The organism is Flavobacterium potami, from assembly GCF_020026915.1.
In the GTDB taxonomy this organism is placed as follows: Bacteria; Bacteroidota; Bacteroidia; order Flavobacteriales; family Flavobacteriaceae; genus Flavobacterium; species Flavobacterium potami.
In genome coordinates, this window is the sequence record NZ_JAINUY010000010.1 from 1 (window position 1) to 57,671 (window position 57,671).

52 protein-coding genes (1 of these 52 running past the window's edge) are annotated in these 57,671 nt (G+C 33.6%); 33 read left to right on the top strand and 19 right to left on the bottom strand.

Annotation, left to right across the window (positions count from 1 at the left end; all coding sequences use genetic code 11):
• Nucleotides 1-511 precede the first annotated feature (511 nt).
• Nucleotides 512-1,195 (bottom strand): DUF4294 domain-containing protein, encoded by a 684-nt coding sequence (locus tag K6T82_RS22600; RefSeq protein WP_223711244.1) that lies wholly within the window; start codon nt 1,193-1,195, stop codon nt 512-514.
• 80 nt (nt 1,196-1,275) lie between these two features.
• Between K6T82_RS22600 and K6T82_RS22605 the strand changes: the two genes are divergently transcribed.
• The 6 genes from K6T82_RS22605 (at nt 1,276) to K6T82_RS22630 (ending at nt 9,965) form a co-directional block, all read left to right on the top strand.
• On the top strand, nt 1,276-2,364 hold the full coding sequence (locus K6T82_RS22605) for a M42 family metallopeptidase (RefSeq protein ID WP_223711012.1): 1,089 nt from the start codon (nt 1,276-1,278) through the stop codon (nt 2,362-2,364).
• Nucleotides 2,365-2,394: 30 nt separating this feature from the next.
• Nucleotides 2,395-3,075 (top strand): response regulator transcription factor, encoded by a 681-nt coding sequence (locus K6T82_RS22610; RefSeq protein WP_223711014.1) that lies wholly within the window; start codon nt 2,395-2,397, stop codon nt 3,073-3,075.
• Nucleotides 3,072-4,433, top strand: a complete 1,362-nt coding sequence (locus K6T82_RS22615; RefSeq protein WP_223711016.1) for a HAMP domain-containing sensor histidine kinase — start codon at nt 3,072-3,074, stop codon at nt 4,431-4,433. The genes K6T82_RS22610 and K6T82_RS22615 overlap by 4 nt, the downstream gene beginning before the upstream one ends.
• Before the next feature lie 84 nt (nt 4,434-4,517).
• On the top strand, nt 4,518-5,765 hold the full coding sequence (locus K6T82_RS22620) for a TolC family protein (RefSeq protein WP_223711018.1): 1,248 nt from the start codon (nt 4,518-4,520) through the stop codon (nt 5,763-5,765).
• A 12-nt stretch (nt 5,766-5,777) separates the two neighbouring features.
• Nucleotides 5,778-6,863: an efflux RND transporter periplasmic adaptor subunit gene (locus tag K6T82_RS22625; protein ID WP_223711020.1), complete on the top strand. Its 1,086-nt coding sequence runs from the start codon at nt 5,778-5,780 to the stop codon at nt 6,861-6,863.
• A gap of 3 nt (nt 6,864-6,866) precedes the next feature.
• Nucleotides 6,867-9,965: an efflux RND transporter permease subunit gene (locus K6T82_RS22630; RefSeq protein ID WP_223711022.1), complete on the top strand. Its 3,099-nt coding sequence runs from the start codon at nt 6,867-6,869 to the stop codon at nt 9,963-9,965.
• 178 nt (nt 9,966-10,143) lie between these two features.
• Here the strand turns inward: K6T82_RS22630 and K6T82_RS22635 are convergent, their stop codons facing one another.
• The gene (locus K6T82_RS22635) at nt 10,144-10,521 is read right to left on the bottom strand and encodes an ankyrin repeat domain-containing protein (RefSeq protein WP_223711024.1); all 378 of its coding nucleotides are present in this window, start codon (nt 10,519-10,521) and stop codon (nt 10,144-10,146) included.
• 386 nt (nt 10,522-10,907) lie between these two features.
• Between K6T82_RS22635 and K6T82_RS22640 the strand changes: the two genes are divergently transcribed.
• Nucleotides 10,908-11,444 carry an SRPBCC family protein gene (locus tag K6T82_RS22640; RefSeq protein WP_223711026.1) on the top strand — a complete coding sequence of 179 codons (537 nt, stop codon included), beginning with the start codon at nt 10,908-10,910 and terminating at the stop codon, nt 11,442-11,444.
• A 56-nt stretch (nt 11,445-11,500) separates the two neighbouring features.
• Here K6T82_RS22640 and K6T82_RS22645 read toward each other — a convergent pair whose 3' ends face one another.
• From K6T82_RS22645 to K6T82_RS22675, 7 genes are all read right to left on the bottom strand, one after another.
• Nucleotides 11,501-11,887: an ankyrin repeat domain-containing protein gene (locus K6T82_RS22645; RefSeq protein ID WP_223711028.1), complete on the bottom strand. Its 387-nt coding sequence runs from the start codon at nt 11,885-11,887 to the stop codon at nt 11,501-11,503.
• Between the two features lie 157 nt (nt 11,888-12,044).
• Nucleotides 12,045-13,178, bottom strand: coding sequence for a glycoside hydrolase family 26 protein (locus tag K6T82_RS22650; RefSeq protein ID WP_223711030.1), 1,134 nt, complete (start codon nt 13,176-13,178; stop codon nt 12,045-12,047).
• A gap of 31 nt (nt 13,179-13,209) precedes the next feature.
• Nucleotides 13,210-14,163 carry a phosphoribosylaminoimidazolesuccinocarboxamide synthase gene (locus K6T82_RS22655; RefSeq protein WP_223711032.1) on the bottom strand — a complete coding sequence of 318 codons (954 nt, stop codon included), beginning with the start codon at nt 14,161-14,163 and terminating at the stop codon, nt 13,210-13,212.
• A 112-nt stretch (nt 14,164-14,275) separates the two neighbouring features.
• Complete coding sequence (locus tag K6T82_RS22660; RefSeq protein WP_223711034.1) at nt 14,276-16,624, bottom strand: S9 family peptidase; 2,349 nt, start codon at nt 16,622-16,624, stop codon at nt 14,276-14,278.
• Nucleotides 16,625-16,779: 155 nt separating this feature from the next.
• Nucleotides 16,780-17,610: a Cof-type HAD-IIB family hydrolase gene (locus K6T82_RS22665; RefSeq protein WP_223711036.1), complete on the bottom strand. Its 831-nt coding sequence runs from the start codon at nt 17,608-17,610 to the stop codon at nt 16,780-16,782.
• A 123-nt stretch (nt 17,611-17,733) separates the two neighbouring features.
• Nucleotides 17,734-18,429: a hypothetical protein gene (locus K6T82_RS22670; protein WP_223711039.1), complete on the bottom strand. Its 696-nt coding sequence runs from the start codon at nt 18,427-18,429 to the stop codon at nt 17,734-17,736.
• 203 nt (nt 18,430-18,632) lie between these two features.
• Nucleotides 18,633-19,583 (bottom strand): PhoH family protein, encoded by a 951-nt coding sequence (locus tag K6T82_RS22675; protein WP_144212431.1) that lies wholly within the window; start codon nt 19,581-19,583, stop codon nt 18,633-18,635.
• Between the two features lie 267 nt (nt 19,584-19,850).
• Here K6T82_RS22675 and K6T82_RS22680 point away from each other — a divergent pair, with 267 nt between their 5' ends.
• The 8 genes from K6T82_RS22680 to ku all read left to right on the top strand — a co-directional run bounded on the left by K6T82_RS22680 (nt 19,851) and on the right by ku (nt 27,458).
• Nucleotides 19,851-20,678: an SAM hydrolase/SAM-dependent halogenase family protein gene (locus tag K6T82_RS22680; protein ID WP_223711042.1), complete on the top strand. Its 828-nt coding sequence runs from the start codon at nt 19,851-19,853 to the stop codon at nt 20,676-20,678.
• A gap of 37 nt (nt 20,679-20,715) precedes the next feature.
• Complete coding sequence (locus K6T82_RS22685; RefSeq protein ID WP_223711044.1) at nt 20,716-21,234, top strand: hypothetical protein; 519 nt, start codon at nt 20,716-20,718, stop codon at nt 21,232-21,234.
• A 114-nt stretch (nt 21,235-21,348) separates the two neighbouring features.
• On the top strand, nt 21,349-21,645 hold the full coding sequence (locus tag K6T82_RS22690; protein ID WP_223711047.1) for a putative quinol monooxygenase: 297 nt from the start codon (nt 21,349-21,351) through the stop codon (nt 21,643-21,645).
• 252 nt (nt 21,646-21,897) lie between these two features.
• Nucleotides 21,898-22,623 (top strand): gliding motility-associated ABC transporter permease subunit GldF, encoded by a 726-nt coding sequence (gldF, locus tag K6T82_RS22695; RefSeq protein WP_223711049.1) that lies wholly within the window; start codon nt 21,898-21,900, stop codon nt 22,621-22,623.
• The gene (gene gldG / locus K6T82_RS22700) at nt 22,623-24,308 is read left to right on the top strand and encodes a gliding motility-associated ABC transporter substrate-binding protein GldG (RefSeq protein ID WP_223711052.1); all 1,686 of its coding nucleotides are present in this window, start codon (nt 22,623-22,625) and stop codon (nt 24,306-24,308) included. The genes gldF and gldG overlap by 1 nt, the downstream gene beginning before the upstream one ends.
• Before the next feature lie 107 nt (nt 24,309-24,415).
• Nucleotides 24,416-25,534, top strand: coding sequence for a DNA polymerase III subunit beta (gene dnaN / locus K6T82_RS22705; RefSeq protein ID WP_111283020.1), 1,119 nt, complete (start codon nt 24,416-24,418; stop codon nt 25,532-25,534).
• Between the two features lie 401 nt (nt 25,535-25,935).
• Complete coding sequence (locus tag K6T82_RS22710; protein ID WP_223711054.1) at nt 25,936-26,565, top strand: DsbA family oxidoreductase; 630 nt, start codon at nt 25,936-25,938, stop codon at nt 26,563-26,565.
• 113 nt (nt 26,566-26,678) lie between these two features.
• Nucleotides 26,679-27,458 carry a non-homologous end joining protein Ku gene (gene ku, locus K6T82_RS22715; protein WP_223711056.1) on the top strand — a complete coding sequence of 260 codons (780 nt, stop codon included), beginning with the start codon at nt 26,679-26,681 and terminating at the stop codon, nt 27,456-27,458.
• Between the two features lies 1 nt (nt 27,459).
• Here the strand turns inward: ku and ligD are convergent, their stop codons facing one another.
• Entirely contained in the window at nt 27,460-30,006 is a 2,547-nt protein-coding gene (ligD, locus tag K6T82_RS22720; protein WP_223711058.1) for a DNA ligase D, read from the bottom strand.
• A 167-nt stretch (nt 30,007-30,173) separates the two neighbouring features.
• Entirely contained in the window at nt 30,174-30,305 is a 132-nt protein-coding gene (locus K6T82_RS24550; protein WP_255596598.1) for a hypothetical protein, read from the bottom strand.
• Nucleotides 30,306-30,508: 203 nt separating this feature from the next.
• Between K6T82_RS24550 and K6T82_RS22725 the strand changes: the two genes are divergently transcribed.
• The 6 genes from K6T82_RS22725 (at nt 30,509) to pdeM (ending at nt 37,087) form a co-directional block, all read left to right on the top strand.
• Entirely contained in the window at nt 30,509-30,832 is a 324-nt protein-coding gene (locus tag K6T82_RS22725; RefSeq protein WP_223711060.1) for a hypothetical protein, read from the top strand.
• Nucleotides 30,833-30,849: 17 nt separating this feature from the next.
• Nucleotides 30,850-31,236, top strand: coding sequence for a YidH family protein (locus tag K6T82_RS22730; RefSeq protein ID WP_223711062.1), 387 nt, complete (start codon nt 30,850-30,852; stop codon nt 31,234-31,236).
• A 21-nt stretch (nt 31,237-31,257) separates the two neighbouring features.
• The gene (locus K6T82_RS22735; RefSeq protein ID WP_223711065.1) at nt 31,258-32,262 is read left to right on the top strand and encodes a ligase-associated DNA damage response exonuclease; all 1,005 of its coding nucleotides are present in this window, start codon (nt 31,258-31,260) and stop codon (nt 32,260-32,262) included.
• A 121-nt stretch (nt 32,263-32,383) separates the two neighbouring features.
• Nucleotides 32,384-33,985, top strand: coding sequence for an ATP-dependent DNA ligase (locus K6T82_RS22740; protein ID WP_223711067.1), 1,602 nt, complete (start codon nt 32,384-32,386; stop codon nt 33,983-33,985).
• Nucleotides 33,986-36,445 carry a ligase-associated DNA damage response DEXH box helicase gene (locus tag K6T82_RS22745; protein ID WP_223711070.1) on the top strand — a complete coding sequence of 820 codons (2,460 nt, stop codon included), beginning with the start codon at nt 33,986-33,988 and terminating at the stop codon, nt 36,443-36,445.
• Nucleotides 36,446-36,451: 6 nt separating this feature from the next.
• A complete protein-coding gene (gene pdeM / locus K6T82_RS22750; RefSeq protein WP_223711072.1) occupies nt 36,452-37,087 on the top strand; it encodes a ligase-associated DNA damage response endonuclease PdeM in 636 nt (211 codons plus the stop codon).
• A 216-nt stretch (nt 37,088-37,303) separates the two neighbouring features.
• On the opposite strand, the gene K6T82_RS22755 is transcribed toward pdeM, so the two are convergent.
• The 7 genes from K6T82_RS22755 to K6T82_RS22785 all read right to left on the bottom strand — a co-directional run bounded on the left by K6T82_RS22755 (nt 37,304) and on the right by K6T82_RS22785 (nt 45,406).
• Entirely contained in the window at nt 37,304-38,434 is a 1,131-nt protein-coding gene (locus K6T82_RS22755) for an efflux RND transporter periplasmic adaptor subunit (RefSeq protein WP_223711074.1), read from the bottom strand.
• A gap of 1 nt (nt 38,435) precedes the next feature.
• A complete protein-coding gene (locus tag K6T82_RS22760) occupies nt 38,436-42,812 on the bottom strand; it encodes a CusA/CzcA family heavy metal efflux RND transporter (RefSeq protein WP_223711076.1) in 4,377 nt (1,458 codons plus the stop codon).
• 76 nt (nt 42,813-42,888) lie between these two features.
• Nucleotides 42,889-43,266 (bottom strand): hypothetical protein, encoded by a 378-nt coding sequence (locus K6T82_RS22765; protein WP_223711078.1) that lies wholly within the window; start codon nt 43,264-43,266, stop codon nt 42,889-42,891.
• A gap of 144 nt (nt 43,267-43,410) precedes the next feature.
• Nucleotides 43,411-43,953, bottom strand: a complete 543-nt coding sequence (locus K6T82_RS22770) for a hypothetical protein (RefSeq protein ID WP_223711080.1) — start codon at nt 43,951-43,953, stop codon at nt 43,411-43,413.
• Nucleotides 43,954-43,970: 17 nt separating this feature from the next.
• On the bottom strand, nt 43,971-44,348 hold the full coding sequence (locus tag K6T82_RS22775) for a hypothetical protein (RefSeq protein WP_223711082.1): 378 nt from the start codon (nt 44,346-44,348) through the stop codon (nt 43,971-43,973).
• Between the two features lie 121 nt (nt 44,349-44,469).
• Nucleotides 44,470-44,937, bottom strand: a complete 468-nt coding sequence (locus K6T82_RS22780; protein WP_223711085.1) for a hypothetical protein — start codon at nt 44,935-44,937, stop codon at nt 44,470-44,472.
• 4 nt (nt 44,938-44,941) lie between these two features.
• Entirely contained in the window at nt 44,942-45,406 is a 465-nt protein-coding gene (locus K6T82_RS22785) for a hypothetical protein (protein WP_223711087.1), read from the bottom strand.
• A gap of 246 nt (nt 45,407-45,652) precedes the next feature.
• On the opposite strand from K6T82_RS22785, the gene K6T82_RS22790 reads away from it, so the two are divergent.
• From K6T82_RS22790 to K6T82_RS22825, 8 genes are all read left to right on the top strand, one after another.
• Nucleotides 45,653-47,671 carry a sensor histidine kinase gene (locus tag K6T82_RS22790; protein WP_223711089.1) on the top strand — a complete coding sequence of 673 codons (2,019 nt, stop codon included), beginning with the start codon at nt 45,653-45,655 and terminating at the stop codon, nt 47,669-47,671.
• Between the two features lie 3 nt (nt 47,672-47,674).
• On the top strand, nt 47,675-48,415 hold the full coding sequence (locus K6T82_RS22795) for a LytR/AlgR family response regulator transcription factor (RefSeq protein ID WP_223711091.1): 741 nt from the start codon (nt 47,675-47,677) through the stop codon (nt 48,413-48,415).
• Between the two features lie 220 nt (nt 48,416-48,635).
• Entirely contained in the window at nt 48,636-49,478 is an 843-nt protein-coding gene (locus tag K6T82_RS22800) for an STAS domain-containing protein (protein WP_223711094.1), read from the top strand.
• A gap of 15 nt (nt 49,479-49,493) precedes the next feature.
• Nucleotides 49,494-49,892 carry an STAS domain-containing protein gene (locus K6T82_RS22805; RefSeq protein ID WP_223711096.1) on the top strand — a complete coding sequence of 133 codons (399 nt, stop codon included), beginning with the start codon at nt 49,494-49,496 and terminating at the stop codon, nt 49,890-49,892.
• Nucleotides 49,873-50,289, top strand: coding sequence for an anti-sigma regulatory factor (locus K6T82_RS22810; protein WP_223711099.1), 417 nt, complete (start codon nt 49,873-49,875; stop codon nt 50,287-50,289). Before K6T82_RS22805 ends, K6T82_RS22810 begins: the two co-directional genes overlap by 20 nt.
• A complete protein-coding gene (locus K6T82_RS22815; protein ID WP_223711102.1) occupies nt 50,282-51,295 on the top strand; it encodes a SpoIIE family protein phosphatase in 1,014 nt (337 codons plus the stop codon). Before K6T82_RS22810 ends, K6T82_RS22815 begins: the two co-directional genes overlap by 8 nt.
• 2 nt (nt 51,296-51,297) lie before the next feature.
• Nucleotides 51,298-52,920 carry a sensor histidine kinase gene (locus K6T82_RS22820; protein ID WP_223711104.1) on the top strand — a complete coding sequence of 541 codons (1,623 nt, stop codon included), beginning with the start codon at nt 51,298-51,300 and terminating at the stop codon, nt 52,918-52,920.
• Nucleotides 52,921-53,110: 190 nt separating this feature from the next.
• Nucleotides 53,111-53,440 (top strand): DUF4870 domain-containing protein, encoded by a 330-nt coding sequence (locus K6T82_RS22825; RefSeq protein ID WP_223711107.1) that lies wholly within the window; start codon nt 53,111-53,113, stop codon nt 53,438-53,440.
• A 112-nt stretch (nt 53,441-53,552) separates the two neighbouring features.
• On the opposite strand, the gene K6T82_RS22830 is transcribed toward K6T82_RS22825, so the two are convergent.
• Nucleotides 53,553-53,846, bottom strand: coding sequence for a winged helix-turn-helix transcriptional regulator (locus K6T82_RS22830; protein WP_223711247.1), 294 nt, complete (start codon nt 53,844-53,846; stop codon nt 53,553-53,555).
• A 92-nt stretch (nt 53,847-53,938) separates the two neighbouring features.
• Here K6T82_RS22830 and K6T82_RS24555 point away from each other — a divergent pair, with 92 nt between their 5' ends.
• The 4 genes from K6T82_RS24555 to K6T82_RS22845 all read left to right on the top strand — a co-directional run.
• Nucleotides 53,939-54,070: a hypothetical protein gene (locus tag K6T82_RS24555; RefSeq protein WP_255596599.1), complete on the top strand. Its 132-nt coding sequence runs from the start codon at nt 53,939-53,941 to the stop codon at nt 54,068-54,070.
• Between the two features lie 133 nt (nt 54,071-54,203).
• The gene (locus K6T82_RS22835; protein ID WP_223711109.1) at nt 54,204-56,558 is read left to right on the top strand and encodes a mechanosensitive ion channel family protein; all 2,355 of its coding nucleotides are present in this window, start codon (nt 54,204-54,206) and stop codon (nt 56,556-56,558) included.
• A 442-nt stretch (nt 56,559-57,000) separates the two neighbouring features.
• Nucleotides 57,001-57,618: a phage tail protein gene (locus K6T82_RS22840; protein WP_223711112.1), complete on the top strand. Its 618-nt coding sequence runs from the start codon at nt 57,001-57,003 to the stop codon at nt 57,616-57,618.
• 10 nt (nt 57,619-57,628) lie between these two features.
• Nucleotides 57,629-57,671, top strand: the beginning of a protein-coding gene (locus K6T82_RS22845) for a phage tail protein (protein WP_223711115.1). The gene runs 581 nt beyond the window's last position; the window shows 43 of its 624 coding nt (coding positions 1-43); it begins with the start codon at nt 57,629-57,631; the stop codon falls past the right edge of the window.

Genomic DNA, 57,671 nt, shown 5'->3' on the forward strand with positions numbered 1-57,671 from the left:
CAAACACTTTTTTCAATCTTTTTTCGATGTTTTTCTTAACTCACTGGTAACGCCATCTTTACAATTCAAATATTTTTCATTACTTGTGCGGTTTTTCCTCGTTTGTTTCGCTTTTCCTTGTTTTTCGCATGTTTGGGATTGTCTCTTTTGAGGGGGGGTCAGGTTTTGGGGATGTTTTTTGACGAAAATTTAAGGTAACTAAATGCACTTTGCGCCGTTTTTAATCCCGCAAAGACGCTAAGACGCCGAGTTTTTTACTTCCGCTTCTTCTGGAAACGGATCCCCTAGCCCCGATAGGAGCGGAAATCCTTTTTATGGCGGGGTTCGCCATAAAAAGATTGGAGCGCATAGCGGGAAACAGCTCCTTATTATTATTCAAATTAAAATTCTCAATGGGCTTCGACTCCGCTCAGCCTGACAAACTATACCTATATACTATATATGTATGAAAAACAAAACCCGACAGGTTTTTAAAAACTGTCGGGTTTTATACTATTATATATAGGTAGCGTTATTTCTTATTTAATTCTTTTGCCCTTTCTTGCCATTTGGCTGACAAATCATCATAATTAATGGGAGTTGCCGGTTTTTGATTTATTAATCGGCCAGATTCAAATGCACGGAGTAATATTGTTTCTATTAAATAATCCTCATTTACATCATAAGGCTTATACTCTGTTTTCAAACTAATGTCAAACAAATTTGCGGTTGTATTGGAAACAAAGGCTTTGAATCCGCTTTTTAGGGTCTTAATTAGTTCGTACGTTGTAATTCCGGTTTGACGATGAATAAGCTTAACCAAAATCTGGCCTTGTTTTCGGGACAGTTTTTTCAGCCTTTCTTCAAATTCATTATTAAGATAGTCTTCAACAATTTTAAAATATTTCTTTTTTTCGCTTCTCGTTTTTAAACGAGCCATTCCGTTGTTTAATGCTGTTAATCGTTCTGAAGCTAATTTAGCATAAGGATAAACTTTGTAAACTCTATTTTGAAGAATCTGAAATTGTTTCATTTCTTCTGCGCTTAATTTTTTCTCTTTAGAAATAATTATTTCAGGCAATTGAATAGTGTCATTTAATATAGAATCCTTTTCCGTTAATATATATCCCATTTGCTCACTCTCTTTCGGAGTAACCTGGGCACGACATGAAAGGGAAACAAATAGTATAAATAGAATAAAGCTGGTTAATCTCATCGAATCATAATTTAAATGTAAAATTATATATTTATACACAACTCTAATACCAAATTTATATTTTAGCAAAAAAATATTTTATGAGCACAAAATCTATCTTAAAAGATACTTCAATCGCTTTCTTGGAAAGCTACCTAAATAACGCCTCTCCGACTGGTTATGAAAGCGAAGGGCAAAAACTTTGGATGAACTATTTGAAACCTTATGTTGATACATTTATTACTGATACTTACGGAACGGCAGTTGGGGTGATTAATCCTGATGCTCCTTATAAAGTTGTAATTGAAGGGCATGCAGACGAAATTTCGTGGTATGTAAATTACATTACAGAAGATGGTTTAATATATGTCATTCGAAATGGCGGATCTGATCATCAAATTGCACCTTCTAAAAGAGTTAATATCCATACTAAAAACGGAATTGTTAAAGGAGTTTTTGGATGGCCAGCTATTCATACTCGTTTACGTGACAAGGAAGAGGTTCCTAAATTGAGCAATATCTTTATAGATTTAGGGTGCGAGAATAAAGAGCAAGTTGAAGCATTAGGTGTTCATGTTGGCTGTGTGATTACATATCCTGATGAATTTATGATTTTGAACGAAAATAAATTTGTATGTCGTGCAATTGATAACAGAATGGGCGGTTTTATGATTGCTGAAGTTGCACGATTATTAAAAGAAAACAACAAAACGCTTCCTTTTGGTTTATATATTGTAAATTCTGTTCAAGAAGAAATTGGTCTTCGCGGTGCCGAAATGATTGCACACAGAATTAAACCAAATGTTGCCATTGTTACCGATGTTTGCCACGACACTACAACTCCAATGATTGACAAGAAGGTTGAAGGTGACTTAAAAATGGGTAAAGGTCCAGTTATTGGTTATTCGCCAGCCATTCAGAATAAATTACGCGATTTGATTGTTAATACTGCTCAGGAAAACAAAATTCCTTTTCAGAGACATGCAACTTCTCGTGCAACAGGTACAGATACCGATGCTTTTGCCTACAGTAATGGTGGTGTGCCATCTGCTTTGATCTCTCTTCCTTTACGATATATGCATACAACTGTAGAAATGGTGCACAAGGAAGATGTTGAAAATGTTATTCAGTTGATTTATGATTCGTTATTAAAAATCGAGAATAACGAAACATTCTCTTATTTCAATTAAAAACATACCACATACTAAATTCCCCCAAGAATGAAAATACTATTACTCGAAGATGATTTTACTTTGTCTAAAGAAATCTCGACATTCTTTTCTTCAAAGGAATTCGAGTGTACGCCATTTTATGATGGTACTTTTTTGCTGAAAAAGTATTTTCCATATGATTACGACTTAGTTATTCTTGATATCAATGTTCCTGGAATAAACGGAATCGAGGTTTGTAAAGCCATTCGGGAAATTGACAAAAAAACACCTATTATTATGTTGACCGCTTTTAGCGAAATTGAAGACAAACTATCTTCTTTTGATAGCGGCGCCGATGATTATTTGGTAAAACCTTTTCATTTTGACGAATTGTATGCTCGCGTACAATCACTTTTAAGAAGAAAGGAAGTGCCTCAACAAATCGAAAATAAAATAATCGTTCAAGATTTGGAGATATTTGAAGATGAAATGAAAGTTTTTAGGTCTGGTGAAGAAATAAAACTTACTCCAAAAGAATTTAAATTGATTCTTATACTTGCCCATGCCAAAGGAAAAGTATTGTCGAAACAATTTATTGCCGAAAAGCTCTGGGATTATCATATTGAAACCAATCAGAATACTATTGAGGTTTATATCAATTTTCTAAGAAAAAAAATAGATAAAGACCATGAAACCAAACTTATTCGAACCAAAGTGGGTTACGGATATTATTTAAGCGATCAGGAATGACATTAAAAAATAGAATATCACTTTTAGTCAGTTTACTGTTTACCATTCTTTTTGGACTGGCATCAACAGTGATATTCATTTTATATTCTAATTATAGAAAAGAAGAATTTCGTGATCGTTTAGAAATCAAAGCTTTATCTAACATCAAATTATTGGTCAATGTAAAACAGGTTGACAATCAGCTTTTGAAGATTATTGATCAAAATTCGATCAATAAATTATACGATGAAAAGACTTTGGTTTTTGATTCGAATTACAAACTTATTTACAGCAGTATAGACGATGCTAAAATCAATTGGTCTGTTGATGATTTAAAATATCTAAAAAAAAACAAAACCTTTTTTAAGCAACAGGGAGATCACGAAGTCTATGGCGTTTTCTACGATACAAATTCGAAAGATTTTTATGCCTTGATTTCGGCTACTGACGATTACGGTAAAAAGAAATTATTATTCTTAAGGTACACTTTAGTTATATCGTACATCTTTTTTACTTGTTTATGCTGGGTAATTACTTCTCTTACGGTTCGAAAATTGATGAATCCGCTGAATGCTTTTCATCAAAAAATAAAAAATATAAACGAAAACAATCTCGATACCCGAATCGAATCGAAAAGCAGTAAAAATGAGATTGATCTGATTGCAGATGAGTTTAATTTTATGATGGATAGGATTGAGATTTCCTATCAGAAACAAAAAGAGTTTACCGCCCACGCTTCTCATGAATTAAGAACACCGCTTTCGCGAATGACATCTCAGATCGAAAATGCTGTCGCTGATCCAGATATTAAACAAAAAAACAAATCTTTCTTAAACGGAATTTTAGATGATGTCAATCATTTGAGTGAACTAATTCATTCTCTTTTAATTCTCTCCAAAATTGACACTAAGAGAACTGAGAATCACGAAATCCAGCGAATTGATGAAATCTTATTTTCTTCTATCGAAAAAATAAATAAAGCTTTTCCTGATTTCATAATTCTTTTTGAAATTGAAGAAAGTGATGATCTTGACACAGCCTTAGAAATACAAGGAAATAAAAATCTTTTAGAAATTGCATTTACCAATGTTCTAAAAAATGCTTGTGTCTATTCAGACAACAAACAGTCCAAAGTAAAAATAAGCACCGATCATTATCATCTGATTGTATCGGTTTCTAATACCGGAAACACATTAAGTGAAGAAGAACAAAAGAACCTTTTTGAGCCATTTATGCGTGGAGAAAACTCTAAAGGAACTTCTGGTTTTGGACTTGGATTAAGGATTGTCCAGAGAATCTTAACACTTCACAAAGCACACATAACTTACTCAAAACCAAATATTAACACGAATTTATTTCAGTTATTTTTTAATTTGTAAACTTTTTTAAGCTATTTTTAAGGTAGATTTTAAGGTCTCTTAAAGCCTGGTGATAGCATATTTGTATAATCCAAAAGCAATACAATGAAAAAGTTATTCGCACTGCTGTTATTTGCACTTCTTAATCAAGCTGCAATAGCTCAAAAAACAGTTACTCTCCAAGACTGTGAAAGCCAATTTTTAAAAAAGAACCTATTTTTACTAGCATCTCAATATAATATAGATGCATCAAAAGCTTTAACCATTCAGGCTCGTATTTGGGACAACCCAACAATTTCTGCAGAATTGAATGCGTATAATCCGGAACGAGATAAATTTTTTGATATTGGTAAAGAAGGACAAAAAGCCTTTTCTATCGAGCAGTTAATCTATCTTGGAGGTAAAAAACGAAACGAAGTGAAACTAGCTCAAGCTAATGAAAAATTAGCAGAGCTTCAATTCAACGATTTGTTGCGTACCTTAAAATTGCAGTTACGTAAAAGTTTTTACACCGTTTATTATAATTCCAAAAATCTGGAAAACACTGATAAACAATTGGGCCATATCGAGAATCTGATCAATTCCTATTCTGTACAGGCTCAAAAAGGAAATATTCCACTTAAAGATGTTGTGCGTCTACAATCATTGTATCTGAACTTCAAAAATGAAAGATTAGAAGTTATAAATGATAACATCGAAGAACAGGCCAATTTAAAACTATTAATGAATGAAACTGAAAATGTAATTCCAACAGTTAGTAGTGATGATTCTAATAAATATTTGAAAGTAATTGATTTCGACCTTAAAGGCTTTGAGGAGCAAGCAATTGCAAATCGTCCGGATTATTTGGCCAAGCAAAAAGAAATTGATGCCAACGAATTGAACGTAAAATGGCAAAAATCGCTTTCTGTACCCGACGTTACTTTTGGAGCAAATTACGATCAGCGTAGTGGTGCTTTTAATCGTGAAGCCAATGTTAGTGTTGGAATTCCGTTGCCTCTTTGGAACAAAAACAAGGGAAATATCAAATATGCTCAAACTATTTTAGAACAATCTAAAATTGAGAAACAAAATTTTGAATTGCAGCTTCAAACCGAAATTACTTCTGCATGGACAAAATGGGATGAATCTAGACAAAACTATGCGGTTATAAAACCAACTGTAAATTCGGATTTTGAAGCAGTTTATAATGGTATGCTAACCAACTTTCAAAAACGAAATGTAAGTCTTTTAGAATTTACCGATTTTATGGAAAGCTACAATCAGGCGATTATTCAGTTAAATGAATTGAAGAAAAAAGTAGTAATCGCAGGCGAAGAATTAAACAGTACCATCAACAAAGATTTATTTTAAAAAAATATAGCAATGAAACATATATTATTCTTAGGGATCGCAATTGTAAGTTTATCTCTGACAAGCTGCAAAAAAGAAGTTGAAAATCCTGAAACAAATACGTCTTTTGTTTTAAGTAACGATATGCTCAAAACAACTACAACGGCAAATGCAGAAATGTTGCCGTTAAAAAACGAGCTTAGTTTTTACGGAAAAATTACTGCTGACAATAATAAAATGATCGATGTTTATCCCTTAGTTGGTGGAAATGTAATGAAAGTTAATGTCGAACTTGGTGATTATGTAAAAAAAGGTCAAGTTTTAGCTACGATAAAAAGTACCGATGTTGCCGATTTCGAAAAACAATCCATAGATGCAAAGAGTGATTTGCTTGTTGCGAAAAATAATCTGAAGGTCGCTCAGGAATTATTTGACGGAAAATTAAACTCCGAAAGTGATGTACTTCAGGCAAAATCTGAAGTAAATAAAGCCCAGTCTCAATTGAGCAAAATTCAGGAAACGTACAAAATCTATAATATTAAAGCGGGATCTATTTACGAAGTTACTGCGCCAATAAGCGGTTTTATCATCCAAAAAAGCATCAATCAGGATATGCTTTTACGTAATGACCGTTCTGAAAATATTTTTGACATTGCAGAAATCAGCGAAGTTTGGGCAATGGCCAATATTAACGAAATTGACATTAATAAAGTAAAATTAGGAACAAGCGCTGCTGTTACCACTTTAAGTTATCCGGACAAAACGTTTAACGGAAAAGTGGACAAAATCTACAATGTTATTGATCCTGAAACAAAAGCAATGCAGGCAAGAATTAAATTGAACAATCCTGATTATATGCTTAAGCCTGATATGAATGCCAATATTAAATTGTCTTTTAATGAAAATCAATCTATGATAGCCGTACCTAGTAAAGCGATTGTGTTTGATAAAAGTAAAAACTTCGTGGTTGTTTTTAAAGATCGTAACAATATTGAAACCAGACAAGTTGAAGTTTACAGAGTTGTGGGCGATACTACTTACATCTCAAGTGGTCTGAAAGAAAACGAAAAAGTGATCACAAACAATCAGCTGTTTATTTATGGTGCTTTAAACAATTAAGACATGAACAAATTCATAAAAAATATCATTGCTTTTTCTTTAAAAAATAAAGCATTTACCTTCTTTTGGGTCGGATTATTGGCTGTTGCTGGATTTATTTCTTTCAAGAATATGCCTATTGACGCCTTTCCAGACGTGACTAATACGCAAATCATTATCATCACACAATGGAACGGAAAAAGTGCTGAAGAGGTAGAACGTTTCGTAACATCTCCGATTGAGATCTCGATGAACTCTGTTCAGAAAAAAACGAGTGTTCGAAGTATCACCATGTTTGGATTATCGGTAATCAAAATTATTTTTGACGATGGTGTCGATGATACTTTTGCTCGTTTTCAGGTAAACAATTTACTTAAAAACGTTTCGCTTCCTGATGATGTAGAGCCAGACGTTCAGCCACCTTACGGACCTACCGGTGAGATTTTTAGATATATTGTAAAAAGTAACAGTCGCGATAGTAGAGAATTATTGACATATCAAAACTGGGTAATTGACAAACAATTGCGTTCTCTTCCTGGTGTTGCAGATTTAAATGTTTTTGGAGGTCAAACCAAAACGTACGAAGTTGGGGTTGATCCTATCAAATTAGCCAAATATAACATTACGCCTTTGCAGGTTTACAATGCAGTAAATGCAGGAAACATAAATGTCGGTGGTGACGTTATTGAAAAAAACGGGCAAGCTTTTGTTGTTCGTGGAGTAGGTTTATTGCAATCCAAAGAAGATATTGGAAACATTATTGTTGACGATGCTGGCGGAAATCCAATTTTGGTTAAAAATCTGGCAGAAGTTTATGAAAGTTCGATGCCGAGAGTTGGACAAACTGGTCTTGGAAATAATGATGATGCCGTTGAAGGAATCGTTGTAATGCGAAAAGGCGAAAATCCACAGGAAACTTTGGCTTTAATTAAAGCAAAAATTAAAGACCTAAATGATAATGTTCTTCCGAAAGATATCAAAATAGAAACTTTTTACGATCGTGACAATTTAATGAATTTCACGACCGAAACGGTAATGCACAATTTATTCGAAGGTATAATTCTAGTAACTTGTGTTGTGTTTCTATTCATGGCCGATTGGCGAACTACATTTACAGTTTCTATTGTAATTCCGCTTTCTCTGCTATTTGCTTTTTTATGTTTGAAAATGATGGGAATGAGCGCCAACTTACTGAGTTTAGGTGCAGTCGATTTCGGAATTATCATTGATGGTGCCGTGGTAATGGTAGAAGGACTCTTTGTAGTTCTGGATCATAGGGCGCATCAGTTGGGAATGGAGAAATTCAATAAAATTGCCAAAGGAAGTCTAATCAAGAAAACAGGAACAGAAATGGGTAAAGCCATCTTTTTCTCTAAATTGATTATTATTACGGCGTTGCTTCCAATTTTCTCTTTCCAGAAAGTAGAAGGAAAAATGTTCTCTCCCCTAGCCTTTACTTTAGGTTTCGCCTTACTTGGAGCATTAATTTTTACTTTGACATTAGTTCCGGTTCTTTCTCATATTTTATTAAACAAAAATGTAAAAGAAAAAAACAATCCGTTTGTGAATTTTTGGGATCGAATTGTATCAAAAGGATTTGCTTGGACGTTTAGACATAAAATTCAAACCCTAATTGCTTCTACTGGATTATTGGCAGCGGTTTTCTTTTCTGCCGGTTTCCTCGGAACAGAATTTTTACCACAATTGAATGAAGGTGCTTTATGGGTTACGGCAGAATTACCAATGAGTACTTCTCTTCCTGAAAGTGTAAAAACGGCAGCAATGATCAGAAAAGATCTAGAAACTTTTCCTGAAGTAAAGAAAGTTTTATCACAAACAGGTCGAAGTAATGACGGAACCGATCCGAATGGTTTTGGATTTATTCAGCTTCAGGTTGATTTATTACCGAAAGCAGAATGGAAACGTAAAATCTCAATGGATGAATTGATCAATGAAATGGATAACAAATTGAAAGTTCATCAGGGAATTACCTATAATTACTCACAACCCGTTATTGACAACGTTGCTGAATCTGTTGCCGGATTTAAAGCTTCAAATGCCGTGAAAATTTATGGAGACGATTTAAACAAACTAGATGATCTCGCTAATAAAGTTTTAGCAGAAATTAAAAATATTCCAGGTATAAAAGATGCCGGAATTCTTAGAAATGTGGGCCAACCTGAAATTAGTGTAGTTTTAGATCGAGAGAAAATGGCAGCTTATGGCGTTACTTTAAGCGATGCACAAGCGGTTTTAGAATTAGCTTTTGGAGGAAAAACAGCAACTGAAAAATATGAAGACGAAAAGAAATTTGATGTTCGTGTACGTTTTTCTAAAGAATACAGAAAAGATGAAAAAGATTTAGAAGAAATTAAAGTGCCTACAATAAGTGGTGTAAAAATTCCTTTGAAAGAAATCTGCGATATTAAAACCATTACAGGACCAGCGTTCATTTATAGAGACAATACCAAGCGTTTTATTGGAGTAAAATTTTCTGTTCGTGACCGAGATTTAGGAAGTACAATCGCCGAGGCGCAAGCAAAAGTGAACAAATTGAAACTTCCTGCAGGTTATACAACAGGCTGGACAGGAGAATTTGAAAATCAGGTTCGTGCAAGTGCACGTCTTGCTCAGGTTGTACCAATCAGTTTAATTGGAATATTTGTACTATTATTTATTTTGTTTGGAAACTTTAAAGATTCTTTACTTGTTTTAGCCAATGTTCCTTTTGCCATAATTGGTGGAATTATCGCACTGCATATTACGGGAATGAACTTCGGAATTTCGGCAGGTGTAGGTTTTATAGCCCTTTTAGGAATTTGTATTCAAAATGGAGTTATTCTAATATCAGAATTCCATCATAACCTAAAGGCCAAGTTTACACTTGAGGAATCTATTTTTATGGGAGTAAAAGCAAGAACAAGAGCCGTGGTAATGACTGCTTTGATGGCTTCTATCGGATTAATGCCTGCGGCAATTTCAACAGGAATCGGTTCCGAATCACAAAAGCCTCTTGCAATTGTAATTATTGGAGGTTTAATAACCGCGACCGTTTTAACTTTATTGGTATTCCCAATCTTGTTTTGGGTCTTCAATCGTAAAAAACATGTACCAATCGAATAATAATTTATTTTTTTAGATTTTTTAAATCAATTGTTGGGTTTAAAAGCAGAAAGCATCATTCTTGTAATGATGCTTTTTTGTTTTTGGAAATTAATACGAAAACGAAACTTTAGCGCAAAAAAAATGACCTTTTGCTCAGAAAGGTCATTTGTTCACTAACTCAAATTTTTAAAACTGTTTATTTCAAATCTTTCAGAATTGCAATAGCTTCTGCAGCATTTGATAATTCTGCATATTTTAATGCAGTAAATCCTTTATCATTTTTTTCATTAGGACGTGCACCGCTCGCTAATAAAACTTTAATAATTTCAACTTTGTTATAACGTGCAGCCGTCATTAATGGTGAAAGATCTTCAGACATTTGGTTTACATCTGCTCCGTATTCAATAAATTTTTTCACAGTTTCAAGGTCTCCCTTGCTAATTGCAACTGTTAAAGGGGTTGCTAGATTTCTGTTACGTTCTACTTTATTTAAAGATAAAGTTCCGTTTGAAGCCATTGCTACATTTCCTAATGACAATAAGGCTACTCCTAAAATAATTACTGATTTTTTCATAATGATTGATTGTTATTAAATGATTGATATATGATGATTAATTTTAATTTCTATGTAAAGGTAATTATTAAATCGTATTATGCAATACACAGTACCATGTTTTAACTAATACTTAACATTTACTTAATAAAACCATAATAATAAGACCTGAACGTTACCAAATTGATTGGATTTACTCTAATAGACGCAACTAAACCGAAAATGTTACACTTATGGCGGAAAAAAATTACATAAAATGTCTTTTTTTTTAATTAGCAGTACAAAAGCAGTTCCGATTTTTTTAACTTTACTAATAGAATTAAAACCTAAAAGACTCAAAAACAAGCACAAAGCATCTTTTTTCATATAATATATCACAGAAATAGTAACCCCTAAACCAAAATACTATGATCATTATCAAAAGAATTCTTGTTTTTTTTATTTTAATTATTTCAATTGTTTTAATAGCTGCTTATTTTATGCCGAAAGAATATGCAGTAGAAAAAGAAATCACAATTAACAAACCGGTAGACAGTGTTTTCACTTATATAAAATCCTTAAAAAATCAGAACGAATTTAGCGTTTGGGCCAATACTGATCCGAAAATGAAAGTTACCTATAAAGGTGTAGACGGTACGGTCGGCTCAATCTCTTCGTGGGAAAGCGATGTAAAAGAAGTTGGTGTTGGAGAACAGGAAATTACCAAAATTACTGAAAACAGAAGATTAGACTTTGCACTTCGTTTTAAGAAACCAATGGAAGATACTGCGGTTGGGTTTATGTCAACTGAACCTCTTTCGGGAAACGTAACAAAAGTAAAATGGGGTGTCAATGGCATAATTCCATATCCAACAAACATTATGCTTCCTATGCTAAAAATGGACCAAATGATTGGAAATGATTTGCAAAAAGGTCTTGAAAATCTTAAAGACAAATTAGAATAATGTTTAAAAAGTGCAATTCGGCTGTATCCGCGTTGCACTTTTTATTAATCTCTATTTTATTTTTGTAATGTTATGCTTTTCAAAATAAAAATAGATTCAGTCGCTTTTGCATATTCGGCATACTTCAAAGCGGTAAAACCATGCGAATTTTCGATTGATAAATCGGCTCCATGAGCAAGCAAAATTTTAATAATCTCACATTGATTAAAACGCGCAGCCACCATTAATGGTGTCATATTGTTTACCATTTTATTGGTATTGGTACCGTAAGTTACAAATTTCCTAACGGCTTCAACATCGCCTTTACTGATTGCAAGATGCAGTGGCGATTTTCCCAAAAACGAAAACTCTACCTGATTTTTAATTCTTACTGTAGAATTTGATGCGTTTAACGTGTTTGCAAAAACTAAAATTGCTCCTAAAATAATTACTGTTTTTTTCATGATGATTGATTGTTTGTTAAATGATTGATGATGATGATTTCTATTTAGACGACTTACAAGTCGTTTTAGTTGCATGATTTTTCATTTTTTTTCAAAAAAAAAGCACAACCCAGGTTTTATGCCGAATTGTACTTCTTAAATTGTCGTAAAAACTAAACTAAATTTTAAACTTACTGCTGTAAATATTCTTAATATCTTTTTCAAACAAGGTAAAAGGATCATCATAAAATTTCACAAAATCTTTTTCGCTTACCTGTCCCGGAAAAGGCGCGTAATAATGTGTTGGACTGGCAATGTCATTTCGCCATACTAAAACGTAACTCAATTGTAAATTATCCGATTTTAAAGTTTTAAGAAGTACTTCTGTCCACCACTTTTCGTTTGGAATTGATTCTAAACCTGTTTCTGTAAAAGCTGCGAGTTTTTCCTTTTGAATGGCTAAATCTGAAAATATTTTAAGTTTTTTTAATCCGGTTTCTACATCATATTTACCGTCACGCCCAAAATCTCCGTAATCATCCATTCCCAACATATCGACATATTCATCACCGGGATAACGTTCTAAATATTCTTCAGCAGAATTAAAACGATTATCAGGAGAAAAAGCATAAATAAAATTGTGGACTCCTAAAATATCTTTCAAATAAGAAACTGTAAATTGCCAGACGGCAATAAAATCTTCACGAGAAGTTTGAGCTTTTCCCCACCAAAACCAATCGCCATCAAATTCATGAAAAGGTCTGAAAATCATTGGAGAAAGTTTACCGTCTTTCGCTTTTACAGAATGAGCAAAGTCGGCAATCGTTTTTAAAATTTCTTTGTATTGTTCGTGATGAGAACCTCCAGGTTTGATCAAAGTCATTGAAGCAGTTGAAATTCCATCTTTCCAATAAAATCCTCCTTCAGAAGCAGGATTATTAAAATGCCAAGAAACAGTTGTAATTCCGCCACGCTCATAAGTAGCAATTACATTTTTTCTTAAAGTTTCTTTTGTATTCTCAATTTGTTCTTTCGAACGACCAGAAAAATCGCTAAAATCGATTCCAATCACCGCAGGATGCGAGCCTGTAACCGATTTAACATCAGAACGATTGGGTTCATTACTCCAGCCATGTCCGTACTCAAGTGCATGCTGATGCCCAAAAAGAATATGTTTCTTAGAAATGGTTTTTAAATTCTTGTAGAGATTCTTGGTTTCTTTTGTTGCATTTTTGTCAATCTGCGCCAAAAGAAAATGCCCTGCTATAAGACATACAAATAACAGGGCATTTTTTTTAGTTATAAAAGTCATGGTTTAAATAATTAGTTTAAACCCGAAATTACTATTTTGAAGAAAGGTAATCTAATACGTTTTTTTCAATACGTTGATCAATATTGTCAATATCCGCTTTTACAAATTTCTCTCCTAGAATATTCTCGTACAATTCGATGTATCTTTCAGAAACAGACTCGATATACTCGTCTGACATATCTGGAATCTGCTGTCCTTCCTGACCTTGGAAACCATTTTCGATCAACCAACGACGAACAAATTCTTTAGATAATTGTTTTTGCTCCTCTCCTTTTTCTTGTCTTTCTGCATATCCGTCAGCGTAGAAATAACGAGAAGAATCTGGAGTATGAATTTCATCAATTAAAACGATAACACCGTCTTTTGTTTTTCCGAATTCGTATTTTGTATCTACTAAAATTAATCCACGAGAAGCTGCAATTTCTGTTCCTCTTTGAAATAAAGCGCGAGTATATTTTTCTAAAACTAAATAATCTTCTTCAGAAACAATCCCTTTAGCTAAAATATCTTCACGAGAAATATCTTCGTCATGAGAACCATTATCTGCTTTTGTAGTCGGTGTAATAATTGGCTCAGGAAATTTATCGTTTTCTTTTAAACCTTCAGCCATCGTAACGCCGCAAATTTGTTTTCTTCCAGCTGCATATTCACGAGATGCGTGTCCAGACAAATAACCACGAATTACCATTTCTACTTTAAAAGGCTCACATAAATGTCCAACAGCAACACTTGGATCTGGAGTTGCAATCAACCAGTTTGGAACGATATCTTGTGTTAGTTCCATAAATTTAGTTGCAATCTGATTTAGGATTTGTCCTTTGTACGGAATTCCTTTTGGCAAAACCACATCAAATGCCGAAAGTCTATCGGTTGCTACCATTACCAAAAGTTCGTCGTTGATATTGTAAACTTCTCTAACTTTTCCGCGGTAAACTGATTTCTGGTTCGGGAAATTAAAATTTGTAGTTGTGATTGTATTGCTCATTTTGTTGTGTTGTTTTTTATGAATGCAAATTTAAAATTATTTCAGAGAGCAGCAAGAAAGTATTCCGTTTAAGTCTCACTTTTCCGTTTTGATTCGATAACTTAAAGCAAAATTACTCTTTTAAAAGTGTTTCATTAAACAAATTTAAGATTCTGCTGTATTCATCAATCCATGAATATGTTTCTTTAAAACCATGAGATTCAACTGGAAAGGATGCTAGAGTCCAATTCTTTTTCTGCAGCTCAATAAAACGTTGTGACAAACGCACGATATCTTTATATTCCACATTATCGTCTACCATTCCGTGCAACATAACAAGGTTTCCTCTTAAATTATCCGCGAAATAAATTGATGAACTTTTTTTGTAAGCTTCTGGATCTGTTTCCGGAAAATTCAAAATATTACCTGTATATCCGTGATTGTAATGTGCCCAATCTGTTACAGAACGCAAAGCAGCACCCGATTTAAATTGGCCTGGAGTAGTTAACATTCCCATTAAAGTAATAAAACCGCCATACGAACCACCATAAATTCCTACCCTATTAGCATCAATACCTAAATTTTCGACCAAGAATTTTTTACCATCCAAATGATCTGATAAATCTTTTCCTCCCATAAAGCGATAAATTCCGGTTCTAAAATCTCTTCCATAACCATCACTTCCTCTATAGTCAATATCTAAAACCGTGTATCCTAAATCTGTTAACAGATTATGAAACATATATTCACGATAGTAATTGCTCCAGAAATTATGTGCATTTTGAAGATAACCTGCACCATGTACAAAAATTACAGCTGCTTTATTTGCATTTTCTGTTTTCGGAGTGTATAATCTCGCATTAACCGAAATTCCGTCCTGAGCTTTAAAAGTAATCACTTCTGGTTCTCTCCATTTGTATTTTTTGAAATCTTCCGAAACCGAGGAAGAAATTTGCTGCAAGACCGCGTTCTTCTTATTATCTGTAATGTAAAAGTCCCAAGGAATATTTTTGTATGAATAGCGGACCAGAAGAGATTTTTCATCTGGAGATAAAACTACTTCATGCGCACCATTTTTAGTTAAAATTGGTTGTAAAGTTCCATCTGTAACAGCTAGTTTATAAAACTCTCTATTACCTGGATGTGTCGTATTTGTTGTTAAATAAAATGCTTTTTTATCTTTGGATAAAGTTACATCACGTACTTCCCAATTTCCTTTTGTAAGCTGTGTTTTCTTTTTATTTTTTAAGTTAATAGTATATAAATGAGAATAACCCGTAGCTTCAGATTGAAAATAAACCGTTTCATTATCAGCCAAAAAACCTAAGTTTCCTGAAGAAAATGAATAAGCAGGAATTCCAGGTCCGGCAATCCATGCTTCGTCATGCTGGTGTTCAATTTCTTCAAACGTACCTTTATCTAAATCTAGACTAACAATCCATCTGTCTTTATTGTCTTGACTTCTTATATCTATTATTGCCAATGATCCGCTTTCGTTATAAATTGGCGCATTCGGAACTATTAATTTATCTTCTTTGGCTTTATTTTTTAAATTATCATATAAATCATAATATTTCGGTGTATCTTGAATACCACTTAAAGTCGAAAAATTCACGTAATAAACAGAATCTCTTGCCACAGAATAAATTCCGAATCTTGTTTTTACAAGATTTTTTGTCGAAACTTTTTCTTTCGTATCCGGACTTTGATTATAACCATCTGCCGTTATAAAAACCTCCATTCTTTCTCTTTTAACTTCAGGCTGTTCAATCAAAACAAACGTAGCGTAATTTCCATTTGGATTTACCTGAAGTGCTCTAAATTCATCATTTCCATAAAAATATTGTTTCGCAAAATCAGATTTAACCAGTTTACTTTTGTCAAGATTCCATTGTTTTTTTGCTTCTTTGTCTCTTATAAATTGAAACAATTCTTTTTGCTGTACATTTAAAAAAGATCCGCTATCTGTTTTTATGTCTTTTTTTATTCCTTTATTGAAATTGGTAATTTGTAAAATTGTCCCAGCTTTGGTATCGCATTTAAAAATATTATCATTTTGCTCATAAAACAATATGCCTGACTGAGTTCCTAATTGCAAATTAGATAATCCTGCTGACTGCTGAATTAATTTCTTTACTGTTTTAGACTGAATCGAATAAGAAAACAAACTTCCATTATCTAAATAATAAACTACATCTGATCCTGGTTTGGTTTTGAAATCCATTTTAGAAAAAGCAGCTTCTTTTGCTGGCACTACTTCTGGTTTTGACATTCCTTTCTGCCAATAAAATGTACTCGGTCCTAATTCATCTTTTGGATTCCATTCAAAATAAACCTTTTTACCATCTAAAGACCAGCGACCGTTTGTGGGTTGATTTCCGATAAAAGATTCGCCTTTCATTATTTCTTCTAATTTTAATTCTTGGGAATTTCCTAAAACGGAAAGAAATAATAAGGCAACAGCAAAAATATTTTTTGTCATAATGGATGTTTTTTGAGAAAACAAAAATACATCGTGAAAACTTCTAAAAAAATCTTTTGACTATTTCCTTGCGAAATTCTTTCTCTTAATAAAAAAATCCCTGAAGAAAAGCCTTCAGGGATTTAGATTTTTAAAGTCGAATATTTTTGTTTGATTTAGCTTGTTGCTAATTCTTTATCTAAAATTCTAGTGGCAATATATTTTGCAACTCCATCTTCTGCATTCGTTTTAATTACTTCTAAATCAGAAAGCTCTTCTTTTAACGAAGCTGGAGCATTGCCCATAATCAAGCCTTTTCCAGAAGCAGAAAGCATTTGAACATCATTGTAACCATCTCCAAAAGAAACCGCTTCTTGCAGAGTAAAACCTTCTCTTTCTAAAACTCTTTCAATAGAAACGGCCTTATCGATAGATTTATCCATAAATTCCAAACAAGTCGGCAAACTGAACGCATGATGCAGATGTTCTGAAGAATTGGCTAAAATTGCATCTTTTAGTTTCACTAATTTTTCATGATCCGGACAAGAGAAGAAAATCTTAATCGCAGCAAAATCATCTAATGTTTTATAATCTACCAATTCTGGACGGTATTTTAATTCTTCCTGAAATGAATTTAATTTTTCATTCCATTTATTAGTTTGCCACGTCTGTTCTTTAAATAAAACAACCGTAATTTCTGGATCTATTTCTACATTTAATGCTGCTTTAACTACATCACTGTCTAAGTTGAAAGAAAAAAGTTCTTCTTTATTTGGCGAATGAACCCTGGCTCCGTTTGAACTTACCAAATAAATAGGAATTTCCAGTTTGTCAATAATTGCCATGGCGTCTAAATGATGACGACCTGTAGCTACAACAATAAGATAACCCTGATTGTGAAGTTCTTGAAAAATGGATTTGGTATAATCTGAAATTCTGTGTTGCGGGTTGAGTAAAGTTCCATCAAGGTCACTTACTACAACTTTTATATTTTTAAGTTTTGTCATATTAATAATCAAATAATTATGATTGCAAATTTACGATTTTAAGCCCGGAAGACCAAAGTTTGACAGTTTTGAGAGCTCGAAATAAGGCAAGTTTATTATTTATTTAACTATTTCGTTAAATATTTAGTTTTTAAAATCAAAACCATCTTTCCAACTATTTATCTCTTTAGGATGCTCTGCATCATCTGGATAATTCTGCTTTACAAACTCAAATTGTTCTTTTGTTAATAGCACAATTTTTCCATCGTTACCAGATGTAATCGGATAAAATTGTTCTGCACTTCCTTGTATTTGTAACTGATCATTTAGCATTGCAATAAAATTTAAATATGCTATCGTCCAATCATAATTCCCAAAATCATCATCAAAAGCGATATACTCCTTTCCGTTTAGTTTTATTGTGTGTAACCAATGTTTATCAGTCATATCATGAAATTCATCAGATATTAAAAGTTTTAACTTTAACTTATCAAATGAAATTTTCACAGTTTCCAAGTATTGAATTAATCCTCCTCCTTCAAATAAAGCTTCACTATCAATAAAGTAAAACCTATTATCGGTAAAACTCAAATCTTCTCTCATATAACCTTCGAAAAAGTTTAATTCATCATAAGATTTTTCAAAATCCTCTTTTGTAATTCTTAAATCTTTTTTATCTGTTAAATTGAAAAAGTTTAATTCATTCAGTCGTAAAACTATTTCTTTACCTGTTAATTTATTTTTGTTTATTCTATTATTATTTTTATCATTCTTTTGCGCATAAAACCTGAAAGAAACAAAAAACAGTAAACCTAAAACCAAAATAATTTTACTTTCCATTTATTAATTCATAATAATATTTATCCACATTTATTTCAAAAAAATATTCGTTTTGCACCTTTCCTTAAAAACGCACAAAACGAATATTCTTCAATTTATTAGCCACAGATTAAAAGATTAAAATGATTTCTAAATCAATGTAAATCCTTTAATCTATGACAAATTCATTTCACGATTTACATTTAACATTTCACTAAAAATTATTAATCGTGATTCTCAATTTGCTTGTAAGCATCGATTACCTTTTTAACCAATCTGTGACGTACGATATCTTTATCATCAAGATAAATAATTCCGATACCTTCGATGTCTTTCAGAACCAAAATGGCTTCTTTAAGACCAGAAATAGTTCTTCTTGGTAAATCGACCTGTCCAGGATCACCCGTAATCATAAATTTGGCGTTTTTTCCCATACGGGTCAAAAACATTTTCATTTGTGAGTGAGTGGTGTTTTGTGCCTCATCAAGGATTACGAAAGCATTATCCAATGTACGTCCACGCATAAAAGCAAGCGGCGCAATCTGAATAATTCCTTTCAAAATATAATCCTCTAGTTTTTCGTTCGGAAGCATGTCACGCAACGCATCGTAAAGCGGCTGCATATAAGGATCTAGTTTTTCTTTCATATCTCCAGGAAGAAATCCGAGATTTTCTCCCGCTTCTACCGCAGGACGCGTCAGAATGATCCTTTTTACTTCTTTATCTTTTAGCATTTTAACCGCCATAGCGACACCGGTATAGGTTTTTCCGGTTCCAGCAGGACCAATAGCAAAGACCATATCGTTTTTCTTGATCGTATCAACCAGTAATTGCTGATTTGGCGTCATTGCCTTGATAATCTTACCGCCAACACCATGAACTAAGATTTTGTCATGATCGTAAGCTCTTTTTTCTTCCTGACCATCGCTCATAATCACACGTTCAATTACATTATCATCAATATTATTGTAACGTGTAAAATGAAGCATTAATCTTTGAAATCTTTTTTCGAATTCATCTAAAACTTCTTTTTCGCCAAATGCCTTTAAAGTTGTCCCTCGTGCTACGATTTTAAGCTTCGGGTAGTACTTTTTAATGATTTCCAGATGGCTGTCCTGAGCGCCCCAAAATTCTTTTGGTGCAATATCTACTAGCTCGATTATTCTTTCGTTCAAATGAAGTAGTTTTAAATTAAATAATTCCTTTTTTACTATTTAGAGGTTGTCGGGTCTTTTTTGGGTCACAGTTTATAGGTCGCAGTTTTCAGTTTTTTCCTCAACTAAACTTAATCTTCTGGATATAAATACTGTAACTTGCAAAAACTTTAAAAAACACAAATTGTCTTTTCTTTCTTTCAATTTGTATTTACTATTACTAGCTTTGCATTTCTCAAATTTAATGAAATTTAGATTTAAATACTATCAATAGTTATAAACAAAATTATGTCAATAATTACCCTTACAACAGACTACGGCTTGAAAGATCACTTTGTGGGCTCGCTGAAGGGTAAAATACTTTCCGAAAATCCAGAGGTTCAGATTATTGACATTTCTCATGACATTGATCCCTTTAATACTGCCGAAGCAAGCTACATTATTGGCGCTTCTTATTTGAGTTTTCCAAAAGGTACAGTTCATCTAATTGGCGTTGATATTGAACGCAATAAAGAGAACCAGCATATCGCTATGCAATGGAACGATCACTACTTTATTTGCGCCGATAACGGAATCTTGAGCATGCTTACACAGAAGATTGTTCCGCAGAAAATTGTGGCGATTAACATTCACGATCGTTTTCCTATTGAAGCTACTGATTTAGATATTTTTATTCAGGTTGCTTCTCATTTATCTAAAGGAGGTTTACTGAATGTTATCGGAAAAGAAATTACAGCGATTAAAGAGGCGACCGAATTACAGGCTATTGTGGCCAATGACGGAAATTCTCTAAAAGGATACGTGATTTACATTGATCATTTTGGAAATATTGTTACTAATATTTCTAAAAAACAATTCTTAGAAGTAGCTCGAGGACGCCCATATGAAATCGTAATGAAGCCTAAAAACATCAAAACAATTTTACCTAATTATTCGGCAATTGCAACTTCTGACAAGTATCCTATCAAAACTTATGAAGGAGAAAAACTGGCTATTTTTAATGAAGCCGGCTTTTTAGAAATCGCTATTTTCAGAAGCAATCCTTCTAAAGTCGGTTCTGCAAATAGTCTACTTGGATTGAATTATCGTGATGTGATTACGATTAAGTTTTCTTAGTTTTTAAATAAATCATTTCACTTCAATAAGAAATCTAATGACGAAAATCAAAGACGTAAATCAAGGTGATCTTTTAACATTCATTAACGAAGAAAACAAATACAAAATTCTTCTTTGCACCAATGTATATAAAGATCGAAGTCCACAAAACTTTACTTTTTGTCTTTTAGATTATAATAAAACAGAAAAGCCAACACTGGATGATATCGAACATTTGAGCTTTTTTGGTGTTGGTAATATGACTAAGAAAAACTTGCACAATTATTCAGAACAGGAATTAGAAAAAATGTGGTTTTTACATCCTGAAATAAAACCATGTCTTTTAGGTTCTTGCTCATTGGTAATCTGGCGAAAAGATTTTATGAAATTTCGTGACAATTTAGAATTTATCGGTAATCTGGAAATTCTTCACAACATTAATAAAAACGGAAATTGTGGTATAAATGCAAGCGATTGGGGATTTCTAAAAAGTTTTTATGGTGAAAAATTGATGAAATTTATTGATGAAAGAGGACAAAAACTTTTCAGTTTAAATGCCATCATTAAGTCAACTTAGTCACTCAAAATGATTTTTTGCAATAAATGATCCTTTAAAAGAAAAACAAGAATCAAATTTGGTACTTTTGCGCACCTGTAAAGCTTTATGCTTTCAAAATCTAAAATAATTAAGATGTTCGTTAGAATAGTAAAAATGAGTTTTCATGAAGAAAAAATTCCAGATTTTCTAGAGAATTTTGATTCTGTGAAAGAGAAAATACGAAATGCAGAAGGAAATCGTTTTTTAGAATTGTATCAGGATAAAAATAATAAATGCGTCTTTTTCACTTACAGTTATTGGGAAACCGAAGCCGATTTGGAAAATTATAGAAATTCTGAGCTTTTTAATACTGTTTGGAATTTTACAAAAAAATTATTCAATGCAAAACCAGAAGCGTGGAGCGTTGATAAATTGGTAAGTTTAAAATAGTTTCAGGTTTCAAGTTTCAAGTTAATATTGGAACGGAGAATTGGAACGATTTTAACCGCAAAGCACGCAAGGATTTTTTCCTAAGATCCTTTTAAAAACGCAAAGTTCGCAAAGCTTTGTGTAAAAAAACTTTGCGAACTTTGCGTAAACCTTGCGCCTTTGCGGTTAAAAACACAAAGTAAAGCAACGTGAAACATGAAACAAAAATCGATTAAACGGTTAAACAAAATAAAACGATTAAACAAAAAATAAATGAAATCAATCATTTTAAGAGAAATAAAATCCTTTTTTGGCTCGCCGATTGGCTATTTGGTCATTGCTATTTTCTTAATTAGCAACGGACTATTTTTATGGGTTTTCGAAGGAGATTACAATATATTAAACACCGGTTATGCCGATTTGACTCCGTTTTTCACGTTAGCTCCTTGGATTTTGATTTTCTTAATTCCAGCCGTTACGATGAGAAGTTTCTCTGACGAAAAAAAACAAGGAACTTTGGAGTTATTATTGACAAAACCTTTATCCATTTGGCAGATCGTAAATGGTAAATTTTTCGGCTCATTTTTATTAATCATCTTGGCCATTATTCCAACTTTAATTTATGTAAAAGTCATTTCAGATTTAGGTTCGCCAGAGGGCAACATCGATATGGGAAGTACCATTGGTTCTTATTTTGGATTATTGTTTTTAATTGGCTCTTATTCCGCAATTGGAATCTTTACTTCTACGCTATCAGAAAATCAGATTGTCGCTTTTATTATCGCAGTTTTCTTGTGCTTTTTCTTTTATTTTGGCTTTGAAGGTTTGAGTTCATTAATTCCTGGATCAAATACTTTTATTTCAGCTTTAGGAATGCAGAATCACTTCAAGAGTATGAGCCGAGGTGTAATTGATACACGCGATATTATTTATTTCTTAAGTATATCTGTCGCTTTTCTTTCTTTTACTGTTTATCAATTAAAATCTTTTAAAGCCTAATGAAATCTTCTACAAAGCAAAATATCAAGACGTTAGGTATTACAATTTTTATTTTAATTGTTTTAAATGTACTTGGAACGCTGTTTTTCCATCGTTTTGATCTAACGAAAGACAAACGTTATACTTTATCGCCAACTTCATTACAAATTGTAAAACAAGTTGAAAATCCGCTTTCTATAAAAATTTATATGGAAGGTGATCTTCCAGCAGATTTTAGACGTTTGCAACAGGAAACCAAGCAATTATTGGAAGAATTTCAAGCTTACAACAAAAATATTGTTTTCGAATTTGTTGATCCGTTAGCGAATGAAGAAGAAAGTGATGAATTGACCAAATCACTTTTCCAAAAGGGATTAACACCAATAAACATCACAGTCGACGACAAAGGAAAACAATCTCAAGCAATGGTTTTTCCTTGGGCAATTGCCGTTTACAACAACAAAGAAGTGAATATTCCATTATTAAAAAATATAATGGGAGCTTCGACAACACAAAAAGTTATCGGATCTATTCAGCATTTAGAATATTCTATTGCAGATGCGATTAATAAAGTAACCAAAAACAAGCAGAAAAAAGTTGCCATTATTAAAGGAAATGGTGAATTGAAAGAAAGGCATATTGCTGGAATGCTAAAGCAGATTCACGAAAGTTACCTAATAGGGCCATTTACATTAGATTCAGTTGCTAAAAATCCGAATGGAACTTTGAGGGAACTTAAAAAATACGATTTAGCAATTGTTGCAAAACCAACAGAAAAATTCTCTGACGAAGAAAAAGAAGTTCTGGATCAGTTTATTATGAATGGAGGAAAGACCCTTTGGTTAATCGAACAGACTGCTGCGGACATGGATAGTCTTTATAATGATATGGGCGCAACTTTGGCTTATCCGAGAAATTTAAATCTAAACGATATGTTCTTCAAATACGGATTCAGAATTAATCCTGATTTGATTAAAGATGAGCAGGGAACTCCAATAAAACTGGCAACGGGCGAACAAGGAAGCGCGACACAATATCAGGATTTTATCTGGAAATTTGCGCCACAAGTTTATCCGATAAGTCAGCATCCAATCGTTAAAAATCTGGGTGGAATCAAATTCGATTTCGCGAATCCGATTGATACTTTGAAAAACGGAATTAAGAAAACGGTTTTATTGCAATCTTCTCAATATTCTAAAACTATCGGAACGCCAACCGAAGTTAATCTGAATATGGTAACGGAAAAAACGACTCCGCAGGATTATCTGAATAAAGGAAACAAACCGCTTGCTGTCTTATTGGAAGGTTCTTTCCATTCGGCTTTTGAAAACAGGGTTTTACCTTTCAAAGACAATTCTTTCACAGCACAAGGGAAACCAAACAAAATGATTGTAATTGCTGACGGAGATATAGCAAGAAACCAGTTAGACAAAAATATGATGCCAGTTGAGTTGGGTTATGACCAAAGAACGGGTCAATTATATGACAACAAAGACTTCATCATGAATAGTATCAATTATTTACTTGACGATACGGGACTTATTAACATCAGAAGCAAAGATGTTGAACTGCCTTTATTAGACAAGGAAAAAGTTTATCAAAGTTATACTTTGACACAATTCATAACTATCGGAGTTCCAATTCTAATTTTATTGCTATTCGGACTTGCCTTTACTTTCATCAGAAAAAGAAAGTACAGCAAATAGATGTTAATAAAAAAATGTAATAGTTTGGATAGTTTAAGATATATTTGTAATCCGTATATTTAGCCCTTTATTTGCTAAAAGATCCATCAAAAAATAAAATAAAACAGATGAAATTTATAGTATCGAGTTCGTACTTATTAAAACAATTACAAGTTTTAGGTAGTGTAATCAATAGCAACAATACGTTGCCAATTTTAGACAACTTTTTATTTGAACTAAACAATAATGAGTTGACAGTTTCGGCTTCAGATCTTGAAACGACTATGTCGGCTACATTATCGATCGATTCTACAAGTAAAGGAAGCGTAGCAGTACCTGCAAAACTTTTGCTTGAAATTTTAAAAACATTTCCAGAACAGCCTTTAACTTTCACTGTAGAAGATAATAATACAGTAGAAATTAGCTCAAATTCTGGTAAATATGCTTTAGCTTACGCTGCAGGAGAAGAATTCCCTAAAGCAGTAAGTCTTGAAGATCCGTCTGTAACGCTTGTTCCTGCAGAAGTTTTAGCAACTGCAGTAAGTAAAACTATTTTTGCAGCTGGAAACGACGATTTACGTCCGGTAATGTCTGGGGTTTTCTTCCAGTTTTCACCAGAAGGATTAATCTTCGTAGCGACTGATGCTCATAAATTGGTAAAATATGCTCGTACAGATGTAAAAGCATCTCAAGTGGCAGATTTTATCATGCCTAAAAAACCTTTAAACATTTTAAAAAGCATTTTAGGAAGTTCTGATGCAGAAGTTAAAATTGAATACAACGATTCAAATGCAACTTTCTCATTTGACAATTATATCTTAATGTGTCGTTTAATCGATGGAAAATACCCAAACTACGAAGCGGTAATTCCAAAAGAAAATCCAAACAAATTAATGATTGACCGTTCTTTATTTTTAAGTTCTGTTCGTCGTGTTGCGATTTTCTCTAACAAAACAACGCACCAAATTCGTTTGAAAATTGCTGGAGCTGAATTAAACGTTTCGGCAGAAGACATCGATTACTCAAACAAAGCAGAAGAAAGATTGACTTGTGATTACCAAGGAGATGATCTTCAAATTGGTTTCAACTCTCGTTTCTTAACAGAGATGTTGACTAATTTACAATCTGATATGATTATGCTTGAAATGTCATTACCTAACAGAGCTGGAATCTTAACTCCAGTCGATGGTTTAGAAGAGGGCGAAACCGTTACTATGTTGGTAATGCCTGTCATGTTAAATAGTTAACATCAAAGTTTCTTTTTGTTACAGGGATATTTTTTAGTTTAACATTAAAGATATATCATTGTAAAAAAAAAATATCGCTATTAACCAACCATTTTTTATACCTAGAAACCGCAATTCCTATAAAGAGTTGCGGTTTTTTATTTTCGTTTTATTTTGTTTCAGGTTTTTGTTTGTTTCAGGTTTCAAGTTGATATACTTTGTGTTGATTTAACCGCAAAGAACGCTAAGTTTTTTTGTTTTTGAGTACGTAGTAAAAACGCAAAGTTCGCAAAGCTTTGAAAATAAAACTTTGCGAACTTTGCGTAAACCTTAGCGTTCTTTGCGGTTAAATCAGCATAATCCAAAAACTTGAAACCTGAAACAAACAAAAACCTGAAACAAATTTTCCGTATCTTTACGATATGAAAATAGAAATTTGGTCGGACATCATGTGTCCGTTTTGTTATATCGGAAAAAGACAATTGGAAACTGCACTTTCAGTATTTCCTAATAATGATTTTGAAATTGAATGGAAAAGCTTCCAACTTGACCCCACAATTACTGCACAACCTGATACCGACGTTTATACGTTTTTAGCAGAAAGAAAAGGCATGTCTATTGAACAATCTAAAGAAATGCACAAAGGCGTTGCAGAACGTGCTAAAAGTGTTGGTTTAGATTATAACTTTGACAAAGCTGTTATTTCCAATTCTTTAAACGCGCATAGAATCATTCAATTGGCCAAAACCAAAAATATGGGCGATCGAATGGAAGAAATTTTCTTTAAAGCCTATTTTACTGATGGCCAGGATTTAAACAACGGCCTTACTTTAATAAAATTAGGCATTCAGGCAGGACTGACTGAAAATGAGGTTAGAGAAGTTTTAGAAAGCGATGATTTATTTCTAAAAGAAGTTCAGGCTGACATTAAAGAAGCGGAAGCAATTGGTGTGCAAGGTGTTCCTTTTTTTGTATTTGACAGAAAATATGCCGTTTCTGGAGCACAGCCAATCGAAACTTTTGTAAACACAATTCAAGAAGTTCTGAAATAAGATCGTTCTCTTTCAATTTTTTAAGATTGAGATTTTGTAACTTTTACAAAATGCTTTGTAATTGAATCTGTTTTGTTATCTATAACTTTATTTTCATTTAAAAAAATAGTGTTATGAGATCAATATGGACAGGTTCAATCAGTTTCGGATTGATTAATATTCCGATAAAAATTTTTTCTGCAGTTCAGGAAAGTTCCTTAGATATGGATATGCTGGATAAAGACGATCACAGCAATATTAAATTTAAAAGAGTAAACGAAACTACAGGTAAGGAAGTTGCTTTTGCAAACATTGTAAAAGGATATAAAGTTGAAGACAAATATGTGATTTTGGAAGATGAAGATTTCGAAGCTGCCGATGCTGAGAAAACCAAAACGATCGACATATTAAACTTTACTCTAGAAAAAGAAATAGACAGTTTATACTACGAACAACCTTATTATTTGGAACCGGATAAAGGCGCTGCAAATGCTTACGCTTTACTTAGAGACGCAATGGCATCAACCGGGAAAGTAGGTGTGACTAGTTTTGTACTTCGAAATAGAGAAGCGCTTGCCATCTTAAAACCTTATAAAAATGTTATCGTTTTAAATCGAATTCGATTTGAACAGGAAATTAGGGATACGAGTGAACTTAAACTTCCTGCTGTTTCTAAAACGAAACTGAAAGAAGTCGACATGGCAAATAAATTGGTAGAACAATTAACCGAACCCTTTGATATTTCGAAATATAAAGACGAATACACCGCCAAACTTTTAAAAATTATAAAAGACAAAGCCAAAGGCAAAAAACAGGCTGCTCCAAAACTTAAAGTTGTTCACAAACAATCTGACGATTTAATGAGCATGCTAAAAGCGAGTTTGGAAAATAAAAAGAAGAAGAAATCTTCTTAACCTAAATTGTTTGCGTTTTTTTCAAAATCGCTTTCATATCAATTCCTTTTCCGATCACAGGCGCCCATAAATCGCCTTTTTTCTCAAAACGTTTCAAAACATTTTTGATGGTAAACTGTTGTGGTGTCAACTTATCATCGACTTCGCTCCACTCTAACGGAGTCGAAACGGTTGCACCTGGTTTTGGACGCACGGAATACGGCGCTGCCAACGTCTGTCCTTTTCTATTTTGTAAATAATCAATATAGATTTTACCATTTCGCTTTTTAATAGAACGTTCTAAACTTGTTGAATCTGGTAATTTCTGATGTACTTCATGTGCGAGAATTTCGGCAAATATCTTAACTGTATCGTAGTCATATTTCCCGTCAAGCGGAATATAAACGTGCAATCCAGAAGCTCCAGACGTTTTACAATAACATGGTGCATCAAAACCATTCATTACTTCTTTTACAGCCAAAGCTACTTTTACCACTTCTTTAAAATCATCTTCTGAAGGATCAATATCGATTACAACCCAATCCGGATTGTCAATTCTTTTTATAGTTGAATTCCACGGATTAATATCGATGCAACCCAAATTTGCCATATACAACAAGGTAGCTTTGTCATTGCAAATCAGATAATCAATATCGGCATTGTTGGATTCTGAAAAGATTTTTTTCGTCTTAAGCCAATCGGGAATTTTATCTTCATCAACGTCTTTTTGGTAAAAGCTCGGCCCATTAATTCCGTTTGGAAAACGATTCATAGATTGTGGACGGTCTTTTAAATACGGAAGAATCAAATCTGAAACTTCATTGTAATAATTTACAATTTCCCCTTTTGTAATTTGATCATCAGGAAAATAGATTTTATTCTGATTCGTAAGATGAAGTGTTACTTTACCAAGTTTCAAATCATAATCCTTCTCGCTTTTGTCTGTATTTTGTATTTCTTTTTTCATTGGAGTTTTCTTTTTGGTTGCAATTTCCTTCTCCGGTTTTACGATATCTCTTGAAAAAACGACATCTTTCGCATTTTTATCTGAACGAAGTCCCAAATAAACAGGCTGTCTCAAATGATTGTCTTGCGTCCATTCGGCAAATTTCACCTGACAGACAAATTTGGGTTTGATCCATTGAATTTTATCTCTCAAAGCAGGTTTTTCGTCAAGCGGACTTTCATCAACAAAATATGGACTAAATTTTTCGTACAATTCTTTTAAAGTCGTCTGCGTAAATCCAGTTCCGCATTTCCCTATAAATTTTAATGTACTGTTTTCATATTGACCTAACAATAAAGCACCAAAATGTTCTCTAGAATTTCGAGGTTCAGTAATTCCGATAATTATCGCTTCTTCAGCCTGAGAGATTTTTATTTTCAGCCAATCTTTTGATCTTCTATCTGCTGCGTAAGAGCCCGAAGCTCTTTTTGCAATAATGCCCTCGCTTTTTTTCTTTAACGCCTGATCAAAAAAATTAATTCCTTTTTCCTGAATATGTTCCGAATAAAACACATTCGTAAACTTATATTTTTCTAAAAGCATTTTGAGCAATTCTTTTCTTTCTAGTAACGAAAGTTTCGTAATATCATTCCCATCGAGATTCAAAATATCGAAAACATAATATTTTAATTTTCCTTTTCCGGTTTTCAAATAATTTTGCAACAATTGAAAATCTGAACGACCTGACTTTTCTTCTACAACCACTTCCCCATCCAAAACGACATTATGATCAATCTTTTCTAAATCTTCTGCAATTATTTTGAAATTAGATGTAAATGAAATTTTATTTCTACTAAATAACTCAACATCATGATCATTGCAAACCGCAATAGTTCTATAACCATCAAATTTGTTTTCAAAAACCCAGTCTTCATCATCAAAAGGTTTATCGCTTAAACTTGCCAACATTGGTTTTATAAAAGCTATGGGCTTATTTTTTTTAACAGCATTCTTTGTTGGACTTACTTTTTTATTAACAGCATCCAGGTTATTTTCTTTCTCCAAAGATTCTAAGGTTCGTCTCGAAATAACCGATTTATTTTTTAGCGTAACATCCTTTTTATCAGAATGTTGATCTTCTTTTTTAATCAAAAGCCAGGCATTGTCCTCTTTTCCTTTCAGTTTGACTAACGAAAAATTACCTTTCAGTTTTTTTCCTTTTAAGATAATTCTCAAATGCCCTTTTTTCAAATCAGCTAACAATTGTTTTTCGGGAGTAAGATTGCTTTCTTCTGCAGGTTCATAAGTTCCATTATCCCAGACAATCACATTTCCTGCTCCATAATTTCCCTTAGGAATATTTCCTTCAAAGTCTTTGTAACTATACGGGTGATCTTCTACCATCATCGCCAAACGTTTATCATCAGGATTTAAAGAAGGTCCTTTCGGCACCGCCCAGCTTTTCAAGACACCATCCATTTCTAAACGAAAATCATAATGAAGATGAGAAGCCGCGTGTTTCTGTACAACAAATATTAATTTGCTCTCAGATCGGGAAACTTTCCCGTGTGGTTCTTTCGTTTCTTTGAAATTCCTTTTCTGATTATATTTAGTAAGCGACATATTTTCAGATATTTATTAAAACATAAAGCTAGAAATAATCGTAAAAAATGAGTTACACAATTTCTGTCTGATCTTATAGGATTAGGGATTTAAAAACCTAAAAGCGTGCTGTTTACAGTTAAACAGCACGCTTTTATTATTTAGTTTTTATAATTAACTAAAAAAAATTAATGACCAGCTCTACCTTTTGAATCTGTTGATTTTGTAGTAGTGCTTTTTCCTCTAGAACCAGAAGTTGATTTTTGAGTTTTTCCAGAATCTTTCATTCCAGATTTCGAATCTTTTCTTGAAGTTTCCATAATGTTTAATTTTTAAATAATTAATGCATTACAAAGTTGCAAAATACGTAATGGGTTATTTTACAGAATTAAATTTGATTTTTATAGAATGAGAACTACATGAATCATGTAAGATTAAAATCAAATCCTATAATCTTTTTAAAGCACTAATTATCAAATTTGTATATATAAGTTGAAAAATTATTAATTTTAAAACAGCAGCTATGAAAACGAATTTCGAAAACCGATACACTGCAGAATTAAATGATTTTAAATGCAGCCGACCAGATCATATTGACACCGCTCACGAAAATGAAGATATTGATCAGGAATTTACAAGTGGACAAAATGATGACACCAATCATAAAAATCAATACCATTATTTTTCTGAAGATGATTGTTACGAAATCATAGAAAGCGGATTAAATACTGCTGAAGATAATACTCCTTTTTCAACTTATGATGAAGCAAATCCGTACGACAGTTACAATTTGGATCATGAAGATGACAAATATAATTGTCCGCCATACAGAAATTTTGATTATTAAAAAAACTTAGAAAATTTATGTCGCCAAAGAATGATCAGGAAATTATGAACGAATACTTGTCTAATGAAAGAACTTTATTAGCATGGCTTCGCACGGGAATTGGAATAATGGTTTTTGGATTTGTCGCAGTAAAATTTTCATTGTTTCTGCAACAACTTCCTGTAGAGTACTTAGCTGAAACCGTTGCTCCTCAAACTAATTTCACTATTTATCTTGGAATTGGATTATTAATTACGGGCGCATTAACAATTCTACTCTCCTATTTGAGATATAGACATACTATTAAATTGCTGAAAGACGGGAAATATCAATACTCAACAGCAACATTGACTTTCATAACAATGTTACTTTTTGTATTGAGCATTTCATTAATTGCTTATTTAATAATTGCGTCAAACAAATAATTCTCTATTTAATTAAAAAAAATGAATGTACCCTTATTGCAATTTAATGATAAAGGCATTTACTGTCAGCAGGCAGATGTTTACCTTGATCCGTGGCGTCCTGTAAAGAATGCTATTATTACGCATGGGCATTCTGATCATTCCAGATGGGGACATCAAAACTATATCACACATCATACAAATGTTCCAATTATACGATATCGTTTAGGCGAAATCAATGTTACAGGTAAAGATTGGAATGAAACTTTTACCATAAATGGAGTGAAATTCTCTCTTCATCCTGCGGGACATATTATTGGTTCAGCACAAATTCGAGTAGAATACAAAGGCGAAATTTGGGTTTTTACTGGCGATTATAAAACCGAAGATGACGGAATTTCTGTTCCTTACGAAGTCGTAAAATGTCATTCTTTTATAACCGAATGCACCTTCGGACTTCCTGCTTTTAATTGGGAATCGCAAAAAGATGTCATGACCGAAATAAATAATTGGTGGGTGGAAAATAAAGCTGAAGGCAAAACCTCTATTCTCTTTGGGTATTCGTTAGGAAAAGCACAACGCTTATTAAAATATTTGGATCCAAGTATCGGAACAATTTATACTCACGGCGCAATAGAAAATATGACGAATGTCGTTCGTCCATTAATTGATTTGCCACCAACAATTAGAGTTACTACAGAAACAAAAAAAGAAGATTTATTAGGAAACATTGTTCTCGCACCGCCAAGCGCACACGGAAGCACTTGGATTAGAAGAATGACACCTTTCGTAACTGCAACCGCAAGCGGCTGGATGGCTTTTAGAGGCGCGCGAAGAAGACGTGCCGTTGACCGCGGATTTGTAATCAGCGATCATTGTGATTGGACGGGACTGTTAGAAAGCATCAAAGCAACAGGAGCAGAAAAAGTAATCTGTACACACGGATATTCCAATATCTTTTCAAAATATCTCCGCGAATTAGGCTACGACGCCAGAACTGCACACACACAATATGAAGGAGAAACGAATGATAATGATGAGGGGTAAAAAGTTTCATGTTTCATGTTTCATGTTTCATGTTTCATGTTTCATGTTTCATGTTTCAAGTTCTAAAACCATTCAACCATCAACTATCAACTATCAACTATCAACCATCAACCAAAATCAAATGAAAAACTTTGCCGAGCTTATAAAAACCTTAGATAGTTCTAATAAAACATCGGTAAAAGTGGATGCGTTGACTCAATATTTCCAAAAAGCAAGTGATGAAGATAAAGTTTGGACGATTGCCATACTTTCGCACCGACGACCACCTCGACCAGTAAATACTACTTTATTGCGTTTATGGGCAAATGAATTGGCTAATATTCCGCTTTGGTTGTTTGAAGAAAGTTATCATATTGTGGGAGATTTGGCCGAAACAATTGCACTTGTTATTCCGACCACAAAAGAACATTCTGATAAGAGTTTAACCGAATTTCTTCAAGAAATTATCGCTTTAAAAAAGAAAGATGATTTTGAAAAAAAGGAATATCTGCAAACCAATTGGCTGAATCTAAATTATTATGAACGATTTGTTTTTACTAAATTAATTACAGGAAGTTTCAGGATTGGTTTGAGTCAAAAGTTAATGACAAGAGCGCTTTCTAAAGCAGAAAATATTGACGAAGATACTTTGGCTTATAAATTAATGGGCGATTGGAATCCGAATACGATTACGTTTCAGGAATTGGTTTTGGATGAAAGAAGCAGTGATTATTTGTCCAAACCTTATCCGTTTTATTTGGCTTATCCAATTGAAGGCGAATTGGAAAATTTAGGAAATCCAGAAGATTGGAGCGCCGAACATAAATGGGACGGCATTCGTTCTCAAACCATTATTCGGGATAATGAAATTTACGTTTGGAGTCGTGGCGAAGAATTGGTAACCGATAAATATCCGGAATTTAATTCGTTCATCGGAATTATTCCAAACGGAACCGTTATTGACGGTGAAATTCTTCCCTTCATAGAAAATGAAATCGGAACTTTTAATGATTTACAAACGAGAATTGGTCGAAAAAATGTTTCTGCTTCTGTTTTAAAGAAAACGCCAGTCATTATAAAAGCTTATGATTTATTAGAGTGGCAGGGAAATGATATTCGAAATCTTCCTTATGAGGAACGTCGTACTTTATTAGAAGAATTATTTACCAGTTTGTTAGGAAAAGAAATTCCGTTGCAACTTTCGGAAAGAATTACTTTTTCAAGCTGGGAAGAAATCACACAAGAAAGATTGAAATCCCGCGAAATGAAAAGCGAAGGTTTGATGTTTAAACGAAAAAACTCTCCTTATCTCGTTGGAAGAAAAAAAGGCGATTGGTGGAAATGGAAAATTGAACCTTTAACCATAGATGCAGTCCTCACCTACGCCATGCGCGGTCACGGAAGAAGGTCTAATCTGTTTACCGATTACACTTTTGCCCTTTGGCAGGAAAACGAAAACAATGAACGTGAACTCGTCACTTTCGCGAAAGCGTATTCTGGCTTAACCGATGCCGAATTCAGAATGGTGGATGATTTCATTAAAAAAAATACTTTAGAGAGATTTGGCCCAGTTAGAAGCGTGACACCAAAATTGGTATTCGAAATTGGTTTTGAAGGCATTTCACTTTCTAAAAGACATAAAAGTGGCGTTGCAACCCGTTTTCCACGAATTTTAAGATGGCGTCACGATAAAAAAATTGAAGATGCCAATTCGATTGAAGATTTAAAAAATATGATTATATAAATGAACAGAGAGCAGTTATTTACAATCGCCAGCAATTGGTTTGAAAGTCAGGGATGGAAACCTTTTCCGTTTCAGACGCAGACTTGGACTGCTTTTCTGCAAGGAAAAAATGGTTTATTGAATGCTCCGACTGGAAGCGGAAAGACGTACGCGCTTTGGCTTCCGATTATTTTGAATTACATCAAAGAAAATCCGAATTATAAAACTAAACATAATGCAGGTTTAAAAGCCATTTGGATTACGCCACTTCGTTCTTTATCTGTCGAAATCAAACAAGCGGCAGAAAGAGTTCTAAATGATTTAGAAATTCCGATGACCGTTGGAATTCGTACAGGAGACACTTCTGCGGCAGAAAGAGCCAAACAAAAAGGCAAAATGCCCGATTTGCTGATTACAACTCCAGAAAGTCTGCAATTGCTTTTGGCTTCAAAAGGTTACGCAAATACTTTTAAAAACTGTACTGCAATTGTTATTGACGAATGGCACGAATTACTTGGAACCAAACGTGGCGTTCAAATAGAATTGGGTTTATCCAGATTAAAAACTATTGCTAAAAATCTACGCATTTGGGGAATCTCAGCAACAATTGGAAATCTACAACAAGCGCAAGAAGTTTTGCTCGGAATTGATTCTGAAGCTTATAATAATTCGTTTTTAATAAAAGCGGTAATCCACAAAAAAATAAAGGTCGTTTCTGTTCTTCCAGAAAAAATGGATACTTATCCGTGGCGCGGACATATGGGCTTGCATTTGATCGATGAAGCGGCCAAAATTGTAAAAGCCAGTAAAACGACTTTAATTTTCCTGAATGTTCGTTCGGCCTGCGAAATCTGGTACCAAAGATTATTAGAAAAATATCCTGAATTTGCAGGTGAAATGGCCATGCATCATGGAAGTATAGACCGTGAAACCAGACTTTGGGTTGAAAACGCCATTAGAAATGAAGAATTAAAAGTCGTAGTTTGTACTTCGAGTTTAGATTTAGGTGTCGACTTTGCTCCTGTCGAATCGATAATTCAGGTGGGCGGTCCAAAAGGTGTTGCTCGTTTTATGCAGCGTGCTGGACGAAGCGGACATCAACCGGGAAAAGAAAGTGTGATTTATTTCCTCGCCACGCATGCGATTGAATTGATAGAAGCTTCAGCTCTCAAAAAAGCGGTCGAACATAGTGTCATCGAAGATCGTGTTCCGTATTTGAATAGTTGGGATGTTTTGGTACAATACCTCAACACTTTAGCGGTTTCCGATGGATTTTATCCTGACGAAATTTTCAAGGAAATTAAAGGAACTTTTAGTTATCAAACTATAACTAAAGAAAACTGGAACTGGATTCTGAATTTTATTACCAATGGAAGTCAGAGTTTACAAGCCTACGATGAATTCAAAAAAGTAGAAGTTGACGAAAATGGCTGTTATAAAATCAATAGTAGAATGATCGCGATGCATCACAGAATGCAAATCGGAACCATTGTTGGCGATGCCGTTATGAATGTAAAATTTCTGAGTGGCGGTTATATCGGTACAATTGAAGAATGGTTTATTTCGAAACTAAAACCAGGTGATACTTTTATTTTTGCTGGAAAAAAACTGGAGTTATTCAAAATCAGGAATATGCAGGTTTTGGTAAAAAAAGCGAGTCCGAAGAAAGAATCGAAAATTGCAAGTTGGATGGGCGGACGCTTGGCTTTGTCTTCGCAAATGAGCGAATTGCTACGTCAGGAATTGTATCGCGCCAATACCGATAATCTTTCCCCGGAACTAAAAGCATTACAACCTTTATTTCAAAGACAAAGAAAAGAATCGATTGTTCCAAGTTCGGATGAATTTTTAATTGAAACTTTTAAAACGAGAGAAGGTTATCATGCCATTTTTTATCCTTTTGAAGGTCGTTTTGTACATGAAGCTTTGGCAAGTTTATTGGCTTTTAGAATTAGCTTATTGCAATCCATTACTTTTTCATTAGCTTATAATGATTATGGATTTGAATTACTTTCAGATCAGGAAATTGATATTGAAGCAGTTTTAGATAATAATTTATTTTCAACCGAATATGTACATCATGATTTGCAGAAAAGTCTGAATTCGACCGAAATGGCACGCAGAAAGTTTAGAGATATCGCCGTAATTGCTGGATTGGTTTTTACTGGATTTCCTGGAAAAATGGTTAAAACAAAACATCTCCAAAGCGGTTCTCAATTATTATTTGAAGTTTTTAGGGATTTTGAACCCGACAACTTATTATTGCAACAAGCGTATCGAGAAACATTTGAACATCAATTGGAAGAAGGTCGTTTGATCATGGCTTTGGAACGAATTGCCAGTCAAAATATTGTTTGGAAACAATGCTTAAAACCAACACCTTTTAGTTTTCCGATTATTACCGATCGATTACGAGAAAAATTGTCAAGCGAAACTTTGGCAGAAAGAATTCAGAAAATGACGGCTTCTTACATGAAATAATACTTTATGAACATTCAAATACAAAACCAAAACTTCGTACTTCATTCAAGCGGCGCTTTATTTTGGGAAGAAAAAAAAATCGTCATTATTTCTGATGTACATCTAGGAAAAGTAACTCATTTTAGAAAACACGGAATTGCGATTCCGCAAAATGCTATTTCAGAAAATTTCAAAAAAATTACCGACGTTTTAGAATATTTTGAACCTGAAAAAATTATCTTTTTAGGAGATTTATTTCACAGCGCAAAAAATTCAGAATGGGATTTGTTTGAAGAATGGATTTCGAATCATAATCAGGAAACTTATTTAATTGCAGGAAATCACGATATAATTGATCAGAAACATTATTATGAAATCGGAATTCTTGTTGTCGATATTCTTGAAATAGACGGATTTTTTTTCACACATCATCCAACCGAAATGGATGGTTTATTCAATTTTTCCGGACATATTCATCCGGGAATAATCTTGCGTGGTTTGGGAATGCAGAGTTTAAAACTTCGTTGTTTTTTTCATAAACCCAATCAAATGATTTTGCCTGCATTTGGCGAATTTACAGGAAAATTTATTTTAAAACCTGAAGAAAATCATCAAGTTTATGCGATTGCAGGGAATGAAGTAATTTTAATTAATAAAAAATAATTTGAATTGCCTACAGCTTTAGCTGTAGGAGTTAAATGATTCGCAATACAAAGGGCTTTAGCCAAATCGTATTTTGGCTAAAGCCCTTTAAAGTGTTAAATTTTTAATCCCCCAGCTAAAGCTGGAGGCAATTCAATTAAAAAATATTTTTATAAAGCAAAAACCCAGTAAAATTCATTTTACTGGGTTTTTCTTAATCCTTTTTAATGAAAAAACTTATTGTTCATCATTATTCATTGCGGACATTAAAAGTGTGTAAGCATTCTTAATCACAACTTTTGAAGAACTGGAAATAGCATCAGAAGTAATTTGTGTAAAACCTTCATTTTTAACTCCCGATTTTACTTCTGTCATTTGGAATTGATTGTTTCCAATATCTGTAAACACATAAAATTTACCTTGCCAACGTACAACAGCATCTTCTGGAACCGTCAATGCTTTCTGGTTTTCTACTTCAACTTCTGCATTCACAAAAAGTCCTGGTAAAAGTGCCGAATTGTAAGCGTTTACATGACAGATAATTTCTGCCGCTCGGTCTCCGTTAAGACTTTGATTGATAAACGAAATTTTTGCCGCATACTTTTTATTGTCTGATGCATTTGTGTACGCCATAACCGTTTGTCCAATCGAAAGTGACGTAACATCTTTTTCAAATGCATTTAAAGTCAGAACAATATCTTTTTTATCAATCAATTCAAAAAGCATATCCGTCGGATTTACATATTTTCCGATGTTGACATTGACTTTAGAAACCAAACCATTAATTGGCGAAATCACTCGAATGGTTTTACTGATATTTCCAACATTTAAGGTTTTAGCATTAATTCCTAAAAGATTTAATTTTTGTTCTAAAGAAGACATTGTAATACGCTGTGTTCTCATTTCGGTTGTAATTTGTTCCAAAACTTTATCACTTGCCGCTTTATTCGCATTCAGTTCTTTTTGTCTTCTATGTTCATTTTGAGCGAGTTCGAACTTTTCTTTCGCCATTAGATAGTTTTGCTGTAATTCTATAAACTGCATATCTTCTAAAACAGCCAAAACTTGTCCTTTCTGTACATTCATTCCCGCAATCAAATTGGTACTTTTTACATAACCTCCCAAAGGAACACTGATACTGATAACACTTTTCGGCGGAACCGTAACCGTTCCTTGAAGCTGTAAAATCTCTTTCACATTTTTCGCAGTTGGATTTCCGCTTTCTAAACCGGCATTTTTAATTTGTTCGTTGCTGAGTTTTATAATATTAATATTCTTAACCTCAGACGTTTTATTCTCTTCGTTTTTCTTATTTCCGCAAGAAATCAGGAAAATAGCGCTTATAAACGCTGCAATATATTTTTTCATTTTAAATATTATTAAGATTTTGAAGTGTTACAACTGCTCTGTTGTAAGCATTTAGTGCATCCAGATATTCGCTTTTAATTGTAATGGCTTGATTGACAACCAAAACCCATTGCAGATAATCGATATCTCCATTTTGTAGTTGACTACTTGAAGCTTCGATGATCGTTTGAGCATTTTTTAATCCGTCTTTTTCGTAATACTCCAAACTTTCCTGATATTTTTTCAGTTCTCTGTCGGCATTTTCAATATTGGTTTTCACTTCAATTTTTGCTGCTTCAGAAAGTTCGACATAACTTTCGTATTCTGCTTTTGCTGCTCTTTTCTTTTCAGACTGACTGGTAAAGAAAACCGGAATTGTCAAACCTGCATTTACATAATTAAAACGTTGACCACTTCCGTAATAAACATCTTGGCCTGAAGCATCAGTTTGATTTCCTATGATACTCAGATTGTTATAACCTAAAGTAATTTCAGGAAGCATTTTAGCGCTTTCGGTTTTCCATCTCCATTTTGCCGCTTCCGACTCGAATTGCGAACGCTGTACCGCAGGAAGGTTCTCTGCTTTTACATTTTCGATAGACGAACGATTTAAAACCGCTTTTAAATTCATCTTTTTTGGAGTGTACTCGACTTTATCTTGAAGAATTGAGTTGAAAGAATTCAAAGCTATTTCGATATCACGATTCACCATTACCAGTTGATTGCTGTAGAATTGTCTTGCAGATTGCGAAGCACTTTTTTCTAAAACATTGGCTTCTCCGGCTTTAAACCTTAAATCTGATTTTTTCTCCATAATTCTGTAGATTGAATCCGCATAAACTAGAAGTTCTTTTTTGCTATTCAGCCATAAATAATCGTAGTAAATATTGCTAACGCGGGTTTTGATTTCTTGTGAAGTCAATTGCACTTCTGTTTTAGCTTTATTGAAGTCGGCTTTTAAAGCTTTTTTCTGATTGCTGTAAACAGTTGGAAAAGCAAATGTCTGGCTAATTCCAAATCGTGTATCGTTCTTTGCGCTGTTAAACTGACCGTAATCGGCATCTATTTGCGTTTGCGGAATAGTATAAGCCGATTTCTGTAAATAACTTTTAGATTGTTCATTCAACTTAGCCGACTTAACAGTTCGGTTATTCTGAATCGCAATTGAAATGGATTCGTCAAGCGAAATTGGTAATTCTTGCGCTGTTGCCATATTACCAATAAAAAGGAAACTCAATAAAATGGTTAAATTATTCATGTGCTTTTTTTTCTTTTTTCTAAAACCTTTAGCATGATACGTCATCAAATAAATCGCAGGAAGCACAAAAAGCGTTAAAAGAGTTGCAGTTACCAATCCGCCGATAACGACAGTTGCTAACGGGCGTTGCACCTCTGCTCCTGCTCCATTACTCAAGGCCATCGGAAGAAATCCTAATGAAGCTACAGCAGCCGTCATCAAGACAGGACGTAATCTGTTTTTTGTTCCTAGAAGAATAATATCAAAAGGATCGGTTATTTCTCCTTGTTTCTGAATTCGATTGAACTCGGATATCAAAACAATTCCGTTTAAAACAGCTACTCCGAAAAGCGCTATAAAGCCGACTCCTGCTGAAATACTAAATGGCATATCTCTTAATCCTAAAGCAAATACGCCTCCAATTGCTGATAACGGAATTGCCGTAAAAATGATAATTCCTTCCTTAAATGATCGGAAAGCAAAGTACAACAAAGCAAAAATCATTAATAAAGCCGCTGGAACAGCAACTCCCAATCTTGCTTTTGCTTGTTGCAGATTTTCAAAAGCACCTCCGTACGTAATGTAATAACCTGGATCAAATTTGATTTGTTGATTAACCTTTTGCTGTAATTCTTCTACAATCGACTGAACATCTCTGCCTCTAACGTTGAATCCTACAATGATTCTTCTTTTGGCATTTTCACGCTGAATCTGGTTTGGACCTTCTACTTCGTCTACTTTTGCCACCTGATAAAGCGGAATCTGCATTCCGGAAGGCGTTGCAATCAGAAGATTTCGAACATCTTCAATACCTTTTCTACCGTTATCTTCTACACGAATTACCATGTCGAAACGTTTTTCACCTTCGTAAATACTTCCGGCAACTGCTCCAGCAAACGCAGCATTAATGGTTCTGTTGATATCTGCTACACGCAAACTGTATTTCGCCATTTCTGCCCAATTGTAATCAATTACGATCTGTGGCATTCCGGTTACTTTTTCTACGTATAAATCGGCTGCACCTTCTACTGTTTTAGAGATTGCACCTAACTTTTCAGCATATTCAGAAAGCTTTTGAAGATCTTCTCCGTAAATTTTACAAACCAAATCTTGTTTCGCTCCTGTCATCAATTCGTTAAAACGCATTTGAACTGGAAACTGAAATCCAGTTGTAACTCCTGGGGCAATTCGTTTCACGGTTTTCGTCATTTTATCTGCCAATTCAGGAAACGAAGAAGCGCTGGTCCATTCTGATTTGTCCTTTAAAACAATAATCATATCTCCACCTTCGATTGGCATTGGATCGGTTGGAATTTCAGCACTCCCAATTCTGGAAACCACTTGCTGTACTTCTGGGTAATCTTTCTTTAATTCTCTTGAAATTTTCTCGATTGTTGCAGTTGTGGTAGAAAGGTTTGTTCCTAACAACAATCGTGTTTCTACAGCAAAATCTCCTTCTTCTAATTGCGGAATAAACTCTCCTCCCATTCTTCCAAACAAAACCACAGCGATTCCAAAAAGTACAAATGCAGAAATTACAATTGACTTTCTGAACCCTAAAGCTTTAGTCAACCAACCTTCATAAGCATTTTCCAATCTTGCCATTACGCGATCAGAAAAGTTCTTTTTATGACTGATTTTTTTACTTAGAAATAAAGCGCTGACCATTGGAACATAAGTCAATGATAAAATGAAAGCTCCTAAAATGGCAAATGCAACAGTTTGCGCCATTGGTTTGAACATTTTTCCTTCAATTCCTTGAAGAGAAAGAATTGGCAAGTACACAATTAAAATGATAATTTGTCCGAAAACGGCAGCATTCATCATACGTGCGGCCGAACCTGTAACTTCTTTATCCATTTCATCTTGCGAAATGTCACTTACCGTTTGGTATTTTTTAGCGCTGTGAAGATGATGCAGAATAGCTTCTACAATAATTACGGCTCCGTCTACAATTAATCCGAAATCTAAAGCTCCGAGACTCATTAAGTTTCCGCTTACGCCGAAAGTATTCATCATAATAATGGCAAAAAGCATGGCTAGCGGAATAACAGAAGCAACGATAAAACCAGCTCTAAGATTTCCTAAAAATAAAACCAGAATCAGAACAACGATTAAAGCACCTTCAATTAAGTTCTTTTCAACCGTTCCAATGGCATTGTCCACCATTTTTGTTCTATCAAGAAATGGTTCAATTTTTAAACCTTCAGGAAGAATCTTTTCAATTTCAGCGATTTTGTCTTTTACATTTACGATGACATTATTCGCATTTTCGCCTTTCAGCATCATCACAATTCCGCCTACAGATTCTCCATATTCGTCTGTGGTCAATGCGCCGTAACGAATGGCAGAAGAAATTTTGACGTTTGCAACGTCTTTAACTAAAATCGGAAGTCCGCCTTGTGTGCTTTTAACAACAATATTTTCAATATCCTGAATACTTTTTGCCAAACCTGTACTTCTTATATAAGAAACCGTTGGTCCTTTTTCGATGTAAGCTCCACCTGTATTTTCGTTGCTATTATTTAAAGCCGTAAAAACTTCACTTATCGTCAAGTTTTGCGCTTTTAATCTAGCTGGATTTACAGCGATTTCATACTGTTTTAGTTTTCCACCAAAAGTCGAAACATCTGCGATTCCCTGAGTTCCCAAAAGCTGTCTTCTGATCGTCCAATCCTGAATGGTTCTCAAATCTTCTAGAGAATATTTTTCTTCGTAGCCTTTTACAGGTTTTAAAACATATTGGTAGATTTCTCCCAAACCGGTTGTTACTGGAGCCATTTCTGGCGCATTGGCATTTCGGTCTATTTCGACTTGCTGGAGCCTCTCTGTAATTTGCTGACGTGCCCAATACACATCGGCATCATCTTCAAAAACAACACTTACCAGCGAAAGTCCGAAACGCGAAATACTTCTACTTTCTTTCAAATGCGGAATATTACTAATCGCTTGCTCGATCGGAAAAGTAATTAATCTCTCTACATCTTCTGCACCAAGAGAAGGCGCTGTAGTAATAATTTGTACCTGATTATTGGTGATGTCCGGCACGGCATCAATTGGTAATTGCGTAACCTCGTACACACCGTAGACGATCCACAGCAGTGTAAAGATTCCAATTGCCAGTTTGTTCTTAACTGAGAACTGAATTACTTTATTAAGCATATTGTATTAATTAAAAAATAATAAATGAGCGACCAAAACGAAACGTCTTAGCCACAGCAAAAAATTTAAAAATTAATTATGCTATTGGAGGTCTAAAAAGAGAAAGCAGATTCGGATCTGAAAAAAGATCGGATCTGTAAGTTGGAATTTTTGATTGTGGTAAATCCGGATTAAAAGGTACCGGAAGCAAATCTTTGTCGTCTAAAATAAAGACAAAGTGTGCAGAACTATTATTGATGGTTTTAAATGGAAGCTGCATATCGCGGTCTCCATCATTGTCATTTAGATCTTCTCCCCAATAATGCATCGATAAAAAATCTACAAAACTAACACCTTGAAGTTTTTGATGTTCCTTAAAATGTTCAATCAGTATCGGCAGTTTATAGAACTGCTGTACAAAACTACTGTTTGAAGCTATTAGAAAGATGAATATGTAGACAATTAGTTTTCGCACGGCGCAAATTTAACTTAAATTCTATAAAACTGCATCATTTTTATTGTTGTAAAGATTCTCTTTTAACAATTTAAAAATATAAGAAGAGGTAACATTGCACAAAAAAACGAGTTAAAATCAACTCGAATTCAACTCGTTTTTTGTTTAGAATCTTTTGTATTCTACTCCGTTCGCATCTGCGTATGGAAGTAGTAAATTCATAACTTTTGATTGCTTTTGATCTAATATCACGCCTTTTGTCTCGTCAAGTTTTTTGGCAGCATAATCGATTTCTTCGTCGCTTTTGCCATCATCGATCATCTTGGCAATAATCATGAAATCTTTGCTTTGAATTTCATCCACATATTCAAACAATTCGATTCCGGCTTCTACGACTGGTTTTGCATCTTCGGTCGGATTTAAACTTTTTATTCTTCGAATATCTTCTTTAAAAGTATCAGAATAAGCATATTGAACAACCTCAACACAACTTGCTTTTTTCATTGTTTTTCCGTCATCGGATGGTAATCGTAGCGTTCCATCTGCTTTATGCTGGCGAAATTCCTTAAAAACTCTCCTAAAACTAATCGGAATTTTATTGGTATTTAATCCTATAATATTAAAAACATAATCGGGAGTATCATGTATGAAATTACAAGAAACGATTGAAAATATCAAAACAAAAAGTAAACCGACTTTAATTTTCATAAATATATTTTGAATATTTAATTACTTCGCTTTAGGTAAACGGCCTCAATTAATTTATCAATTTTAGCCAAAACCTCTTTTTCGTATTCATCTTGTCTTCTATTGCTTTTTTTTCCAGAGCCAAAAAATTCGCTAATCCTATGATTTTTAACAAACTGACTCTTCTTAGCACCGAGAGCATAGTGCCAGCTTCCCATTTCTGATTGAACAAAAATGACAGCTTCACTTATTTTCATAATTTGTTTCTCTGAGTATAACGGACTTTTTACAGAAATCGTATCATTCACTGTATCAAATACATACCTAATTTTTGTACTAACCTGAATATCAAACCCATTATGTAATAAAAAATATACTAAAAGGATACAAATTCCCCATTTTAAGGCTTCTTCCAAATAATTTTGAAAAAAGAAAAGCGCTATAAATCCAATCAGTGTGAAAACAAAATAATATCGGGATTGCTTTAATGAGGATCTTTTAGGATAAAACGAAAAAGAAGTTGCACTTTCTTCTATGTTATATCTTTCTCGAATGTTCATTCAATTCTATAATATCATTAATTTCATTCATTAATATCTGCATCGATTTTGTGGTAAATCCTTGTGCAATTCCTGTGCATTTTTCTTTATTGTCTTTTCTATAATAAAGATTTAAAGAAACGTTTGTAGTAATCAGATTCTGTTTTACTTTGACCAATTCAAAATTTATAAAATCTGTTATTGGAATTTGAACAGGTTTATTGATTAAACCGTTTTTGATTACAAATTCTCTTCGATCCATATCAATACTGAAACTCTGCTGAAAAATAGAAATCAGACACAAAACTGTCAATACCCCGAAAATCCATATCATTGCAGTGTTTTTGATATAAATTCCGCCAATCGTAAAAGCGGCCATTCCTGCCACTACAACCAAACCAAAACCATATTGTGTTTTCATAACATATTGGTTTTCATTTTTCGTGAATTTTCTAAATTCATTCATATCTCTAGTCAATTTTAACGCCATCGATAATAAGAGTATCACAAAGAAGTGAAATGTAGGCACTGGTATAATCAGCGGTAAGCTGGTCACTCAAAGAATCAATTCTTCCTTTAGTAAAATCAAGTTTCCTGGTCGGCTGTTTACCGTAAGTATCGGTCATCGTAATCTGACCATCGATTCCGGCTTTGTTTTTCATAAAAGCCGACAGCAAAGCGATATCTTGTTTTTCAAAATCAAGAGAGAAATAATAATTGTTTTTAACTTCTGGTTTCTCTACCCCATCTTTTCCTGTTACATTATTTACAGATTTTGTAAAAGAAAAAGTTGCCGATCTTAAAGTGCTTTTTATCTCTTTGTTTGCATCTTTTACAGAGATTTCAATTTTGATACGTTTTTCTTCTTGTCCATATGTCAAAGTAGACACAAAAAGAAAGACCATCAATAGTAATGTAAAAAAATTCTTATTCATGATTTAAGGTTTTTAAAAATAATTTATAACAACAAGATTACTACTAAGATCATCTTACAACAATTCGAAATTGGTAAATGGATGTTTTAGATTTTTATTTGGTATTTCTTTCGTTATATTAGGAAATCGTGCTTTTTTATAGCTTTAAAAACCTTGTATTCAAAGGGTTTTATCTGTAAAATTCAATCCTTATTTTTTTGGTCAGTCTATTTTCAATTTGTAATTTGGCTATTATAACAACTTTACATGCACGAAAAAACTACTTTTAATCTTATTAAAATCCACAAATCGAAATGGCTATTTTGCTTCTTAATTTTGTGCATTACAAATTTAAAAGCGCAGCAAATTTCTTCTATCGAAAAAATAGCCGCTTATGGATATTCTAAACGTTTTTCGGATTCTTCTGCTAGTAAAAAAATGCAACAGCAGGCATTGGAGTTAGCAAAAAAAAGAAAAAACATAGACGACGAGGTAATTTGTTATTCTTATTTAGCGCTTACACAAAGACGTTTATTGCATATAAAAGAATTTACCCGTTATGCTGATACCGCTTTTATTTTAGCTGAAAAAACAAATAAAATCAGAGTAAAAGCATTTGCCACGCTGGCTATGGGAGCCCTAAAATCATATATCGATGACAAACCGCAGGCTCTCGATTATCTTTTAAAATCTTACAGTTTATTCTCAAAAATAAAAGCTCACGATCAATGTGCTAAAATTGCCGCAGACATATCGTATTTGTTCTCTCCTGCATCTCCAGAAAAAGTACAGAAATATGCTCAGGAAGCAATGGAGCATGCCGCAAAAGCGCGTGACGCCGAAAGTCAATTGTATGCTAGACTGGCTTATGGCGGATATTTAACCGATAAATTAGAATCTGGTTATTCTAATGAATGGGAAAACACTTTAGATTTTCTGAAAAACACAGTCATTATTGCAGAGAAAAAATCGTTTGACATCATCAGTAAAAGTAATATTGGAATTGCTTATGTAAATCTTGCGGATCTTTACTCAAGAGGCCCGAAACCAATCAACGAAGAGGCTTTGCTTCAAAATTTAGGAAAAGCGACTGACATTGCCAAAAAATACAATATCAAGATTATTTACAGAAGTTCTATTGGACTTCAGGGTATGTATTACAGCGAAAAAGGCGATTACGCAAAAGCCGAAATGCTTTTCATTGAAGGAATTAAATATCAGCTCAGTCTTCCTTATACAGATAATTATCTTTTGGCTACTTTTTACAATTGCCTGAAAGAAGTTGCTGTAAAAAGAAATGATTACGAGGCCTATTATTCTTATGATACTTTATACACCAAATACAATCAGTTAAAATATAACGAAACGACCCAAAAACTTTTACAGAACGCAGATGCGAGGTTCGAGTCTTCCAAGAAAATGGAACGAATAAAACAGCTCGAACTCGAAAATGAACTAGAGCAGCAAAACAAACTTTTAGGATACGGAATTGCGGGCGTTTTGTTGATCGGATTGGTATTTATGTTCCGTTCTTACTATTTCAGACAACGTTATTATTTAAAACGGGAAGAAATTTTAAAACAAGAACAAACCAATAGCGAATTAAAGGTTCAGTTAATGGAAAAAGAAACTATTGAAAACCTTGCAGCAAGGCTTTCTTTAGAAAGAAGATTATTGCGTTCGCAAATGGATCCGCATTTTATTTTTAATGCTTTAGGAAATATTCAAAGCATGATTTTGCAAAAAGATACGATTCCAGCGGTTTCTTATCTCAATAAATTCGCCAAACTCACCCGTCAGATTTTGGAACAATCCCGTCAGGAACTCATTGCATTACATGAAGAAGTGGAGACTTTAAAAAATTATATCGAATTACAGCAACTGCGTCTTAATAATAGTTTTGAATATGCTATTGTTTGCGACGAATCTGTTGATGATGATATTTTGATTCCCCCCTTATTAATTCAACCTTTTATTGAGAATGCTGTTGAACACGGATTGAAACCGAAATCTAAAGAAGAAAAAGGAATGTTGCAAATCAATTTTACACAACAAACCGATCAAAAAAACCTGATTTGCACCATAAAAGATAATGGTATCGGATTGACCGCTTCCAGAAAATTAAAAACAAAAGAAAACCATCAATCTTTATCGACGACGATTACTCATGAAAGATTGTCCAAAATGCAAAAAGATCATCCTTACGCCGGATTTAAAGTTTTAGAACGCGAATCTGAAAACGGAAAAACAGGTTGCATTGTTATTATTAACATTCCAATATCGTAAAAAATGTATAAAACTATTATTGTAGAAGACGAACAACGCATACGCGAAGCTTTATCGATTATGCTTGAAATGGTTGCCCCAGAACAAATTCAAATTGTCGCATACGCGGAAAGTGTCGAAGAAGCCGTCAAACTAATTGATCGTTTGCAACCTGATCTCGTTTTTATGGATATTATGCTTCAAAACGGAACCGGATTTGATGTTTTACAGCAAATTACATTTAACTCCTTTCATCTTATTTTTACAACTGCTTATGAACAGCATGCTATCAATGCTTTTAAATATAGCGCCATAGATTATCTTTTAAAACCTATCGATCCAGATGAACTTAAAACCGCAATCGAACGTATTTCGCTTTTGCAGGAAAGAGTTCTTGAAAAACAACAACTGAACGAACTGCAAAATAATCTTTCTAAATCGCCAGATCGTATTATACTGCCAACTCAGGAAGCGATGTATGTGGTAAAATTAGAACAGATTTTAAGATGCGAAACTTCTGGTTCTTACACTACTTTTTTTCTCACAGACGGACGAAAAATAATGGTTTCTAAACCGCTCAAAAATTATGAAGATTTACTGGAACCACCAATGTTTTTCCGCGTGCATCAGTCGCATTTGATTAATGTAAATTCGATTGTAAGTTATTCCCGCGAAGGAATGGTACACATGAATGATAAATCGGTTGTTCCAATTTCACGAGGAAAAAAAGAACAGTTTTTTAAATTGATGAAAGAGGAAATTTAAAATATGAGAATAAACTTTCTTTCTTCATATACTTCTTAAACTATTTAACATTAATTTGTCGGTCGGTCTTAGACAAAAACTTGCTCTAATGCCGTATAATGGCGCTTTTTTATAATAAAAACATCTTTTTCATTTATTTTAGATTTAATAATTGTTTTCGTATACAATTTAATGTTATATATTTGATAGGGAAATTCCAAAAATTTAAAGCAAAAAGCAAATGCAAAACAACGTACTAGGTGTCTTAAAAGAGCACGAAAGCAAATTATTAACTATATGGTCTCAAATTCTTTTAGATAGCGGATCTGGTGATGGAGCAATGGAAGAAGAAGAGTCAAAAGAATTTGCTTCTCTCTTTTTAACTGCATTAGCAAAATCGGATGAAAAATATGAGAACTCACAAGAGTTTGAAAAAGTTCAGGATCTTATTGTCGGAATCTCTTCTTCTAGAGGAAAACGTGGTTTCTCTCCAAGAGAAAACGGACAATATTTAATTTCATTTAAAGAAGCTGCTTCTCAGATTCTTTCTGAATTAATTGATGATCCAGCAAAATTATATGATGCTAATCTAAAATTAAGCACTATTCTAGACAACATGATGATTATGACCTTCGAAGCTTTTATGAAAGGAAGAGAAGACGTAATCTCAAGACAAGTAGATGAAATCAGTGAAATTTCGACTCCTGTAATCACCGTTTGGGATGGTATTGTTGCTTTGCCAATTATTGGAACTTTAGACAGTTCAAGAACACAAACTGTAATGGAAAGCCTTTTACAGCAAATTGTTGATACTGGAAGTTCTATTGCTATTTTGGATATTTCTGGTGTTCCAGCTGTAGATTCTCTTGTGGCACAACATCTTATCAAAACAGTTAGCGCAACTCGTTTAATGGGAGCTGAATGTATCATTAGTGGTATTCGTCCGGAAATTGCTCAAACAGTTGTGCATTTAGGAATTGATCTTAGTGGTATTACTACCAAAGCTTCATTGGCAAGCGCTTTACAAACTGCTTTCGAAATGCTTCAGTTGGCAGTCGTTAAAAAAAGAAAGATTGTAGAATAAAGATTTAGGTTTTATATGGAAAGAATTCCTATACTAAAAATGGGAGATTTTCTGCTTGTTACTATACAAGTAGATTTGTATGATCAATTGGCAGAAAATCTTGAATCAGATTTAATAAATACCATTAGTAAACATAGTTCAAAAGGTGTATTAATAGATATATCTGCGGTTTCTATTATCGATTCGTTTATGGGACGAATTCTTGGAAACATTGCTGTAATGTCAAAAATATTGGATGCACAAACCGTTGTAGTAGGAATGCAGCCAGCAGTTGCCATTACATTGGTAGAACTAGGATTATCTTTAAATGGAGTCATAAGTGCCTTAAATGTAGAAAGAGGCATGGATTTACTTCGCTCAAAAATGCACATAAGCGATAACGAAGAGCAGGAGTATGACGACGATAACGAATAGCAAAGAAGAAGCACCTGTTGTAAAAGAACAGGATGTCGTACCATTGCGTAATCGCGTAAAAGAATATGGTGTAAAAGCTGGTATGAGTATTTTAAATCAGACCAAACTCATTACGGCCACTAGCGAACTTTTGCGTAATCTTCTGAAATATGGCGGCGGTGGAAGAGTTATTATCGAGTCCGTGAGCAACGGACGGGATAATGGCGTGCGCGTTACTTTTATTGATAACGGCCCCGGAATAGCCGACATCTCTCTGGCAATGAAAGATGGATACAGTACAGGAAAAAGCATGGGATTAGGTTTGCCAGGAACAAAAAGACTTGTCAATGAATTTGACATTAAATCAGAACTAGGAAACGGTACTACCGTTACTATAACAAAATGGAAAAATGGATAATACGTTTTCCACTTATAAAATAGACGACAGAAGTCTAATTGCTTTTATAAAAAGAGAAATACATAATCTTGCCCTTCAATTGGGTTTTACTCCTCACAGAGCTGCCGAAACAGATATTATTGTAGCAGAACTTACTTCTAATCTAATGAAATTTGCGAATGGAGGTGAATTGCTTTATCGCTCCAATTTTAATGGAGAATTTAACGAGATTGAAATTTACTGCCTAGACAAAGGCGTAGGTTTCGACAATGTTGCCAAAATTATGAATGACGGTTATTCGTCTTCAAACACATTGGGACATGGTTTGGGATCGATCAAGAGACTGAGCAACGATTTTCAGATTTACTCCATGAAAAACTGGGGCTGTGTGCAATACGTCAAAATCTGCGAAAAACCAGAACTTGAAATCCCTACCATAAAAAGCGGTTTAAATACCTCAACAATTGCTGTAAATTATCCAGGCGAAAAATTTTGCGGAGATGGGTATTATATAAAACAAAACAGCAAAGGTTTTCAGATATTTGTAGGAGACGGACTGGGACATGGAGAAAGTGCCAATGAAGCGGTTGAAGCTGCAATCAAAGCATTTAGACAATCTGTAGAAACGGATCCGACAGCTGTTTTAAGAGATATTCATTTAAAAGTAAAGAAAACTAGAGGATTAGTTGCAACAATAGCATCAGTAGATTACAAATCGGAAGTTTGGAATATTTGTGGAATTGGTAATATAAATACCCGCATTTATAACGGATTAGAAAATAAAACCTATACCCCTTATAACGGAATTATCGGCCATAATATTCCAAGAACCTTGAACAATACAATTGTTCCTTATAAAAAACATCAGATTATCATTATGCACAGCGATGGTTTGCGCACGAGATGGAATTTAAATGATTTAAGTTCAATTTTTAAGCATAGTCCTGGCATAATTGCAGCTGCACTTTATAAGGAAAACATAAGAGGAACTGATGATGCAACAATTTTGGCAGGTAAAATAAATTGAGCATGGTAAAAGAGATTATACAAATAAATCTGGACAACGAAATGGACTTAATATTGGCCCATAAACGTTGCATGAAAATTGCAGAAATGTGCGGTATGGCCTCTTCATTTCAAACTCGATTTTCGACTGCTGTATCTGAAGTTGCCAGATGTGCCATTGCTAAAGGAACCAATTCTTTGTTGGTACTAGGCTTAAATATTAAAAAAGCTACTCAAAAAGAAATTATAGCCGTTATTACAGATTCAGTTGATTTGAAAAACTGTAGTCCTGAAGCTTTTATTTATGCGTCAAAAATCTCTGGAAACATTCAGTACAATTATGCCAACAATCAATCAGAAACCAAAATAAGCCAGCCAATTTCGGCGCCAGGACTTTTATCGGAAGCGAAGATCAAAAGCATTATTGACTATTTTAAATTCGAACCGCCTTTATCTCCTTATGATGAAATTAGAAAGAAAAACATTGAACTAATTGTGCTTTCAGAAAAACTGACAGAAAGTGAGAATAAATACAAACAATTAGCCAATACCATTCCGATTCTAATTTGTGTTTTAAATGAACGCAATAACGTTTTACTGGTAAACGAATCTCTAGAAAATTATTTGGATTTGCCTTTCCTTTCTTTTGATCGCAAAACATTAATCAATTTTATTCATCCTGAAGATATTGATAACCTTCTCGAAGGCTGGAACAAAGCCAAACAAAACCGATCTGATTTCTTAGGAGAAACTAGAATTAAAAGCGGTTCTAATTATATCTGGCATTTAACTTCTATTATTCCGAACAAAGCGGAAGACGGAAGTTTTAACAGCTGGTTGGTGTATTTTGTAGACATCAACGCCCAGAAAATGATCGTAGAAACCCTGAAAGACAATACAGAATTAAAATTAATTCAGCGTGAACTGGAAAGTGCCAACTCGAAACTTCGCTTCAAAAACAAAGAGTTAGAACAATTTGCCTATATAGCAAGTCATGATCTTCAGGAACCTCTTCGAAAAATTATGATCATGCTTTCTCGTGCGGGAGAACATTTGAGCGAGGACCAGAAGAAAAATTATTATTTTGACCGAATTACATTGGCTGCGGGAAGATTATCCAATCTAATTACAGATGTTCTTAATTATTCTAGAATCGATAATAAAACACAACAATTTGAAGAAGTAGATCTGGACGATATTCTTGTTGAGGTTTTAGGCGATTTGAGTTTAGTTATTGAAGAAAAAAATGCAATTGTTAATGTAAATCCGCTTCCTAAAGTACTTGGACTTGGTACACAACTGCGTCAGCTCTTTTACAACTTAATTAACAATGCACTTAAATTCACAACAATACAACCTACTGTTACAGTAAATTACGGAGACATTCCAAAAGACGAAAAACTATTAGGTTCACCTGAAAACTATCATATTATTTCGGTTGCAGATAATGGAATTGGAATGGACAGCAAATATTCTGAACGTATTTTTGATATGTTCCAGCGACTACATGAACGTGATCAATATGGCGGAAATGGAATCGGACTTGCCTTATGCCGAAGAATCATTGAAAACCATAACGGTTTAATTAATTTCAGCAGCAATCCAGGAGAAGGAACCACATTCTGGATTTACATTCCGAAGAAATAGATTTATTTGTTTCAAGTTTCAGGTTTCAGGTTCCACGTTTAACTTGAAACCTGAAACCTGAAACTTGAAACCCCAAAACAACATATAAATTCATTCTTCACAAACACCAATCAAAACCTACCGATAACAAACCCTCTATTTCAATTTTCTTTCATCGTATTTATTTTTGATATAATAAATAACTAAAACGATGAATAAGAAAACCCTATCAATCTTGAGCTATGTCACTATTATCGGTTGGATTATAGCTTTTGTAAAAAGCAAAGATTTAACTCCAAAAAGTGATTTGGTAAATTATCATTTAAAACAAGGCTTCGGAATTTTTCTGGTTTCCTTAGCTGTAAATATCATTTTGTCGATCGTAGTAAGTATCGTTCCGGCTCTTTACTTTTTAAGTTACGTTGGTTACGTAATCTTGATTTTATGGATTTTCGGAATTATAAATGCTGCCAACGAACAGAAAAAACCAATTCCTCTTGTTGGAACAATCTTCGAAGATAAATTCAGTTTTATCGACTAAGCTGTCTCTATTTTAGATGACGTTTTTATTTTTTGGATGTAGAAATGATTCTCAAAGAACCTCGTGGCATGACCGCACAAGCAGTATTTGAGGGTCTTTTCTATTTATAGAATTAAGACAATCCTTCTAATTGCTGAAAAACAGGAATCAAAGCTTTTCCTTTTTCCGTCAAATTATATTCGATATGAAGAGGCTTCAGTTTGATGGTTGTTTTTTCTAAAAGTCCTTCTTCTTCCAATTCTTTTAAGGCAGTTGCCAAAGATTGCTTGTTCGAGCCTTGAATTTGTCTCAGCAAACTATTAAATCGTAAAGGAGATTCTACAGCCAAACGAAAAATTTCTGCTTTCCATTTACCAGATAACATCTTTAAAAGTCTTTGCGCCGGACAAGTTTCGATTTCTTCCATGAATAACTTAGTAGTAGTCAAAAAAATATGACCTATTGTTTGGGAATGTTTTTTAATTAACTTTTGCATTAATTCTAATGTAAAAATAGAAAATGAAAGCCAAGAAAACAAGTAAAATGAATATGGAAGAACTGCTTAAAATAGAGAAAACAATTAAGCAGATTGTTTATTTCTTACTTACTATTACCATTTTATTATTTGTTGCCATCCTATTTTTATTCTAAAAAACATTCTCTTTTAACTATTTCTGATAATCTTAAAATGTAAAGCTTTTTTACGATTTAAATTTAATTTTTCTTAACCGAAAGTTTTCCAAAAAAAATTAATTTTGAGTTCCCTAAATAAGCCCTTTACATTATGATTTTTCAAAAAAGAATTTTTTATTTTCTTCCTTTATTTTTACTTCTTTTATGTTCTCAGTTGAATTTTGCACAAGAGAAAAAAACTGTAAAAAAAGAAAGTCGCGGTAGATTATTCAACGATACTACAGCTACAGACAGTGATTATTTAATGGCAATCGAAAAAGCTGGAGAAGTATTAGAATCTGCCTACAATGACATCGATTTTGCAGGAGATACGCATCATCTTTTTGGCGAAATGAAACACACAGAAAGCAAGCTGGATTTAATTTTAGCGAGTTTAAAAGGAGCAAATCCAAATGTGCGAAATCAGCAGATGTATCGTATTGTTCTACAAGAAATTCAACAGGAATTAGAAGAGCAGAATAAAGCCATTAATGCTCGAAACGAGAATCTCGAAAAAATTAAAAGTCGTGTCATTGAGCTTCGCAAAGACAAGACCTTGATGACTTTGATAAAAGATACTATTCGTCGTAATCAATTCAAACAAGAATTTGCTAATCTTAGAAAAAGGTACGTTGGTACAGATAGCCTGATGACTAAAAACCAAACGACTTTAAACAATAAAAAAAGACTAACTGTCGAGCGAAAAATTGCGGTTTCTAATGCTTTGGTAACTGTTGAAAGTAAATTAGAAAAATCTGGAATCAGTATTTTTAAGAAAGAATATCCATCTCTTTGGCAAATTAGCGATTCTGCTTCTTCAAAAAAAGTAACACACAACATCAAGGCCAAAATTATCATTGAAGAAAATGTTGCAGCTTATTATCTAAGTTACAAAGCCGGCGGACTGATTACTTTGTGTTTCCTCGCAGGTCTTTTGTTCTGGTACATTTCCAGAAATATAAAATACCTAAAAGAAAATAATTATTATGAAAGTCTTTCGCTTTTAAACTTCAAATATTTAAATCGAGGCGTTTTATTGCCTGTTTTGGTGATTCTATTAAACATTGCAGTTGTTACTAATTTATACGCTCCTGCCCTATTTTTAGAACTGTTACAGCTTTTTCTGCTGGGTGTTTTAACTATTCTTTTCAAAAATCAATGGTCTGGAGTTTCTATGCGAAACTGGCTTTTCCTTTTAGGGCTGTTTTTTGCACTTTGTTTCCTTGATTTATTTATAACTATCGGATTATTGCAGCGTTTTGCGTTTGTGGCAATCAATCTTTTAGGTATTCGTTACGGTTTAGTTCAGATCAAAACACTCAAAGATGAATTATATATAAAAGGCTTTTTCAAATGGGCGAGCATCATTTTTATCGGATTAAATGTCTTGTCTATTCTTTATAATTTGTTTGGCAGGGTTTCGCTTTCAAATATGTTAAGTCTTACAGCGTTTATTTCACTAACTCAAATTGTAGCGTTAAGCGTTTTATTGAAGATTATTTTAGAAATTATTCTACTTCAAATTTACACGATCAGAGTAAAAAGAGGAATTGAAAAAATGTTTGATTACGAAAGTTTGTCAGATACTCTAAAAAAACCTTTTATCATCGTAATCAGTTATATGTGGCTGATTGTGATTGCTTCTAATTTGAATATTTGGGAATCGCTCCGTGCTTCTCTGGCTTCCTTATTGGGGCATCCGAATACAATTGGTAGTATCACGTTTACTTTAGGAAATATTGTTTTATTCTTCATCATTATCTGGGCTGCACATTTATTACAAAAATATGTGGCTTATTTCTTTGGCGAAATTGACGATGAAAACGAAGAAAACATCAATAAAAGGCAACATTCAAAACTGCTTATTACAAGATTAATTGTTTTAATAAGCGGTTATCTTCTGGCGGTTGCTGCATCTGGAATGCCTTTAGACAAATTAAGTATTCTTTTAGGTGCTTTAGGTGTCGGTGTCGGACTTGGTCTTCAAAACGTGGTAAACAATTTTGTATCGGGAATTATTTTAATTTTTGATAAACCCATCCAAATTGGTGACGTTGTAGAAATTAGTTCAGAGTCAGGTCGCGTAAAATCTATGGGACTTCGAACAACCAAAATCAATGCGCCAAACGGTGCCGAAATTATTATTCCGAATGGTAATTTATTATCTCAGAATATTACCAACTGGACCTACACTGACAATTTTAAATTGGTAGAAATTACTTTTGAAATCAATGGAGAAACAATTCCAGAAGAAATTAATACAATAGTAAATGAGACTCTCGGAAATCTTCCTTTGGTGAACAACGCTAAACCATCTCAAATTTATTACAGTTCTATTTCTGATGGAAAATACAAACTTTTGATCAAGTTCTGGTGTAGTATTTACAGAACGGAAGAAACAATAAGTATAGCACGACAAGAATTGTATGTCGGTTTCAAAAATAAAGGTTTGAATTTTTCTAGTTAAACAAAAATTAAATAAAGTCAAGAGCTGTCTCATAAAGGCAGCTCTTTTTTATTATGATTGTTTATTACTAAAAAACTTTTTTTAAGTTTAGAATATAATAGTCATATATCAAATTTGGTTTAATTAGTTTTTAAGTTTGAATTTTCTGACTGAGGAGAAAAAAAATGTGATATTTCCAAAACGTTGCGCTATCCATCAATTCACAACACACTGATTATTAGATAGAAACAAAAAACAGGTGTTTTTACCTATTTTTTAAACCATAAGGAACATTTAACTTTGTTGTATTCTAACAACCTACTATTGTCTTTGTAAGAAATTAAATACCAGCAAATTAGAGAACATAAAAAAACATCTCTTTTTTTCAACAATTTATCATTTATAACATTTAATATAAAACTGCAGTAAAAATATATTGCGCCTCACTTAAACCATTTAACATATGAAAAAAAACTACTTTTTAACTTTTCTTCTCGTATTATCTACTAATTTTCTTGTTGCTCAAGCAGGAGAATATCTGGGAGAAATTCGTCTTTTCGCAGGTACATATGCTCCACAAGGCTGGGCATTTTGTGATGGAACTCTGATGTCGATTAATCAATACTCTGCACTTTATACAGTAATAGGCTTGCAATATGGCGGTAATGGAACAACTAATTTCGCACTTCCAGATTTACGGGGAAGAGTTCCTGTAGGGCAAGGACAACAACCTGGAGGATCCTTTTACGCTTTAGGGAATAACTACGGAACAGAAACTATTACTCTTTTTTCTAATCAAATTCCAAGCCATGCACATGCCGCATCAATTACAGTTAGTAGCGAAAATGCATCAACTACAGTTCCTACTTCAAGTTCCAGCATTGCAGTCTCAGGAATGAACTCGGGGCAAGCTTTTGTTAGTAATTCTAATTATGGGTCTGGTAATAATGTTATTCTTCAAAACATTATAACTACTGTTCCTAATCCATTACCTATTCCACAACCTGTAAATCTTTCAAGACCTAAGATCGGATTGAACTATATTATTTCTTTATCTGGAGAGTTTCCTTCACGTCAATAAAACTTATACTATGAAAAAAAAATACTTCCTTATACTTGTTATATCCTTATTGA

Bases quoted from the DNA above. Each gene is read 5' to 3' on its own strand.
- K6T82_RS22600 (WP_223711244.1), bottom strand. From the start codon at position 1,195: ATGAGATTAACCAGCTTTATTCTATTTATACTATTTGTTTCCCTTTCA.
- K6T82_RS22605 (WP_223711012.1), top strand. From the start codon at position 1,276: ATGAGCACAAAATCTATCTTAAAAGATACTTCAATCGCTTTCTTGGAA.
- K6T82_RS22610 (WP_223711014.1), top strand. From the start codon at position 2,395: ATGAAAATACTATTACTCGAAGATGATTTTACTTTGTCTAAAGAAATC.
- K6T82_RS22615 (WP_223711016.1), top strand. From the start codon at position 3,072: ATGACATTAAAAAATAGAATATCACTTTTAGTCAGTTTACTGTTTACC.
- K6T82_RS22620 (WP_223711018.1), top strand. From the start codon at position 4,518: ATGAAAAAGTTATTCGCACTGCTGTTATTTGCACTTCTTAATCAAGCT.
- K6T82_RS22625 (WP_223711020.1), top strand. From the start codon at position 5,778: ATGAAACATATATTATTCTTAGGGATCGCAATTGTAAGTTTATCTCTG.
- K6T82_RS22630 (WP_223711022.1), top strand. From the start codon at position 6,867: ATGAACAAATTCATAAAAAATATCATTGCTTTTTCTTTAAAAAATAAA.
- K6T82_RS22635 (WP_223711024.1), bottom strand. From the start codon at position 10,521: ATGAAAAAATCAGTAATTATTTTAGGAGTAGCCTTATTGTCATTAGGA.
- K6T82_RS22640 (WP_223711026.1), top strand. From the start codon at position 10,908: ATGATCATTATCAAAAGAATTCTTGTTTTTTTTATTTTAATTATTTCA.
- K6T82_RS22645 (WP_223711028.1), bottom strand. From the start codon at position 11,887: ATGAAAAAAACAGTAATTATTTTAGGAGCAATTTTAGTTTTTGCAAAC.
- K6T82_RS22650 (WP_223711030.1), bottom strand. From the start codon at position 13,178: ATGACTTTTATAACTAAAAAAAATGCCCTGTTATTTGTATGTCTTATA.
- K6T82_RS22655 (WP_223711032.1), bottom strand. From the start codon at position 14,163: ATGAGCAATACAATCACAACTACAAATTTTAATTTCCCGAACCAGAAA.
- K6T82_RS22660 (WP_223711034.1), bottom strand. From the start codon at position 16,624: ATGACAAAAAATATTTTTGCTGTTGCCTTATTATTTCTTTCCGTTTTA.
- K6T82_RS22665 (WP_223711036.1), bottom strand. From the start codon at position 17,610: ATGACAAAACTTAAAAATATAAAAGTTGTAGTAAGTGACCTTGATGGA.
- K6T82_RS22670 (WP_223711039.1), bottom strand. From the start codon at position 18,429: ATGGAAAGTAAAATTATTTTGGTTTTAGGTTTACTGTTTTTTGTTTCT.
- K6T82_RS22680 (WP_223711042.1), top strand. From the start codon at position 19,851: ATGTCAATAATTACCCTTACAACAGACTACGGCTTGAAAGATCACTTT.
- K6T82_RS22685 (WP_223711044.1), top strand. From the start codon at position 20,716: ATGACGAAAATCAAAGACGTAAATCAAGGTGATCTTTTAACATTCATT.
- K6T82_RS22690 (WP_223711047.1), top strand. From the start codon at position 21,349: ATGTTCGTTAGAATAGTAAAAATGAGTTTTCATGAAGAAAAAATTCCA.
- gldF (WP_223711049.1), top strand. From the start codon at position 21,898: ATGAAATCAATCATTTTAAGAGAAATAAAATCCTTTTTTGGCTCGCCG.
- gldG (WP_223711052.1), top strand. From the start codon at position 22,623: ATGAAATCTTCTACAAAGCAAAATATCAAGACGTTAGGTATTACAATT.
- dnaN (WP_111283020.1), top strand. From the start codon at position 24,416: ATGAAATTTATAGTATCGAGTTCGTACTTATTAAAACAATTACAAGTT.
- K6T82_RS22710 (WP_223711054.1), top strand. From the start codon at position 25,936: ATGAAAATAGAAATTTGGTCGGACATCATGTGTCCGTTTTGTTATATC.
- ku (WP_223711056.1), top strand. From the start codon at position 26,679: ATGAGATCAATATGGACAGGTTCAATCAGTTTCGGATTGATTAATATT.
- ligD (WP_223711058.1), bottom strand. From the start codon at position 30,006: ATGTCGCTTACTAAATATAATCAGAAAAGGAATTTCAAAGAAACGAAA.
- K6T82_RS24550 (WP_255596598.1), bottom strand. From the start codon at position 30,305: ATGGAAACTTCAAGAAAAGATTCGAAATCTGGAATGAAAGATTCTGGA.
- K6T82_RS22725 (WP_223711060.1), top strand. From the start codon at position 30,509: ATGAAAACGAATTTCGAAAACCGATACACTGCAGAATTAAATGATTTT.
- K6T82_RS22730 (WP_223711062.1), top strand. From the start codon at position 30,850: ATGTCGCCAAAGAATGATCAGGAAATTATGAACGAATACTTGTCTAAT.
- K6T82_RS22735 (WP_223711065.1), top strand. From the start codon at position 31,258: ATGAATGTACCCTTATTGCAATTTAATGATAAAGGCATTTACTGTCAG.
- K6T82_RS22740 (WP_223711067.1), top strand. From the start codon at position 32,384: ATGAAAAACTTTGCCGAGCTTATAAAAACCTTAGATAGTTCTAATAAA.
- K6T82_RS22745 (WP_223711070.1), top strand. From the start codon at position 33,986: ATGAACAGAGAGCAGTTATTTACAATCGCCAGCAATTGGTTTGAAAGT.
- pdeM (WP_223711072.1), top strand. From the start codon at position 36,452: ATGAACATTCAAATACAAAACCAAAACTTCGTACTTCATTCAAGCGGC.
- K6T82_RS22755 (WP_223711074.1), bottom strand. From the start codon at position 38,434: ATGAAAAAATATATTGCAGCGTTTATAAGCGCTATTTTCCTGATTTCT.
- K6T82_RS22760 (WP_223711076.1), bottom strand. From the start codon at position 42,812: ATGCTTAATAAAGTAATTCAGTTCTCAGTTAAGAACAAACTGGCAATT.
- K6T82_RS22770 (WP_223711080.1), bottom strand. From the start codon at position 43,953: ATGAAAATTAAAGTCGGTTTACTTTTTGTTTTGATATTTTCAATCGTT.
- K6T82_RS22780 (WP_223711085.1), bottom strand. From the start codon at position 44,937: ATGAATGAATTTAGAAAATTCACGAAAAATGAAAACCAATATGTTATG.
- K6T82_RS22785 (WP_223711087.1), bottom strand. From the start codon at position 45,406: ATGAATAAGAATTTTTTTACATTACTATTGATGGTCTTTCTTTTTGTG.
- K6T82_RS22790 (WP_223711089.1), top strand. From the start codon at position 45,653: ATGCACGAAAAAACTACTTTTAATCTTATTAAAATCCACAAATCGAAA.
- K6T82_RS22795 (WP_223711091.1), top strand. From the start codon at position 47,675: ATGTATAAAACTATTATTGTAGAAGACGAACAACGCATACGCGAAGCT.
- K6T82_RS22800 (WP_223711094.1), top strand. From the start codon at position 48,636: ATGCAAAACAACGTACTAGGTGTCTTAAAAGAGCACGAAAGCAAATTA.
- K6T82_RS22805 (WP_223711096.1), top strand. From the start codon at position 49,494: ATGGAAAGAATTCCTATACTAAAAATGGGAGATTTTCTGCTTGTTACT.
- K6T82_RS22810 (WP_223711099.1), top strand. From the start codon at position 49,873: ATGACGACGATAACGAATAGCAAAGAAGAAGCACCTGTTGTAAAAGAA.
- K6T82_RS22815 (WP_223711102.1), top strand. From the start codon at position 50,282: ATGGATAATACGTTTTCCACTTATAAAATAGACGACAGAAGTCTAATT.
- K6T82_RS22820 (WP_223711104.1), top strand. From the start codon at position 51,298: ATGGTAAAAGAGATTATACAAATAAATCTGGACAACGAAATGGACTTA.
- K6T82_RS22825 (WP_223711107.1), top strand. From the start codon at position 53,111: ATGAATAAGAAAACCCTATCAATCTTGAGCTATGTCACTATTATCGGT.
- K6T82_RS22830 (WP_223711247.1), bottom strand. From the start codon at position 53,846: ATGGAAGAAATCGAAACTTGTCCGGCGCAAAGACTTTTAAAGATGTTA.
- K6T82_RS24555 (WP_255596599.1), top strand. From the start codon at position 53,939: ATGAAAGCCAAGAAAACAAGTAAAATGAATATGGAAGAACTGCTTAAA.
- K6T82_RS22835 (WP_223711109.1), top strand. From the start codon at position 54,204: ATGATTTTTCAAAAAAGAATTTTTTATTTTCTTCCTTTATTTTTACTT.
- K6T82_RS22840 (WP_223711112.1), top strand. From the start codon at position 57,001: ATGAAAAAAAACTACTTTTTAACTTTTCTTCTCGTATTATCTACTAAT.